Source organism: Actinomadura livida, from assembly GCF_014648675.1.
Taxonomy (GTDB): domain Bacteria; phylum Actinomycetota; class Actinomycetes; order Streptosporangiales; family Streptosporangiaceae; genus Spirillospora; species Spirillospora livida.
In genome coordinates, this window is record NZ_BMRO01000011.1 from 194,528 (window position 1) to 250,082 (window position 55,555).

Below are 55,555 nucleotides of genomic sequence, written 5' to 3' on the forward strand. Positions count from 1 at the left end.
GGGTGGAGGTGACCATCTGGCTCGACTCCGGGAAGGCGAAGAAGGCCGCCGCCGCGTACGCCCTGGCCTCCGTCGACGTCACCTTCACCGCCGGGGAGCGCGAGAACGTGCTGACCGTGCCGGTCTCCGCGCTGGTCGCGCTCAGCGAGGGCGGCTTCGGTGTAGAGGTCGTCAAGGGCTCCACCTCGTCCTATGTCCCGGTGGAGGCCGGCCTGTTCGCGGACGGGAAGGTCGAGGTCTCCGGCCCGGGGATCGCGGCGGGCACGGTCGTGGGGGTGCCGAAATGATCGAGCTGCGGGACGTGACCAAGCGCTACCCCGGCGGCGTCCGCGCCCTGGACGGCGTGTCGCTGCGCGTCGCCGCCGGGGAGCTGGTCGCGATCGCCGGGCCGTCCGGCTCGGGGAAGTCGACGATGCTGCACGTCCTCGGCACGCTCGACCGGCCCACCTCGGGCGGCGTCCGCATCGCCGGGCACGACGTGGGACGGCTGCCGGACGCGAAGCTGTCGGCGCTCCGGGCGGCCGCGATCGGCTTCGTCTTCCAGCACTTCCACCTTGCGGCGGGCACCCGGGCGATCGACAACGTCGCGGACGGCCTGCTGTACACCGGGCTCCGCGCGGCGGTGCGGCGCCGGCGGGCGGCGGCGGCGCTGGAGCGCGTCGGCCTCGGCCACCGGCTGGACCATGAGCCGCACGAGCTGTCCGGCGGCGAGCGGCAGCGCGTCGCGATCGCGCGGGCGGTGGCGGGCGAGCCCGCGCTTCTCCTCGCCGACGAGCCGACCGGCGCGCTCGACTCGGCGTCGGGAGGCGGGGTGATGGCGCTCCTCCGCGAGCTGCACGCCGCCGGGACCACGGTCGTGATCATCACGCACGACCGGGAGATCGCCGCGGGCCTGCCCCGCCGGGTCCGGATGCGCGACGGCCGCATCGTCGGCGACTCGGCGGCCGCCGCGCTCGCGGAGGCGGGCCGATGACCGCCCCCGTGTTGCGGCCCGCGCTCCGGCCCGCGCGGATGTGGCCGGGAGACGTGCTCCGGGTGGGCGCGGTGGGCCTGCGCACCCGCCCGATGCGGGCGTTCCTGTCGGCGCTCGGCATCGCGATCGGGATCGCGGCGATGGTCGCGGTCGTCGGCGTGTCGTCGTCCTCCCGCGCCGACCTCGACCGGACGCTCGCCGCGCTCGGCACGAACCTCCTGACGGTCTCGCCCGGCAGCACGCTGACCGGGGAGAAGGCGCAGCTGCCGCTCGAATCGGAGGCGATGGTGGCGCGGATCGCGCCGGTCCGGGAGGTGTCGGCGATCGGCCTGCTGGACGAGGCGAAGGTCTACCGGACGGACCGCGTGCCGGAGACCGAGACGAAGGGCATCGCCGCCTACGCGGCGCGCACCGACCTCCGGGCCGCCACGGGGGCCGAGCTCGCGGGCGGCGCCTGGCTGAACCCCGCGACGGGCGCGTACCCGGCGGTCGTGCTCGGCGCGACCGCCGCGGAGCGGCTCGGGATCGGCCGTCCGGACCCGGACGTGCAGATCCTCGTCGGGGGCCGCAGGTTCACCGTCATCGGCATCCTGGCCCCGGCGCCGCTGGCCCCCGAGCTGGACACGGCCGCGCTGGTCGGCTGGCCCGCGGCCGAGTCCGCGCTGGGCTTCGACGGGCACCCGACGACGATCTACACCCGCTCGCGGGAGGCGAGCGTCGAGGACGTCCGGGACGTGCTGGGCCCGACCGCGAACCCGCAGGCGCCGAACGAGGTGGACGTGTCGCGCCCGTCGGACGCGCTGGCCGCCAAGCAGGCCGCGGGCGAGGCGTTCACCGGGCTGCTGCTCGGCCTCGGCGCGGTCGCGCTGCTCGTCGGCGGCGTCGGGGTGGCCAACACGATGGTCATCTCGGTCCTGGAGCGCCGCTCGGAGATCGGCCTGCGCCGTTCCCTGGGCGCGACCCGCGGCCAGATCCGCACGCAGTTCCTCGCCGAGTCGCTGCTGCTGTCGGCGCTGGGCGGCGCGGCCGGCGCGCTCACCGGCGTGCTCATCACCGCCGCGTACGCCCTCTGCCAGGGCTGGCCGTCGGTCGTCCCGGCGTGGGCGGTGGCGGGCGGCGTCGCGGCCACCCTGGTCATCGGCGCGGTCGCCGGGCTGTACCCGGCAGTGCGGGCGTCCCGCCTCAGCCCGACCGAGGCGCTCGCCGCCGCCTGATCCCGGTGCCGGCGCATGACGGCCCCGGAACCGGTGAGGTTCCGGGGCATGGACGAAGGGGAACCGGAAGACCCCGTCACGCTCGTGCTCACGTGGGACGTCAGGCCCGGCCGGGAACGCGACTTCGAGGAGCGCGCGGAGCGGCTGCACCGCGCCGCGGTCCGGTTCCCCGGGCACCTGGGCGCGGTGTGGCTGCGCGCCGAGGGGGCGCGGAACCGGTACTACACCGTCGTCAACTTCGCCGGCCAGGAGCGGCTCGACCGGTGGCTGGAGTCCGCCGAGCGCGCGGAGACGATCGACCGCATCCGCGAGGTCGCCGACGAGCACCGGCAGGACACCACCGGGATGGAGACGTGGTTCAGCCTGCCCGGGGAGTCGGTTCCGGCGCCGTCGAAGCTCAAGATGATCGCCGTGACGTTCTGCGCGGTGTATCCGCTCAGCCTCCTGCTGAACACGTTCGTCACCCCGCTGACGAGGTCGTGGCCGCCGCCGCTGCAGGCGCTGACGTTCCCGCTCCTGGTGATCCCGCTGCTCACCGTGTTCGTCATGCCGGCGCTGAGCAGGCTGCTGAGGCGCTGGCTGTACCCGTCCGGGCGGACCCACCGGCCCGCGCGGCCGGGCCGGTGACGTCCGCCCCGGCGGTCAGGCGAGCAGGCGGTCAGGCGAGCAGTTCGCGGAGTTCCGTGACGGCCTCGCGGAGGCGGTCGGCGAACACGTGCATCGCGTCCGCCACCGCCTGCGGCGTGCTGAGGTAGACGTTGAACCGGTCCGGGAGCAGCACGTAGGCGACGCCGATGCACTGCTCGCTGGTCGACCCGAAGCCGAAGTACCGGATGTTGACCGACGGCGCCGAACTGGTGCTCAGGTAGTCGTCCCGCATCGTCAGCCAGCCCGGCGACTCGAACAGGCCGAGCGGCTCGGTGACGCCGAGCTCCTTGCCGCGCCGCCGCTGGATCATCTGCAGCTCCCAGAGGTGCTGCTCGGGGGCCTGGCCGCTCTGGCACTCCTTGGCGCGCCGGACGTGGGCCTCGGCGGCGGCGCGGAACGCGTCCCGGCGGGCCTCGGCGCCGGCGTCCGGGTCCTCCATCAGGTCCACGAACCGCAGGACCTCCGGGGTGACGACGCGCATCGCCTCGGTGCGCCCGTGCCGGTACTGGCGGGTCGCGATCGACTCGTAGGTGGCGCCGGTGATCCCCTTCGCCCGCCGGTGCGCGAGCTGGTAGGCCATCTGCACGAACGCGTCCGGCGACATCTTCAGCGGCTTGATGTGGGCGGAGCCGAAGTCCTCGAACGACACCGTGGCGGTGGCGGTCGCCGCGCCGTAGGCGGCGAAGGCCGCCGCGGCGTCCTCGATGTCGTCCCGCAGGGCGTCGTCGAGGACGAACTCGATCGGCTCGATGACCGGGAGCCCCTGCGACACGGCGCCCGAGCGGCGGGAGACCAGTTCGGGCGGCGCGTCCAGCAGCGCGTCCACGAAGGCGAGGATCGTCGTGCCGTCCAGCTCGCAGTGCTCGACGTTGATGCCCGCGGTGCCGTCGCCGAAGACGACGAACGACACGGCCTTGTCGAACCAGCGGTTGCCGCTGTCGCCGTGGAGCAGGTGGTCGCAGGCGTCGAGGGTGTTCTTGGGGACGAAGTTCTCCAGGCAGACGCAGAACAGCGCCGCCTCCACCTCGTCGATCGCCTCGGCGTTGCGGGGGTCGAGCGCGATCAGGGCGCGGCGCCTCTCGGCCCACTCGGCGCGGGCCATGGTGGTGAGGTGCCCGGCGGACGGCTCCGGCGCCGCCTCCGCCTTCATGATCGTCTGGAGGCCGGCCGTCAGCTCGTCCAGCGTGTGCGGGCGGCCGTCCGGGCCGAGGACGTCCATCCGGATCATGTTGCCGCGGAAGAACACCACGATGTGGCGGGCCCGCGACGGCCCCGGCCACTCCGCGGTGTAGGGGGCGCGGACGGTGTCCTGCCCGGCGCCGGGGATGCGGGTCGTGGAGAACAGGTACTTGTGCTGCTCCATCGTCAGCGGGCGTCCGCGCTGCACGGCCGGCGGGACCTCCTCGGCGTCCAGCCGCAGCTTGTAGTCGAGGGCGCCGGCGATGAGCCCGGCGGCGCGCTCGGCCTGCCCGTCGGCCGACTCCTTGAACAGGAAGAAGAAGTTGGCGTTCAGGGCGATGCGGTCCCGCCGGCCGAGGTAGCGGTACGGCCAGAAGGTGTCGAGCCAGCTGTGCACGCCCTCCGCCGCGTCGTAGCGTTCGAGCGCCGCGTGCAGCGCGCGGCCGGGGCCGCCCGGGCGGGCGAACTCCGCCAGCGCGGACTCGGTCCGCGCCCGCTCCTCCGCGGTCAGCAGCGGCCCGCACCACTCCATGAACTTCGCGCACGTCGCGTCGAGCGTCGGCAGCGGCACCCGCGGCAGGTGCTCCTCGTTGCCGAAGGTGCGGGTCGAGATCTCTTCGCTGGCGTTCACTTCGATCCTCGTGTTGTCAGTGCTCAGGTGCACGGCTTGGAGATGTAGAGGCGCGCGTAGAACCAGCCGGTGGTCTCCAGCCCGGCCGGGTCGACGCCGGCCGCCGCGAGGCGGTCCAGGACGAGCGACCGCTCCTGCGGTGTCGCGAAGCGCCGCTGCCGGAACAGCCCGTCGTGCCGGACGGTCTCGTACCCGGCGGCGGCGAGGGTGTCGGCGATCGGGTCGAACGGGAACATCCGCAGCACGAAATGCGCCATCCACGGCCGGCGGCCGTCCTGCGCCTCGACGATGCGGGAAATGGTGCGCTCGGTGACGTATCCGAGGCAGCCGGTGGAAATGACCAGGTCGGTCCCCGCGAGTTGCGCGCGCTGCTCGTCGGTCGGGTCGCCGTTCTCCAGATCGGCGTGGACGGCGCCGTCCAGGAATCCGGCCTCCAGCGCGTAGGAAAGGGCCTCTTCCGAGGCGTCGAGGCCGAGGAAGCGCAGGTCGTTCGCGGTTTCATGGGAACGGGTCAGCTCCCGGTCGCGGGCCAGCAGCGTCGCGCGGGTGCGCCGGCGGGCGTCGCGGCCGCCGTAGCGATCGTACAGCTCGCCCATGGTGGCGCCGTATTTCACCAGCGCCGCGTTGATGCCGTAGGAGCAGCCGATGTCCAGAACGGTCGGGCGCGGCACCCCGAGCGCCTGCCGGTATTCCGCGATGAACCGGCGGAAATGCGGTTTCGCCAGTTCCGGGATGTTGTAGTCGAGTTCGCGCAGCGTGCCGAAATAGGCGCGCGGGTCGGGCGAGGTGTAGATGTGGTCGAGCGAGATCTTTCCGGTCGTGTCAACGCGCACGCGGTCTCCTAATCCAGCAGCCGGTCCACCCGGACGGCGCGCCCCTCCGCCGCCAGATGTGCGGGCAGGACGCGGCCGAAGAGCTGCTTCGTGCGCGCGACGCTGCCGATGACCCCCGGACGCTCGCTGTAGGCGAGGATCGCCGTGTGCCGAGCGGTGTTGCCGCCGACGGTGCTCACCCTGTGCAGCGAGTACCGTCCCTTGAAAAGCTGCAGGTCGCCGGGGCGCAGTGCCAGCCGGCGGATGAGATCGCCGCCGTCCCCGGTGAGCACCCTGCGCACGTCGCCGAAGTTCTCCGCCTCCGCCGACCTGATGTTCGGGCAGTACTCGAAGACGCCGCCCTCCTCCGATTCCCGGGTGAGCAGGCTGACCGTGAACTCGTTGGTGTCGAAATGCCAGGGATGCTCCATCCCGGGCTTGACGACGTTGAGGCAGAGCGCCGACAGCGGGTCGGCGAGCTCGTGCACCCGCGGCAGCCCGAAGCAGGCCGCGACGAAGCGCTGGAACAGTTCGCTGGAATAGAGCCGGTGGACGATGAAGTCCGCGGGGATGTGGTCGCGGGCGACGAACGCGTTGCCCCGCTCGATCGTGATGCGCCCCGGGTGGTCTTCCGGCAATGGGGTGCCGATGTCGATGTTGTAGGCGTTCACCGTTTCGACGTCGTAATGGGCGCGCGGCGCGATCGTCGCGCATTCCGCGCTCAGCGCGTCCTGCAGTGCGGGCCGGATGAAGTCGGGAAGCACGCAGCATCCCGATTCGGCCAGCGCCTCCCGGGTCCGGGAAACCGCGGCGTCCCATCCGGGGCCGCCGGGATCGGTCAGCGGATAGCGGCCGGTGTCGACGACCTCCGCGAAATCCTCCGCCGCACCCATGAAGATCCTTCCGCCTCGGCCGACCCCAGATGGGTTTAGCACAGTCCTTCGGGCCATTCACGGCCCCTCCTTTCCGGGGTGGTTGTCAGAAACCGATAGGCCGGGCCCGTGACCTGTGACTTCGAACGGTCCCGGACGCGCGCGCCCGCCGCCGGAGGTGTGGTCCATCTCACCCGGCCCTCCGGCGGCCCCGCCAAGGGGGTGGCGCCGGGGGCGCGTTTCCGCGAACCTTTCGGCGCGCGGGAGCGTCACCGACCGGTGAGGTTCGATCATGAGCAGCGCGTGTGCAGACCCACGGGGGTGGCCGGGATGGAATGGCGGCTGGCGGAGTTCACCGAGGACCGCGAGCTGGGCCGCGGTGCGCAGGGGCGGGTCGTCCTCGCCCGGCACACCGCGTCCGGCGCACCGGTCGCGATCAAGTACCTAGGGCGGGCGGACGCCGCGGCCGTCGCCGGGTTGCGGGCCGAGGCGCAGATGCTCGGCCGGCTGACCAGCCCGTACGTGGCGCGCCTGTTCCGGTTCGTGGAGAGCGAGCACGGCGCGGCGATCGTGATGGAGGCGGTCAACGGGGCGTCGCTCAAGGAGGTGCTGCGCGAGCACGGGTCGCTGGCGCCGGAGGCGGCGCTGCTCGTGCTGAAGGGGTCGCTGCTCGGGCTCGCCGCCGCGCACGCCGTCGGGGTCGTCCACCGCGACTACAAGCCGGCGAACGTCGTCGTGCGGCCCGACGGGCTGAGCAAGCTCGTCGACTTCGGCGTCGCCGTCCTGGCCGGGCAGGGCTCGGCCGCCGGGACGCCGCTCTACATGGCGCCCGAGCAGTGGCGCGGCGAGGCCGCCACGCCCGCCACCGACGTGTACGCCGCGACGTGCGTGTTCGTCGAGTGCGTGACCGGGCGCCGCCCGTTCCCCGCGGCGGACCGGGCCGCGCTGATGAACGGGCACCTCACCGCGCCCGTCGACGTGGCCGGCGTGCCCGAGCCGCTGCGCCCGCTCGTCCAGCGCGGGATGGCGAAGGACCCGGGGGAGCGGCCCCCGGGCGCGGCGGAGTTCGTCACGTGGCTGGAGTCCGCCGCGGCCGCCGCGTACGGGAGCGACTGGGAGCGCCGCGGCGTCCGCGCGCTGGCCGCCGCCGCGGTCGCGCTGGCTGCGCTGTTCCCGCTCGGCGCGCTCGCGGTCGCCCCCGCCGGGGCCGGTGCCGCAGGGGCGGCCGGCGCGTCCACCGCCGGCGCGGCGGGCGCGGCCGGGACGGGCGGCGGGGCCTCCGCCGGCACCGTGGGGGCGTCGGTGAGCAAGGGATTCCTCGCCACGGCGGCCGGGAAGGGGACGATGGCGGTCGCCGGCACCGCCGTGGTCGCCGCGACGGCGGGCGGCGCGATCTACGCGGTGCAGGACGACGCCGAGCCCCCGCCCGCCCCGGTCGTGACGCTGGCCGCGGACAGCCGGACGCTCACCGGCGGCCCGGTGCCGATCGAGATTCAGAACGCGCGGTACGCCAGGGTCACCGGCTTGGGCGACCCGGCCCTGGAGCGGCGGATCAACGCCGAGCTGCGCGGCCCGCTGGACCGGCTCATCGAGATCGCGCGGCGGGGCGTCCGCCAGGCGCCCTGCCCCGCGGGCAGGCCCATGGAGATCGGCACCGAGACGACGCTCGGGGTGCGCGGTCCGCGGCTGGTGTCCGTCCGGTACTTCCAGCTCTCCGACTGGTGCGGGCAGGCGGACGGGTCGCCCGGCGGCGAGGTCGTCACCGTCGACCTGCGCACCGGACGCAGGCTCACCGCGGCCGACGTGTTCCGTCCCGGCGCGCTGACGGCCGCGGGCGTGCGCCGGCTCCAGTCGAGCGTCGAGCAGCGGGCGCCGACCGAGCCCCGGTGGGAGGACTGCAGCCCCGACGGGCGGTTCGAGGTCGCCGACTTCTTCCCCAGGAAGGCGCCCACCGTGCCTGGCAGGGACACCGACCCGCCCTTCCTCAACGCGTTCTTCACCCCGGGCGAGTTCCGGATCGCCCATCTGTCGGGCGGAAGCGACGGCTGCGCGAACCTCAGCTTCGGCGCGTCGTACGCGAGCGTCCGCGACCTGCTGAAACCCGAGATCGCCGCGGCGCTGCCCGGCGGCCCGTCCCCCGCCCGGAGCTGATCCGCACCGGGTCCCCGGCTTTGCGATCCCTCGACGCTCAGCCGCGCGCTCCCGGGTAGGGGACGGGCGTGCAGACGTTCCTGCCGTACGCGGACTTCGCCGCCACCGCCCGCGCCCTCGACCGGCGCCGGCTCGGCAAGCAGCGGGTCGAGGCGATCCAGGTGCTGCGCGCCGTGACCGTGCCCGATTACGGCTGGCGGCACCACCCGGCGGCGCTGATGTGGACGGGGTACGAGGAGGCCCTCGTCCGCTACGGCCTGGAGGTCTGCGGCCACTGGTGCGAGCTCGGCCACGGCGACACGTGCGCGGCGACGCTGCGCGCCGACCTCGAAGGGGCGACGGGCGTGCGGCGGCCGCGGAACCAGGAGGAGCTCGCCGGCGCCGGGGAGCTGCCGCCCTGGCTGGGCGACGCCGAGTTCCACCTGAGCCACCGGTCGGCCCTCGTCCGCAAGGACCCCGAGTTCTACGGCGCCCTCTTCCCCGGCACGCCGGACGACCTGCCCTACGTGTGGCCCGGCTCGGACCGCGGGCCACATGGGAGACGTCCAACCGGGTAACGGAAGGGCGGAACGGTGCCGAGCGAACGGACGGTGCCGAACGAACGGACGGCCTAGGACGGCGAACCGATGCTGAGAGAGCTCGTGGCGGCCAGCCACCTGATGTCCATGGAGCAACTGCCGGGCGCCGTCGCCCGGCACGCCGCCGACTCCGGCCTGCACGACGTGCTGATCTACGCCTCGGACGTGCAGCAGACGGTCCTGCGGCTGCTCACCGGACGCGGGCACGACGCGGGGCAGGACCCCGGCGACGAGACTCCCGAGTACAAGGTCGAGGGCACGCTCCCCGGCCGGGCGTTCCGGACCATGCGGCCGGTGAAGGGCCAGGTGTCCGACGACGGGCGCTGCCAGTGGTGGATGCCGATCCTCGACGGGGCCGAGCGGATCGGGGTCCTCCGCGTCACCGTCGGCCGGGACGACGAGCAGGCCCTGGACGACGCCGAGTACCTGGCCGGCCTCGTGGCCCTGCTGGTCGTCAGCAAGGGCCCCTACAGCGACTCCTATTCCCGGCTGATACGGACCCGGCCGATGACCGTGTCGGCGGAGATCCAGTGGCGGCTGCTGCCGCCGATGACGTTCGCCAACGACCAGGTGGTGATCGGCGCGGCCCTGGAGCCCGCCTACCAGCTGGGCGGTGACACGTTCGACTACGCGCTGGCGGGCGAGACCGTCCACCTCGGCGTCTTCGACGCCATGGGCCACGACACCACCGCGGGCCTGACGTCCGCTCTCGCGATCGCTGCGTGGCGCAGCAGCAGGCTGCGGGGCGCCGGGATCCTGGAGACGGGCCAGGCGATCGAGGAGGAACTCGTCCGGCACGACGGCTCCGGGCGTTTCGTGACGGCCGTGCTGGCGGAGCTCGACCTCCGGTCGGGCGCCCTGTCGTGGGCCTCGTACGGGCATCCCGAGCCGGCCGTCATCCGCGGCGGGCGGTGGGTGACCACCCTGGACTGCCGGCCCGGGGCCCCGCTCGGCACCGACCTCGGCGTCGTCCCGAAGCTGTGCACCGAGCAGCTCCAGCCGGGCGACCGGGTCCTGTTCTACACCGACGGGATCGTGGAGGCCCGCGACCCGCAGAAACGGGAGTTCGGCCTCCACCGCTTCGTCGACTTCATCATCCGCCACGAGCAGGACGGGATGCCCGTCCCCGAGACGCTGCGGCGGCTCATCCACAGCATCCTCGACCACCACGCCGGTCACCTGGACGACGACGCCACCGTCCTGCTGGTCGAGTGGAACGGTCCGCTGGGCACCGGCGAGGACGCAATGGACGCGTTGCGCCAAACCTGAACCCCACCCGATTCGTTGACTTGCGGCGTGTTGTTGTTATGCAACGCTCCATAACAACAACACGCCGCAAGTCAACGGGGTGGGGGGAGGCCGAGGGACTGCAGGAGCATCGGGTACGCCTTGTGCAGCTCGCGCTCCCAGTACGGCCAGTCGTGCTGGCCGTCGTAGAAGCGGGTGGTGACGGGGATGCCCCGGTCGCGCAGCCGTCCGGTGAACGAGCGGGCGTGGTCGCGGGTCGCGGCCTCGACCGGGTCGGTGAGCGGGAGCCCGCCGAGCGGCCCGGCCTTGCCGTTGCCGCTGGCCACCCACAGCCGGACGCCGCGCAGCCGCTCGGCGAGGTCGGCGGGGTTGTGCGCGCGCCAGATCGCGGCCTGGTCGTCGGGGTGCCCCCACACGCGGCGCCAGTCGGTGCCGGGGCACGCGAGCGCCGGACCCCAGCCGGTCGAGTTCTTCCCCGGCTCGTGGCCGAGGAGCGTGTCGAGGTATCCGCTGAACGCGGCGGCGGCCTCGAACATGCCGGGGAAGCGCGCCGCGTAGAGCATCGCGCCGAGACCGCCCATGGAATTCCCGGCGATCACGCGCCGTTGCCCGGCGTTGTAGTCGCGTTCGAGAATGCGGCGGAGTTCGGTCATGTGGAACGTCTCCCATTGGGGCGTTCCGCCTTCTCCGTAGTTCCACCAGTCGGAGTAGTTGCCGCAGCGCCCGCCGTTCGGCATGACGACGATGACGCCCGTGCGGGCGGTCAGTTCGGCGACGTCGGTATCGCGCGTCCAGGCCGTGTAGCCGTCGACTCCGCCGTGCAAGAGCCAGAGGGTGGGCCAGGTCCGGTCGGTGTCCTTCGTCCATCCCGGCGGGAGGAGGAGCCGGACCTTCTCGATGCGGCCCATGGCGGGGGATTCGATGGTCAGGTCCACGGTGCGGGACGCGACGGACGTCTCGGCGACGACCTCGGGTCCGGTGCCGGCCAGGGCGGTGGAACGATCCACGGTCGGGGCGGGGACGAGCAGGGCGAGCAGGGCGAGGGCCGCCGCGCATGCGGCGGCGGCGACGCGGTGAAGCAATGCGAGGCCTTTCGAGAAAGGCCGGACAGGGTACGCCGGCCTTCGAAAAGGGGGGGGTGCCGTCGTGCGGCTGATGTGCGGACGCGGAATCGCCCTCGATTCCGGTCGCCTTCGGGCGGGGATGTGCCCGGTGATGATCGTGCTCGGCAGGTTACGGGACGGGTCGTGCTCACTACTTACTCGGAGTAGGTTCCCGTTGTCCGTGCTTTCGAAGCTTCTTCTATAAAGCGTATAAAATGCATTACCGGCCGTTGGAAAACGGTGCGCCGGGCGCCCGCGAGGGGCGCCCGGCGCACGTCGGAACCCGGGGGTGGGAACTCAGGAGTCCGCCACCGGCTCGGAGACCGGGCCGTTGACGTACCGGACGGCCTGCCGCACCAGCCAGCGGGCCGCCATGTAGAGGATGAGCAGCACGCCCAGCAGCGGCAGGATGAGCAGGATGATCTGCAGGCCGGAGGTGACCAGCACGAGCGGGCTCGCCCCGTTCGACGCCGCCGTGGCCAGGCCGCGGATCATCATCCAGTCCTTGGCGACCAGGTTCGGGATCTGCGTCGTGATGAGGCCGAGCTGGAACACCAGCAGCGGCACCACCGTCAGCACCCAGACCGTGACGAAGATCTGCGGCCAGCGCTTGAGCTCCTGGAGCTTCGGGTCGGCCGGGCGGCGCAGCAGCTTGCGGCGCAGGATCGGCCCGATGTACTTGAACAGGTCGGGGATGCCGATCAGGTCCGACATGATGTAGTAGCCGTCGAACCGGAGCGTCGGCAGCAGCTGCTGGATCATCTCGAAGTTGACGAACAGCACGGCGACGAGCAGCGGCTCGAACCCCGTCCACAGGTACAGCCCCGCGAGCCCGAGGACGAAGATGCCGTTGAAGTACACCCCGGCGAGGTCGGCGCGCAGCCGCCCGGCGCGGCCGAGCCGGTACGACTCGGTGATGTCGGTGTAGAACGCGGGCCACACGAGGTAGATCCCGCAGCCCATGACCCCGGGGCGGACGCCGCCGTACCGGCAGGCGGCGGCGTGCCCGAACTCGTGGAAGACGCACGACAGCACCCCCAGCCCCATGATCATCAGGATGCTCACCGGGACGAGCAGGGTCTGCTGGAACGCCTCCGCGATCGACCGGCTGGTGAGCAGCCAGACCTCGCACCCGATGACGGCGGCGACCGTGACCGCGACGATCACCGGCCGGAACAGCCAGCTGAACAGCCCGGCGATGAACCAGGTGACCCGCTCCGGGCACACCGCGACCTTGAACTTCAGGCCGAGAAATGGATTCGCCTTGACCAGGGGCGGCGACGTGCCGTCGGTGTAGCCGGTGACGCCGAGCGGCGCGAGCTTGCGGTCGACGAGGTAGACGACCTGCTCGGCGGTCAGCCGGGCGCCCGCCTCCTCGCTGACCGTGGCGGCGACCGTTTCGAGCGCCGCGGGGACGTCCCGCGTCTCGGCCAGGTCGCGGTGGTCGTGCAGCGCCTTGGCGACGAGGAACAGCAGCGGCGGCAGCCTGACGAGCTGCCGGTTGGGGAGGCACACGAGCTGGGGCGGCTCCCGGTAGCCGGAGTTCTTGAACTCGCCGACGAGTTCCGCGCCCTCGGCGAGGGCCGGGAAGGCGAGGGACTTCGGAACGCCGGCCTCGTCGACGGCCTGGTCGGCGGGGGTGCTCATGAGTCGTGGTGGACGGAGACGGGAATGCAGCTCAGCGTCGTCTCTTCCGGCTGGGCCAGCAGACCCGTGCCGAGGAGGCCGGACGTTCCCGCCGAGTGCCAGTACTGGCAGGCGTACACCGCGTCGGTGCCGCCGCCGCCTCCGCCGCCGGCGGACGACAGCACTAGCCGTCCGGGAAGGACCTCGCCCGACAGCCGGTCGAGGTCCGCGTAGCTGAGCTTGTGAGGGGTCGTCTGGCTCATGGGTTCGCCTTCAGATCGTCCGGAAAGAGGGGGAAGGGCTGGCGGGAGAACACCAGCCCTTCCGTGCGGGCGCGAGCCCGCGGTACTGCTCTTCGGTCAGCCGTCAGCTGCCCGCGGCCACCGTGCTGCCGGCGCAGGCCATCGACGAGCTGTTGGTCGCCGGGTTGACGATGCCCAGCAGGCCGTGGTTGACGGCCGTCACGGCCTGGCAGTTCGGCGCGACGATGGCGCCGCCGCCGTTGCCGCCACCGGCGAGAAGGGTGGACAGAACGGCGCGCTCCGGCAGGACCTCGCCGGTCAGCATCTCGAGCTCGGTGTAGGTGTACGACTTCATGTCATTCCTCTTCTTGGTCGTGCCCGGATCTCACGGTGGATACCGGATGTCCCTTTTCCCGCCTCCGGTCAGAAGCAGGTAGCTCTACGTATAGCAGACCTCACCTGGAGTAGCCAAGCATGGGCCTGCCAGCGGTTTCACCGTGTCCCCCGGAGGGGACGCGCGGCGCGCTCGGCCGCCGCCGACCACGACTTCCCGCGGGAGAGGAGGAAGGGCTGGCGGGAGAACACCAGCCCTTCCGTTGCGGGCGCGAGCCCGCGGTACCGACTCCTCGGTCAGCCGCCCGCGACCACGGTGCTGCCGGCGCAGGCGATCGACGAGCTGTTGGTCGCCGGGTTCACGATGCCCAGGAGGCCGTGGTTGACGGCCGTCACGGCCTGGCAGTTCGGGACGACGATGGCGCCGCCGCCACCGCCGTGGCCGCCGCCGGCGAGCAGGGTGGACAGAACGGCGCGCTCCGGCAGGACCTCGCCGGTCAGCGTCTCGAGCTCGGTGTAGGTGTAGGACTTCATGTGGTTCCTTTTCTTCCTTGTCACGCCCGGATCTCAAGGTGGATACCGGATGTCCCTTTCCCGCCTCCGGACAGAGGCGGGTAGCTCTACGTATAGCAGACCTCACTGGGAGTAGCCAAGATCCCCTTGTCCAGCGGTTTTGTCGCTTACGGGAGGCTCGCGGGACGCCCGCGGGAGGGGGCGTCAGCGCCTCGATGCGCTGCGGGACGGGGCTTGCGGCACCGCGACGGTTCAGCGCGCGGGGGCGGGTATGCGGGCCTGCATGGAATTCGGATACACACTGCTCTGCGAGCAGACACCGCCCAAGCAGCTCGTGGCCGACGTGGTGGAGGCGGAGGAGGCGGGCTTCGACTACTCGGCCGTCTCCGACCACTACTTCCCGTGGCTGGAGGACCAGGGCCACTCCGCCTACGCCTGGTCGGTGCTGGGCGCGCTGGCCCAGGCCACCCACCGCATCCCCCTGATGACGCAGGTGACGGCCCCGATCATGCGCTACCACCCGGCCGTGGTGGCGCAGAAGGCCGCCACGATGGGCGTCCTGTCGGACGGGCGGTTCACGCTGGGGCTCGGCGCCGGCGAGAACCTCAACGAGCACGTCGTCGGCCGCGGCTGGCCGTCGGTGGACGTCCGGCACGAGATGTTCGCGGAGGCCGTCGAGATCATCCGGGCGCTGTTCGGCGGAGACTACGTCAACTACCGGGGCCGGCACTTCACCGTCGACTCCGCGAAGCTGTACGACCTGCCGGACCGGCCCGTCCCGATCGGGATCGCCGGCTTCGGCCCGCGCGCCGGGCGGCTGGCCGCGGAGCACGGCGACCTGCTCATCTCCGACCAGCCCGTCAAGGAGACCGTGGACCTGTTCCACGCGGAGGGCGGCGCGGGCAAGCCCGTCTACGGGCAGCTCCCCGTCTCCTACGGGACCGACCTCGACGAGTGCAGGGAGCGCGCGCACCGGATCTGGAGGTTCTCGGCTCCGGGGTGGAAGGTGATGGCCGAGCTTCCGGGCCCGGTGAACTTCGAGGCCGCGGTGCGGACCGTCCGTCCCGAGGACGTCGCCGAGTCCGTCCCGTGCGGCGACAACGTGGACGACTACGTCGAGGCCGTCCGGAAGTTCGCGGACGCGGGGTTCACCCACCTGGCGATCTGCCAGTCGGGGGCCGAGCACCAGAAGGACTTCCGCACGTGGGCGGAGGCCGATCTCCTCCCGGCCCTCCGCGAACGTTTCGGCTGATCAAAGTTCGCGTCCGTGTTCCGGACGCCGGGTGACGCCCGCGCCCGCGACGTCATCCGCGCGGTAAAGGTCTGCCGATCTTTGTCCCGGCCGGGCTCAGGCCGTCGCGGGCTGCGGGCCGTGGCGGGTCCAGAGCACCGTGGCCAGGAGTTCGTCCAGTTCCTCCGGGTCGCCGGGGATCAGGTCCGGCGCTTGGAGGAGGGCCGCGAGGCGGCGGACGTCCGGGTCGTCGGCGTGCGCCTGCAGCCATTCCGGTCCCGCGCAGTCGCCGACGGCCGCCACCAGGTCGCGGAGCGACGCCGGGGCGGCCACGTCGCCGGCGGCGTGGACACCGGCCAGGACGTGCAGGACGGCCGCCGCCCTTTCGCGTGTCTCGGCGTTGCGGGTGCGGGTGTGGACGTAGTCCGCGGCTGTGCGCGTCTTGCGCAGGATGAGCGTGGGGGCCGTCATCGCGGGGTCACCTCCCGGGAGCTCGGCTGAACGTTGCGCTTGCTCTGCCCGTCCCACGTTACCGGCCGGTCAGGCCCGGTCCCCGGGGCCGGAGCCCAGGGCGTCCAGGCGGCGGGTGAGCTCGTCGCGCTCCCGGGTCACCTTGGCGAGGTCGTGCTGGAGCTCGATGATGCGGCGGATCGCCGGCAGCGTCATGCCCTCGTCCATCATGGTCACGACCTGCTGGATGCGGCCGATCTCGTGCCGGCTGTAGCGGCGCTGGCCCCCGGCCGACCGGCGCGGCGAGACGACCTGGTGCTGGTCGATGCGGCGCAGGAACGCCTGCTGCACGTCGAGCATGTCGGCGACCTGCCCCACGGTGAACAGGGCCGCGTGCTCGTCGTCCATGGGCAGCTTCACGCGCACTCCTTCTTCTGCCTCCGCCGGACGGGACCGCGGCCCCGCCCCGGTGATGCCCGGGACCGGGCCGCGGTGATCCGCCGCCGGATGCTCCGGTCAGCTCTTGAGCGCCTTGCGGCCGCGGCCGGTCTGGATGGCGACCTTGCGGGGCTTGGCCTTCTCCAGCACCGGGATGCGGATCGCGAGGACGCCGTTGTCGTAGGCGGCCTCGATGGCGTCGGCGTCCAGGTGCTCGGGGAGGTGGACCCTGCGGGTGAAGGAGCCCATCAGCCGCTCGCGGACGAACGGCCGCTCCTGCTCGCCGATCTCCTCGTCGCGGCGCGCGCTCACGGTCAGGATGTCGCGGTCGACGGTGACGTCGATGGAGTCGGGGTCGATCCCGGGCAGGTCGAACCGCAGGACGACGTCGTCGGCGCGCCGGATGCCGTCCATCGGCATGCCCGCGCCGTGCCCGTTGGCGGTCGCCTGGCGGAACACCCGGTCGACCTGGCGCTCGAACTCCTGCACGAACGGGTCGATCGACGTCAGCAGCATGATGCCTCACCTCCGAAGATGTCCCGGGCCGCGGGACGGCCCGGGGGCCTGATCGCCACAGAAGAGAACTTGCAACTTGGACTGTAGGTTACCTCTAGTCGGCTGTCAAGCATCTGTACGGATGCACTTGACACGCTTCTGTCTATGTGGGTATAGGAAAGGTGTATCGGTCGATGACCTGGTGAACGCGCGGAGGGTTCCAGGGGAGTGATCGAGTTGCAGCGCCTCGTGCCGCGGCGGGTGGACCGCGAGTTCGCAGAGCTGATCTGCGCCGACGGCCGGTGGCTGAGGGAGGAGTTCGACGCCCTGGTCGCGGCGTCCTTCGGCGGACCGCCCGTCCGGCTCGGGCCGCCCGCACCTCCCTGGACACCGCCCACCGGGCGACCGTGGCGATATATCCCGTTCTCGTGCCCGCCGGCGCGTGTCGCGCGGCGCGCGGGCCGGCCCGTCGGGAGCGGTCTCCCGATGCGGCGGCAGCGCGCACCTCCGCGAGGCGGCCTGGTGCGCGTACGTCATGAGGAAGGACGACCGGAAGGAGGGCTATCGCAGCACGGAGCCGTCAGCTGAAGTCTCGCTCTTTCGCATCTGCCGGACCGGCGGGCGGCGACCGCCCGCCGGTCCTCTCATGTCCGCGGCGTCATGATCCGGGACGTCAGGCGGCGCAGTACTGGGCCTGCTTGCCGATCGCCCGGTAGGGGCAGTCGGCGTAGTCGGTCAGCCGCAGCAGGGCCTCGCGACTCCGCTGGACCTCCCGGTCGATCGCGGACGGCGGCGGGTAGAAGCTGCCTCCGCCCAGCTCGAACGTGTACGAGAAGATGCGGTACTGGCCCCACGTCCAGTCGATGGTCGTGCCGTCGGTGATGTACAGGTCGCTGGACTGCTCCGGGGTGAACCCGTTCGTCGAGGCCAGCTCACGGCCGATCGTGCGGTGGGCCAGCTCGTCGTCGGCGGTCATCGTCCCGGGGACGGTGTTGTTGTAGGTGTAGCCGAACGGCCACAGCACCAGCTCGGCCTCGGAGTGGACGTCCAGGAACATCTTGATCTGCTGCCGGCCGCCCACGACCCGGCTCCGCACGAAGTCGGCGATCACCTTGGTCTCGGGGGCCGACTCCGCGCGGGTGCCGCGGTAGGTCTGGCTGGAGCCGCTGCCGGACGAGCCGCCGCAGCACCCCCACCGGTAGGCGAAGTTGCGGTTGAGGTCCGTGCCCGTCGACGTCGAGTTGGGCTGGCGGTTCTTGCGCCACATCCGGCCGGCGGAGGTGTCGCTGGTCATGTCGTAGACCTGGCCGTCCGGGTTCACCATGGGCATGATGTAGATCTCGCGCCCGTTCACCAGGTTCCTGATGCGGCTGTTGCCCGCGTACCCGCTGGTGAGCTGCCCGATGTAGTCGAGCGCCTGCTCGGCGGTGAGCCGCTCGCGCGCGTGGATGTTGGCGATGATGAGCACCTCGGGCTCGTTCTCGTCCACCGCCACGTTGTCGCTGATCTTCACGCCGACGATGTCGCGCCCCTGGTACGACCTGCCCGCGACGAACTGCCGCGCGATCTGCGGGTACGCGGCGACGACGGAGTCGACGTTCTGCCGCATCTCGGCGTACGTGTGGTACGACGTCGCGGCCTTGGTCTCGACCGGGGCCGGGGCCGCCGAGGGCGCGGACCGCACCGAGTAGCCGAGTCTCCGGATCGCCCGCACCTCCGCCGGGATGGCGGTGACCGAGAGCTCGCCCGTCCGGACGTCGTCGATCGCCGCCCCGGTCCGCGCCACCTCGGTGCGCTGCTGGGCGGTGCCGGGACCGGTCACCACGTACTGCGCGGCGGCGTCCGGGGCCGGGGCGGCCGCGGCCGCGGGGGCGAAGGCCAGGACGAGGGCGAGCGCCGACGGGATCGTGAGGAGGGAGCACAGTTTCCGTGCACTGTTCATCGGATACCTGCATTCGTGCTGCGCGCCCGGCGATCGCCTTGCGGGATGCCTGAAGGAAGCGCACGGGCGCTGGGGGTGCCGTCACCATGAACGGGAACGGAACGCTTGACAATGGCCGGCCGCCCGCGCGGCCCATCGGCGGAAATCCTCCGCCGGAGGCGTGAAATGCCAGGCCAGGGTTCCCGTGGGGCGGGTCGCGGCGGCTCCGGTTCAGATCAATCGACGCCGATGTGAAATTTCAATGGACCATCGAGATGCGCTGTTCAGGCTGAAACAGGTTCTCATCCGGGACGGTTCCCACCCTGGTGCCGGGGGGTTTCGGACCGGGTCCGCCCGGCGTGCGGAGCGTGACCGTCCCCGCCGGGGCATCGAGCTCGCGAGGTCGATTTATGGACGTCTCGTATCGGCATTTACGGCCGAGTTGTGACCGGAATACCGGATATTTTGTCTGGGTATTGACCAGGCCGTCGCCTTTGCTTACCTTCTTAATAGAACGCGTTCTACTCGTTGGGGCCCGTGTCGATGCGGACACGGCTGCTCCGGCTCCCGTCCTCGAAACATGACGCCCCGCCGTCCATTGGCCACGGGCGCGGTGCCGCATGGGTCGAAGGGCTCCCACCCCGTTCCTTCGGGTGCAGGCGCGACGCCCACCGTTCGAAATGAGGACTACCTTGTCCCGCACCACGAAGAAGCTGGCCGCGATCGCATCGACCACCGCCGCGGCAGCCCTCACCGTCGCCGTCACCGCCACCCCCGCTATGGCGTGGACGGCCGGTAACTTCACCGCCACGCTCAACGGCACGATGGTCATCAACGCCGGCATCCCCGCCGAGTGCACCGGCTCGACGCTGACCGGCACCATCGACGCCAACGGCAACCTCACCATCACCTCGGCCTCGGTCAGCGGCTGCGGTGTCACGGTCACGCCCAACAACCTGCCGTGGTCCGGCAGCCTCAACAACGGAGTCGCGACCCTCAACGGCTTCTCGATGAGCGCCATCGGCTGCACCTACGGCGGCAACCTGTCCGGCAGCTTCAGCGGCACGGACCTCCCGGTCTCCGCCACGTTCGCCAACCAGAAGGTCAACAAGACCAGCGGCTGGCTGTGCCCGGGCTCCGCCACCGTCACCGCGACGTACGACTTCGCCGCGGCCTGACCCCCGGTGACCGGGCGGGCCCGACGTCAGCCCGCCCGGTCTCCGACCCGTGACCCCGGTTCCCACCCCGCCGGGGTCACGGCATCGGCGGACATCGGATGAGCACCCCCGGGCGGGCGATGGCTCATCGAAGTAAATGCCATCCGAGAAGCTGATCAATGGCCGTAAGTACCTGTTCTACACAGGTCGGTGACGGCCGCCTCGTGGCGGAAAGTCCGGGGACGCGGCGACGCGGCGATCCGGGCGCCGTGGCGTTCGGCTTTGCCGGGATCGTGGTGCGCCCCCGTAGGACGCGATGTCTTCTGCCTCGTCCCGGGGCGTGGCGATCTCGGTGCGGCGAGCAGGAAGCCTGTTGCGGTCGTCCAGCACGGGGTGCCGACTGGTCGCACCGCAGCGGCGCTCCTTAACGCGCTCTGCCAGATGCTTCGTCCCGAGGCCGTAGGTGGCGTACGACGACGCCGAGGACGCCGTCTCCAGACACGTAGCCGAAGTAGCGGGAGTCGGTGCTGACCCGGGTGTTGTCGCCGAGGACCAGCATGCGGCCGTCGGGTACGGGGGTGCCGGGGGTGGTCGAGAGCGTGGCGGCCAGGGATGCGGGCACTGGGTCGCCCGGCACGGCCGCCACCCTTTTGATCATCCAGGCGTGGCCGGCTGGGTGCCGGCTCGCGCGTGCGGTGGTGCCGGGCGAAGGGCTGGACTGGAGGTGTCCGGCGCTGCGGGCGACGACGATGTCGCCGGCGCGGACGTGCCGCAGCGTTCTGCGTCGCACCAGGACGCGGTCGCCCCCGTAGAGCGTGGGTTCCATGCTCGGGCCGCTCACGTCGATCACGAGGAGGTGGCGGTGCAGCCAGGCGATGAGCGCGGCGGTCGCGGCGAGCGCGGTCCCGGCGGCGAGGGCAGTTTGGATCACGGCGCGGCCACCTCTTCGGCCGGGGCCGGCTGGTAGCCGGTCGCCTGCAGCGTGAACAGGTGGGCGTACGTGCCGCCGGTCGCCATCAACTCTGCGTGGGTGCCCTGTTCGACGGTCTGTCCGTTGTCGACTACGACCAGCAGGTCGGCGTCGCGGACGGCTGCCAGCCGGTGCGAGATCAGCAGGCTGGTCCCTCCCGCGCGGTGCTCGCGCAGCCGGGTGTGGATCTCGTGCTCGGCCTCGGCGTCCAGGCCGGAACTGGGCTCGTCGAGGATGAGCAGGTCACGCTGGTCGCGCAGGAACGCGCGAGCCAGCGCCATCCGCTGCCACTGGCCCCCGGACAGGGTGACACCGATCTCCGGGTCAGTACCGTCCTGTTCCGTGTCGCCTTCGGCGAAGAACCGTCGCGACAGCAGCGTGTCGTAGCCGCGGGGCAACGCGCTCAGCGCGTCGTGTATCCCGGCTCTGCGTGCGGCGGCCCGCACGCGGTCCAGGCCACGGTTGTGGACGTCGCCGAGCCCGATGTTGTCGGCCGCTGTCAGGTCGTACTCCATGTAGTCCTGGAAAACCACGCCGATCCGCCATCGCAGCTCGGCCGGGTCCATGTCGCGCAGATCCACCCCGTCCCAGAGGATCGCGCCGTGCTCGGGGTCGTAGAACCGGCACAGCAGCTTGACCAGTGTGCTCTTTCCGGCTCCGTTGCGGCCCACCAGGGCCACGGAGTGGCCGTACGGAATGGTGAGGTTCACGTCGCGCAGTGCCCAGGGATGCTCCGGCGAGTAGCGGAACCACACCCCGCGTACCTCGATGCCGCGACGCAGCGGCGCGGCCGCGCGTGGCTGGACGGGTACCGGCAGGTCGGGCTCGCTCGTGGTGATGGTGAGGTAGTGGTCGAAGAGCAGCAGTTGATGGTTGGCCTGCGTCATCTCCCCTACGAGGGCGATCGTGGCGCCTTGGACCCCGGCCACGGATGCGATGAGCAGCGGTATGTCGCCGGCGGTAAGGTTTCCGGCTCGGGCGGAGAACAGCGCCCACATCAGGCTGGCTCCGGCGATGGCGGCGGCTAGTGCTCCCAGGCCGGACTGGATCGCCAGGTCGCGCCGGTCCATCCGGCGCCGTTGCGCGTTGGCGTCGCGCCGCTGCGCGGTCATCAGCTCACGGAAGTGGCGGGCGGTCCCGAACAAGCGCAGTTCCTTGGCGGCCTGCACGCTGCTCAGCAGCCGCTGGAAGAAGATCTCTCGCCGCTCCATCGGGCTGATCCGCCACATCATCGCCGCGCGGAGCCGGGACAGGTACAACTCGGCGGCCAGCGCGGGGACGGCCACGAGCAGCGCCGCCAGCGTCAGCCATCCGCTGATCACCAGCAGCGACCCGAGAAAGCCGACGATGGTGATCGCGGTCCGGCAGACGGCCAGCACGGCGAACACCACCCCGCCGGGCGCGCTGCCGCCGGCCGCCTGTGCCAGCGTCAACCGGTCCAGGAACTCCGGATTCTCGAACCTGGCCAGGCCGGGCAGCCGTTCGGTGGCCGCGAAAAGCCGGTCCTGGGCGGTCAGGCCGACCCGACGCTCGAGCTCTTGCCGAAGGTAGCCGGACAGGTGCGGCAGTACGGCGGCCGCCATCCCGGCGGCCAGGAGGCCGCCGCCCACCCAGGCCAGAACCGACCCGCTGACGGACCGGCCCACTATCGCGTCGAGCGCCAGTTTGGTCAGCAACGCCACCGCGACCGGCACCACCGCCGCCACCAGTTGCAGCGCCCCGTAGCCGAGGATCAGGTACCGGCCGGCGTGCCACGCCAGGGCCAGAGCGTGCCCGATCCTGGTGGCACCGGCCCTGGCCCCGGTGCGGACTCCGCCGAGGGTGTCGCGCATGGCGATGGTCACACCCCGGCGGTGGCGGCCGGTCGTGCCGGCTCCAGACCGGTGCCGACCACGGTTCCGGACTGGTCGAGAACACCGAAGCTGGGAAAGCCGTTCACCTCCAGCGCCGAGCTGATCTCGCCGGTCATCGGCGGTTCGGTGACGACGCGGGCGACCGGCTCCAGCCGTTCGCGGTAGGGGGCCGTGTCGTCCTCGGACTCTCCGACGACGACGGCGATCACCTGGTCGCGTCCGCCGGGGAACGTCGCGGCGGATTCGACGAAAGCGGGCAGCTTCTCCTCGCAGGCGGGGCAGCGCGGCGTGAACACGCCGACCAGGGTTCGGCCGGACAGCCGGCCCCGGGACACCGGCTCGCCCGTGGTGGCCACGGCCTCGAACGGGCCGGCGGTCTCGCCCTCCGCGAGCATCCCGCTGGGCATTGCCCCCGACAGAGTCGAGATCAGCTCGGTGTGGTGGCGGAGCCGCCGGATCACACCGAGGGTGAACACCAGGTCCAGCAGGCAGACCGCGAGAGCGAGAAGGGCCAGCGCGGCAACGATGGGCATCATCGCAGTAATCCTTTCGTGGGACGGTAGTCGTGGGGAGCGACACCGGGCCGGAACAGGTCGGCGAGGTCGTCGGAGGTCACCATGACGGCGGCGGCCACAACGCCGGCGACCATGGCGGCGACCACACCCGCCGGCTCCAGCGGCCCCGCCGCCGCGCCGGCGGCCAGCCCGAGAGCGGCCGAAACGGCCAAGACGACGTTCCGGACCAGGTGCACGCCGCCGACCGGACGCGTCGATGCGCCGAAGCAGTTGCAAGGTGCGCGGTCCCGGCGCCGAAGCGCGGCCATGACGGTCACGGTGAAGGCCAGCGCGAGGAGGCCGGCGAGGACGAAACCCGCCCGCGCCGTCTCGGGGAGCACCAGTAGCACCGGCACCGCCGCCTCGGCGGCGAGCACACCACCGGCCAGCACGCCGGCCGGGACCCGGGAGACCACCCATCCGGGTCCCAGCCGACCGGTGGCCCTCACGAAGCCGGCGAACGCTCCCCGGCCGCGCACCTTGCCCATGACCGAGGCGACGAACACCAATCCGAGCATGCAGCGGCAAGCCAGCACGACGTAACCCATCGAAGATCCTCTCCGCGGCCGGCGAAGCGGCCGAAGCAGGAACTCCACCGCTCGAGACAGCCATTGAGTGACACGGCTTGGGCGACATCACTCGGGGACACGTGCTCGCCAAGCAACGTCAAGGTGCGGCCTGCTCAGACCGGTCTCCGCGCCGTCGATCAGTCCGGTAGACAGGCCGTGGCCTGGCACGGGTTGGCGTAGCAGCATGTTCTGAACGCGTACATGCCGTAGATGCAGCGCCACTCGTCTGTGGTGCGGGTGCAGGCCCCGAGCCACTTGCAGGAGCAGATGGCGGACGCGGTCGCGCGGGGGACCACCAGGCTGAGCAGCCGGTCGCCGAGCTTTTCGATCTTTGTGATCATTGCTTTTCGTGCCTCCCTCGGGTCTACCTCTTTGGATCGACCACCCCGATTAAGACCCAGGGCGCTTTCAGGTCCGCTTCAGTGCTGCTTCACCGCAGGTCACCGACCCTCGGGCTCGGCGTCCGCGCCGAGGCGGCAGGGCGGATGCGTTCTCACGCGGCTAGACCGGGTAGCTGGAGTGCGTGGTAGGTCCAGCCCATCTGCGGTGGATGGCGATGGCCACGATGCGCAGGGCGGCCATGACGCCGGGGGCCGCGGACGTGCGGGGCCGTGGCGGCCACCTGCCGCTGGTCCAGGACGATGGCGTCGTGGGTGACGGCGGCGACCCGGCGTGGTCGGCTTGCGGTCGCGGGCAGCGAGGGGGCGCAGGGTCCGGGTGGACACGGGCGAGGGGAGGGGCTTCGGACGCGACGGAACGAGCCCTTGGCCCGGTCGGGCCAAGGCGGGGGAGGGCCTGGCACTACCGGGCCGGCGGCCCCGCAGAGGCTACGTGGGCGAGCGATCAGCCGATGATATTGGAATTGTCGGCGTTCGCGGAGAGAGTCCAGTTGCCGTTCTCGTACACGGTGAACTTGACCGTGCCGTCCACTCCGCGGCTGGCGTCCGATCCGGTGAATTGCAGACCCAGTTCCCCGGACGGTCCGGTTATCGGGAATGCGCGGCGCCATTCGCGCAACCATTCCTTCTGCCTTCGGTAACCGGGTATGCGGCGCGGGAGAGAAAGTAACCGTGCCCTGGTGCGCAGGTCAAGAGGCAATCCGAACGGCCTCATCTCGGCTGGCAAGACGGCGATACGAAAAGGGAGATACTGCGGAGTTTTCGCGGCCTTCATCGGTGCCGGAGCCTGTTATCCGGGTCGGTGGACGGTGCTGGCCGCGCATGGCAAGACCTCAACGCGACGAGCCCCCGGCCGCATCTGGCCGAGGGCTCGTGAAGTCGAGCGGGGGGCGGGAGGTCAGGTGAGGTCGTGCTCGCTGCTCTTGACCGAACGGGCGAACGCCGCCCAGGCCGAGGCACTGAAGGTCAACTTCGGCCCGTCCGGATCCTTGGAGTCCCGAACGCCGACCATGGGGGAGAGGCCCGCCACCTCGACGCACTCGCCACCCTCGTGACCGCTGTACCTGCTCTTGCGCCAGAGACCTGCTACCTCGACACAGTTGCCGCCGCTGTGGCCGCTGTGGCTACTTTTGCGCCAGTGGACGCTGGGCATGCCCTTCATAGGCTCTCCATTACCGTTCTAATCATGGCCCGTGACTCCTCGATGGGGAGCGCGTGTCCGCGGAGTAGATCCCAGCGTACGACCTTGTCTCGCACACGGACAGGTTTCTCGATCAAGAGCCCTTCGCCCGCAGACTCGGTATAGGCCAGGTTCAGGCCGTCGTCGAAGCCCAGGATCGTGAATTCACCTTCAAGTCCTGCGTGGTACCCCGAACTGTATGGGATGACCTGAAGCATCGTGTTAACTCGCTCTGAGGCGGCGAGAAGGAAATCAAGTTGCTCTCGCATGATCTCCGGGCCTCCTATCGATCGGCGCAGCACGGCCTCATCCAGGACCATCCAGATGTGCGGAGCATTGTCGCGAGTGAGGATCGACTGCCGTTCCATACGCTTCGCCGCCAACTCCGACGCGTTGGTCCCGTCGGTAGTGGTGAGAATCGAGCGTGTGTAGTCCTCGGTCTGGAATAGGCCGTTGACTAGTAGGGCGCAGTATATTCGGTAGGTCGTGGCTTTTCTCTCGTACTCCAGATACTCCGGAAAGCCGGATGGGAGCACCAACTCGACCTCGATCTCCTTGGCGAGCTTCCAGAGGCGGTAGTACATACCTCCGGTTTTGAAGTAGGTGTCGAGGTCGTGTGCGCTCTGCTCAGAGATTTTGCGGCCGCTCTCCATGGTGCTGATCCACTGGGGCGTACAGCCGAGCGCGTCCGCCAGTTCCTTTCCCGTGATCTTGGCCTCGTCCCGCATGCGGCGGAGTTCCGTGCCGAAGAAGATGCGTGCTCGATTTTCAGCCATTTGGAGCCTCCGGGGGGTTAACCAGCGAGGGGCCGGTTGAGTTGATCTTGGCTCAGATTGACCGGTGGTATGGAAAGGTCACTGGCGCACTTTAACCCGGACCATGAGTCTGTTCGCAAGCTTTTCGGCGCAACGACAGACAACGAGGTCCCCAAGATGCCTAAGAGGTCGGTATCAAATAATTATGGGAAGACAGGGCAATTGCCCCTCATGTCCGATTGGGAAGGTGAGCGATCGGACGGCGGTTTCCGTGCGCAGCGGGTCTCCGGCCTGAGCGAATACCAGGTGCTCAACGGCTGCCTGGGCGAGGTGCGGGCGCAGGACGAGGGCGAACTGTGGCTGCTCTGCGATGCGCAGACCCGGTTGTCCGAGCGGATCGCCCTGGCCGAGTCCACGCGGAGGCGGCCGTGAGCATTCCCGAGCACGAGTCCCCGGCCGTCGAGTCGTACGTGCGGCTCAAAGCGCTGGAAATACACCTGAGGGCGCACGGCTTCACGACGCACCATGTGGCCGGAGGGCTGGTCGTCCGTAACACGACGTCCACCGCACGGACGTGCTGCGGGGCCCAAGGAGTCGCGGGCGACACCGTCACCTGCCGGCCGCACGAAGAGGACGGGAACCGCTACTGGTTCTTCACTTCCTGGCAGCAGCCGATCGCCGAATCCGAGCGCATCACCGACGCTCTGGTGATGATCAAGGGATACCTGGGAGCCCCCGCTTGAACGCCCTCACCTACCGGGCATGGCGGCCCAGCGCGTCGGCCTATCTCGCCGAACTGAGGCGCGAGTTCCCGGCGTTCGGCATCATCGCCGATCCGGACCGCCCCATCTGGATGGCGGTCCGGGGCGATGACGTCTTCATAAGGGCGACGGACGGCTACGTCCTCCGTCAGCGCCTCCTGGAGATATCGGATCAATGAGCCCGGATCTGGCGGTACTCCGTCTCCGCGCGTTCTTCTCTAGGATCGCGGTGTGCGCCAGATGCCGTCGGCCGATATGGTCAGTTTGATTTCATTCCTCGCCGTTTTGCTGATCTTTTTCAGCATTGATGTGCGTTCGAGGAATGCAGTGGGCTCGAAGCCGTGGCATGCGCACCTTTTCGAATGGTCGTCCCGGATCGGCGGCATCGCCACGGCTCTGGCTCTGGCCCTGGGGTGGACGGACCTGTTCTTCCCGGACGAGAGCAGCCCGATCCATGTGGCGCTCGTGGCCGTCCCCGGGTCTGTGGGGGTGGTGTGCGCCATCGTGCTGGGCGTGGAAATGCTCTGGCAGCGATCGGAGTCGCCCTAGCCGAGAAGATAACAGCGGGTTACTGATCGATTGCGGTGCGGGGTTGGTGGGGAAGGGTCCTTCGCGCTGGTGGTCTGCGACGCGGAGGCGATGCAATCGATGAGTGAGACCTCGACACTGCCCACGACCGTGGTCCGGCCCGGTGACAAGCGCTATCCGGCGCTGAGCCGGGGGTTCAACCAGCGGTGGATCGCCGAGCCGGAGTACGTGCGGCTGGTGCGGACGCCCGGGGAGGTGCGGGCGGCGCTGGAGGAGGCGGTGAACGAGGCCCCGGCGGACCCGGAGCGGACGCGGATCACGGCGAGGGCCGGCGGCCACTGCTACGAGGACTTCGTCTGCGGCAAGGACGTGCGGGTGATCCTGGACGTCAGCCCCATGTACGGAGTTTCGTACGACGGCGACATGCAGGCGTACTGCGTCGGGGCGGGGGCGACGAACTGGCACGTCTACAGCCACCTGTATCCGCTCAGCGGGAAGACGCTGCCCGGTGGCTCCTGCTACTCGGTGGGGCTCGGCGGGCACATCCCGGCGGGCGGGTTCGGGCTGCTGTCCCGGCAGCACGGGCTCACCGTCGATTACCTCTACGCGGTCGAGGTGGCGGTGGTCAGGGCCGACAAGACGGTCAAGCTCGTGGTGGCCAGGCGGGACGACAAGGACGAGCGCCTACGGGACTTGCTGTGGGCGCACGCCGGGGGAGGGGGCGGGAACTTCGGTGTCGTCACGAGGTTCTGGTTCCGGGGGCTGCCCGAACCGCCGAAACAGGTCCTGCTGACCGCCCTCGCCTGGGACTGGGAGGACTTCACCAAGGACGAGTTCACCGCGCTCGTGACCGCGTACGGCGAGTACTTCCGCGACCATCAGGACGCGTCCACGGCGCCAGGCAAGCTGTTCGCTCTCCTCAAGCTCAACCATGTCAGCAACGGCCAGATCGGGCTGCTGGCGCAGGTCGACGTGGACGACTCCGACGGGCCGCAGGCGATGACCGACTTCATCGAGGCGGTGGACGGCCGGATCGGCCCGGCGGCGACGAAGATGCGGTCGGTGATGGGCGAGCATTTCGTCCACATGGACATTCCCAGGGTGATGCCGTGGCTTACGGCCACCCAGGCGCTGAACGCGAGCGGGGAGAACCGCTGCGGGAAGTACAAGTCCGCCTACCTCAGGAAGCCGTTCACCGGGCAGCAGATCGACGCGATGTGGGCCTACCTCGGCAATGAGGAGTACACCGACTACGTGAACAAGCAGGCGCTCATCCAGGTCGACTCCTATGGCGGCGCGGTCAACCGCCCTCTGCACGACACGGCGGTGCGGCAGCGCGACTCCATCCTGAAGCTCCAGTACCAGGTCTACTGGACGAGGCACGATCCTCAGGAGGACGCCCACCTCGCGTGGATCCGCGACACCTACAAGGCGACGTTCGCCGGGACGGGCGGCGTCCCCGTCGCCGGCGGTGATGTCACGGACGGTTGTTACATCGGGTATCCGGACACCGACCTGGACGACGAGCGCTGGAACGGCTCGGACCAGTCGTCGGAGACGCTCTACTACAAGGACGCCTACGCGAAACTGCAGGAGATCAAGCGGTACTGGGACCCGCTGAACGTATTCCGGCACACGCAGTCGATCCGTCCATGACGCCCTGTGTGACGGGGGACACGTGACGTGGCGTGACGGTTCATCTCGCCTTTATTGCATTCGATGACCAATACTTGCGGGTGTGACGAAGGGGACAGTAGTTTCGTCGGGCGTGTGGATTGGAGCATCGGGCCGCTGCGGCCCGGGCCGGCTGGGGAGTCCATGAAGAAGCGTACCGACAGGAAGATCGCCATCGCGGGCACCGCGGCGGCGGCCGTGCTGCTGCCCGCCGTCATGGTGGGCCTCGCGCAGGCCGGCGTGGGCGTCCCGAAGAAGCTGTCGGACGCCGTCGGCGACTCCGAACCGGTGCCCTCGTTCGGCCCCGCGGCGCAGCCGTCGGCGCCGGGCACCGCCCCGCAGCCGACGAAGTCGGCCAAGCCGGTGAAGCTGCCCGACGTCCCGACGGGCACCAACCCGTTCCGCACGGGCGGCGGCGCCCCCGCGCCCAACGACCCCGACACCAACGCGGGCAGGCGCGGCCAGAAGCCGAAGCTGCCCGCGGGCATCGGGTCCGGCAAGTACGCCAAGGCGCCCAACGGCGCCACCATCACCGGCGTCAAGAAGATCAACTCGCGGATCTTCGACGTCGAGATCGCGTCCCCCGCGCTCGGCGCGAAGGTGAAGACGCGCGTGATGGTCCCCAAGGGGTGGAGCGCGAAGTCCACCAAGACGTGGCCGACCGTGTACGCGTTCCACGGCGGCAACAACAACTACACGTCCTGGACCAAGGACTCCGACATCGAGCAGACCATCGGCCCGTACAACGCGATGGTCGTCATGCCCGAGGGCGGCTGGAACGGCTCCTACGCCAACTGGCACAACGGCGGCAGGGGCGGCATCCCCGAGTGGGAGAACTTCCACATGCGCGAGGTCATCCCGCTGATGGAGCGCAACTTCCGCGCCGGGGCGACCCGCGCCGCGATCGGCCTGTCGTCCGGCGGGCAGGGCGCCATGATCTACGCCGAGCGGCACCGCGGGACGTTCAAGTACGCCGCGTCCTACAGCGGCGCCCTCAACATCAGCGCGCCCGGCATGCCGGCCATCCTCACGGCCATGAACCGCGAGTCGGGCACCTCGATCTGGGGCGACCCGATCACCGCGCGAAGCAACTGGCGCGAGCACGACGCGACCGTGAACGTCGCCAAGCTCAAGGGCATCGGCGTGTACGTCTCGTCCGGCAACGGCGAGCCGGGCCCGTACGACAACCCGGAAACGCCGCCGCACCACGCGGGGCGGATCGGCGAGCAGCTGTCCGGCGTGATGGCGCAGAACTTCGTCGCCGCCGCCAAGCAGGCGGGCGTCCCCGTCACCGCGAACCTGTACGGGCCGGGCATGCACAACTGGAAGTACTGGAAGCGCGAGCTGAAGCGCAGCTGGCCCGCCATCGCGGCCGCCATCGGGGCGCGCAAGTCCTGACCGTGCTCTTGACCCCGCCGATTCACGTGTCCTGCGTCACGCCCGGCCCGCGAGATCGCCGAATCGCGCGCGGCGCACCGCCGTCCCTGTGACGATGGAGGGCATGACAGGAAGTGATGGTGCGGCTCTCGCCGGTGACCTCCCCCCATCCCTGTCGGCCGCGGCGCGCCCGCCCCGGTTCGGCGACGAACTGGCACGGCGGACCCGCCCCGTCGTCCTCTGGTACGGCTCGACGTACGGGGTGCTGGAACGGGTCCCCGGCGGCTGGATGATGTCGGGGATGGAGCGGATGTCCCCGCAGGACGCCCGCGACTCCCTCGCCTGGTGGTTCCGGAACATGGCGCGGTTCCACGCCACCGGCGCGGACCGCACGGCCTACCACGACGGGGCCGCGCTCCTCGAACACGGGCACCTCGACGAGGTGACCGTGGCCGGGCGGGTGTTCCGCGTCGTCCGCGCCGACAGGTTCTGCCGGTTCGGCCTGGACGGCCCCGAGCCGCCGCGCCCCACCGACCCCGACGACCTCCCCGAGCCCCGCACGCGCCGCGACCCCGCCCGGTTCGACCACGGCCTGCTGCCGCCCGCGCGGCCGATGACCGGCGCGGAACTGCTCGGCGAGCACGTCCCCGCCGGGCCGGGCGTCCCGGCGGAGGTCACCCGCGACGCCCGCCGCGCGCTCGCCACCCACCCCGGCGTCGTCCCCCTCGCCACGAGGTTCGCCGCCGCCGAGCGGGAGAACGGGACGTGGCCGCCGCACGGCCCGTTCCTGCACAGCCCCGCCCGCGTCCGCGACCACCTCGCCGCGTACTTCGACACGCTCGTGCCGAAGATGCTGCGGCCCTCCCCGGCCGTCCTCGCCGAGTACCGCGCCGCCGCCGCCCTGCTCCGGGACGGGACGCGCCGCGCCGAGGTCACCGTCCTCGGCCGGTTCTTCCGCGTCGTCCGCGTCGAGTACATCGTCCGGTCCGGGCCGGACGGCCCCGAGACCCCGCGGCCGTCGGACCGCGATCCCGAGGATTACCGCACCGGGTCCGGGGAGTTCCGCATCACGGGCCGCGCCGACGACGACCAGTGACGGGCCGGCGATGAAGGGGTTCGCGCGGCGGGAGTTCCAGCTCGTGCTGCTCCGCCGGATGGCCGACTACCAGCCCGGCCTCGTCGAGGACGCGGTGCGCGGGCTGGGCGCGTCCCGGACCGAGATGCGCGAGGCCAACGCCCGCTGGCAGCGCATCCTGCGGTCCCGGACGTTCCCGCGCGGCCTGCGCCGCTACGAGGCCGTCCTCGGCCCGGCGGCCGTCCGGGAACTGCGGATCGGCGACGTCTCCTGCGACGTCGCCCGCTGGCCGCCGCTCACCCTGTGGCCCGGCCTGGCGTTCGAGATCGTGCTCGCGCCGGACGGGTCGGTCGTGCGGGAATGGCTCGTCCGCGACGACGGCGTCCCCGTACCGCGCATGGAGACCGTCGACGACCTCGTCCCCTGGTCGTGCGTGGTCGGCGACGTCAGCGAGCGCTTCGAGGCGGTCACCCACCAGGACGGCGACGCCCCCAGCCGCTGGCACGCGACGCTGACCACCCCGGACGGCACCTACGTGGCCCATTTCGTATGGGGCCTTTTGCAGGTCGTGGCCGCCATCTGAAACATTGAAATCGGCTTGGCGGTTTCGGACACCGGATATTGCGCACGCCTCCCTAGCGTGAATGGCATGCGAGCTGCGACAGGCGTGCCATGCCTCAAGTGACCGGACACGCCGCCGGCCATCCGTCGTGGGTGGAGCTGGCCAGCCCGGACCTCGAGGCGTCCAAGCACTTCTACTGCGAAGTGTTCGGCTGGTACGCCTACACGCTGACCGTCGGCAGCGTCGGGGAGTACGAGATGTTCACCCTGGGCGACATCCAGGGTCCGGCCATCGGTGGAATGTTCGAACTCGCTGACGACTCGTTGCACTCCTCCTGGACGATCTACTTCCACACCGACGACCTGGACGCATCGCTCGACCTCGTCCGCGCCGCCGGCGGCCAGGTGCTCGTCGAGCCCGTGGACATCGCCGATCTCGGCCGGATGGCCCAGTGCTCCGACTCGCAGGGCGCCGACTTCGCCTTCTGGTTCCCCTACAACCTCAAGAGCGCCGAGGCCATCGACGAACCGTCCACGATGTGCTGGGTGGAGCTGTCGACCCCCGACATCCACGAGGCCCGCCGCTTCTACGGGCGGGTGTTCGGCTGGAAGCCCGTGGACCGCTCCTACGAAGCGCTGACCTACACCGAATGGAAGCTCGGCACCTGGTCCGTGGCGGGCATGGTCTCCCTGGCCGAGCGGTGGGCACCCGACACCCCGCCCCACTGGACGCCCTACATCTGGGTCTCCGACTGCGACGCCGTCGCCGCGCGGGCCGCGGAACTCGGCGCGCAGGTGCACGTCCCCCCGACCGACATCGGGCCCGGCCGCCTCTCCATCCTCACCGACCCCGCAGGCGCCCGAATAGCCGTAATAACCCCAAAGGACTCCGACCTAAGAGCCCTGAAAACGCTGCCCTGACCCCCCGGTGCGCCGGGCGCCCTCGGGCCAGATGACGTGCACGGCGACGCCCCGCCGGCGCGCGTACTCGACGACCTCGGCGGTACCGCCGCCTCCCCTGGCGGGGGCGCCGTCCCAGACGGCGATGAGACGGTCGACCCGGTCGAGCATCGTCAGCCCCGCGTCCCGGTAAGGCCCCGGGCCGGGCAGAACGTGCGGCAGTGCCCGGATCCGTGACGCACGCGCCTTCAACTCCTCGAAGCCCCGGCGCGCCCGCCCACCCAGCGCCGCGGCGTAGCCGGTGGCGGGGATGACGACCTCCAGGCGCCCGCCCAGATGCAGGACGGCCCGTGCGAAGATCTGGTCGGCTCCGGCGGCCAGGCATGACACGCCCACGATGTCCCGTGTGCTCTGCGCCCGGAGCTCCGTGCGGATCGCCTCGTCCACCATGACGGTGGTCGGCTCGTCGAGATCCCGGTGCCCGGTGATGGCGATCCGCATGGGCCTCCTCCCTGTGCTGCGGCCGTTCGTTGCTCGGTGGGTCAATGGTCCCCCGCCGATTCCGGTTCATACGTGGGAGGCCCACCAGAGGGTGTGCTCCCGGGAGATGGCCTCCTCGACCTCGTCGACGAAGTGCGCCCACTCCGAATCCGTGGCCGGCCACTCCAGCCGCGAGGCGATCTCGGCGAGTTCCTGCGCCGCGATGCCGTACGCGGTGGCGAGCTGCTGATGCTGGCGCGTCTGCACCCAGGCGAGCCCGCCGGCCGCGACGGCGGCCACGATGCCCGGCAGATCGAGGCCGAGCATCCCCACCGCGTTGAGGACGGCCGCGACCAGGCCCGCGGCCTCCAGCGCGGCGAGGAAGATCGACCAGCGTGCGACGCTGCGCCCGTGCTCCGCCGAGCGGTGGGCGTACCAGCGGTACTGGTCCTCGATCCGGCCGGCCCGGTAGGCGCGCCTGCGCCCGTCGAGGTCCCGGGCGCGCAACTCCCGCATCTCGTCGGTGACCTGGAGCCCGCCGCCGTCGCCGTCGATGACGAGCGCGCCCAGGTTGCCGCGGATCACCGAGAAGCGGTGCAGCAGCAGCGACTCGGCCGCGCGGTCGTCCACATCGTCCACCCCGAAGGGCTGGCCGCCCACCGCGAACCGCCACGCCAGGGTCTTGGCGGACTCCGCGGCCGCCCGCGACTCGTACCACTGCCGGTCGGGACGTTCCGTCAGCAGGTACACCTCGATGACCAGGCCGACGCCGAGCCCCGCGGCCGCGAGCAGCGCCGCCGCGTCGACCCTGCTCACCTCGAAGGTGAGCGTCCCCATCACGGCGGCGGTGAGCAGCGCGATGAGCCGCAGCCCGGTCGCGACGAGCAGCCGGTGCTGCCCGGTCACGGCACTGGTGTCCGCTGCCCGGAAAAGTGCTGGATAGTGCGATTCGGCGAGTGCCTCCACACTTTGAGTGGAATGTCAGCTCTTGTCCACGTCAAGGTTGTGTGGATAAGTCCACAGTCCCGAGTTGTCCGACTTCGGCCACGGGATCGACGAAACCCTGACCAGGGAGTCCGCATCGAAACGGGCACGAGTGGCGGTGGACCGGAACGCTCACGCGATAACGGTCGTGCCAAAAAGAAGACAGGCGAATGTGGAATGTGCCACCCTGCCGGACATGGAGCTTTGTGGTCCGCACAAAAGTTCGATGGTGCAGGACCCAAGGGCCGTCAAAGCGCCAGTCTGCACGATATTGATGCGCACGGACGGGCATACTGTCGCCACGCACTGTCACCCTGCCGGATGGATAATCATGATTGCTCTTGTTGAAGAAGCGGGCGCAGCGGAACGCACGGACCTGCGGGACCTGTCTCCGGAGGAGCTGGTGCTGAGGCCCGAGGCGAGCGGTATCGTGGCACGGCTCACCAGGACGGACGAAGTCGACGGGGATGGCTCCGAGGCCGTCCGCGTCGCGGCGTTCAACTCTTTCATCTGAAATCACATTACGCCGCCATGCCCCCGTCAACACCGTTCCGGCAATTCGTGCTCAAGGTGCACAGCAGGTGTGATCTCGCATGTGACCATTGCTACGTATTCGAGCACGCCGACCAGAGTTGGCGGGGGCGTCCGGCCGCCATGGCCGTGCGCACGATGGAGCGCACGGCCGAGCGCGTCGCCGAGCATGTGCGGGCCCACGATCTCACGGAGGTCTGCCTGGTCCTGCACGGCGGCGAACCCCTGCTGGCCGGAGCAGGCCATCTGCGCGACCTCATCATCGCCTTGCGGACGCCGCTCAGCGGTTCATGCGAGATAGACCTGCGGATGCACACCAACGGCGTCCTGCTCGACCGGCGGTTCTGCGAACTGTTCCGCGAGCAGGACGTCAAGGTCGGCATCTCGCTCGACGGCGACCGGACGGCCAACGACCGGCACCGGCGCTACCGGGACGGGCGCAGCAGTTACGACAAGGTCGTCCGCGCCATCGAGCTGCTCCGCCGCGAGTATCCCGACCGCTACTCCGGGCTGCTGTGCACCGTCGACGTCGCGAACGACCCGATCGCGGTCTACGAGGCGCTCATCGCGCACGAACCGCCCGCGATCGACTTCCTCTGGCCGCACCACACCTGGGACCGCCCGCCGCCCGCCGGGCACGGCGACTGGCTGAAAGCGGTCGCGGACCGGTGGCTCGACGACGGCCGGCCGGTCCCGGTGCGCGTCTTCGACTCGATCATCAGCACCGCACGGGGCGGCCCCGCCCTCACCGAGTCGCTCGGGCTGGAGGCCAGCGACCTGCTGGTCGTGGAGACCGACGGCGCCTACGAACAGGCCGATTCCTTGAAAACGGCCTTCGACGGCGCCCCGGACACCGGGATGGACGTCTTCCGGCATTCGATCGACGATGCCGGGCGGCACGCGGGCATCGGGGCACGTCAGGGCGGGCTCGCCGCCCTGTGCGAGACGTGCCGGGCATGCCCGGTCGTGGCCACCTGCGGCGGCGGGCTGTTCGCCCACCGCTACCGCGGTGACGGCACCGGCTTCGCGAATCCCAGCGTCTTCTGCGGTGATCTGCTCGCGCTGATCGGCCATGTCCAGGAGCGGACCACGCGCGCGCCGCACGTGCTGCCGCCCGCCGTCGTGCGGTCGGTGGCGACGGGGCACGGCGACCGGGCGGCGATCGCCCGGCTCGGGACCGCGCAGGCGATCGGCCGCCGGTCACTGCTCGCGGCCGTCGGCGCCACCACCGCCCCGTCGGACGCATGGGAGGCGATCAAGCGGATCGGCGCCGCGAACCCCGACGCCTACGACTGGGCGCTATCGCATCCCTACGTGCGGGCCTGGGCCGTCGAACGGCTTCGCGCCCTGAACCGGCCGGCCGGCCCGGCATCCGCCGCACAGCGGGACGACGGGCTGCTGGCCACCGTCGCATGCCTGGCCGCAGCCAGAGCGTCCGAGAACGTCACCCTGCCCGTCCCGGTGCGCCACGGCGCGGTCTACTTCCCGGGACTCGGACGTCACGAAGTGCCGGGGCGCGGTATGACCAGGGTTCGCGTGGACGCCGGAAGCCTGGACGTGGAAGGCGCCACACGGTTCGACGCGGTGCGCCATCTGACGGCCGGCACGTTCACCGTGGCGCTGGACGACCTCGACCCGTTCCGCGACTGCCACGACCACCCCGCCGCCGGGCGCGTGCCCGCCGCGGAGTTCGCGCGGTGGCAGGCCTTCTTCGAGGAGGCGTGGACGCTGCTGGAGAAGGAGTACGCGGAGTACGCGCCCGCGATCTCCGAAGCGCTGACGACGATCGTCCCGCTCGACCCGCCCGCGTCCGGCGCCAGCGTCAGCTCGGCGGCGCGGGACGCCTACGGGTCGGTCGCGATCGCGCTGCCCGAGAGCCCGGCGATGCTGTGCCTGCTGATCCTGCACGAGTTCCAGCATGTGAAGCTCGGTGCCGTCCTCGACTTCGCCGACCTGTACGACAAGGCCGACGACCGCCTGTACCACGCGCCCTGGCGCGGGGACCCGCGTCCCCTGGAGGGGCTTCTGCAGGGGACGTACGCACACGTCGCCGTAGCCGACTTCTGGTTCCGGCGCACGCGGCATCCGGATCCGGACACCGCCGCCGAGGCCGCCCGCCACTTCGGCGACTGGTATCCGAAGACGCTGGCGGCGACCCGCACGCTCCAGGACTGCGGCGCCCTGACCGGGCTCGGCGAGCAGTTCGTCGCGACGATGCGCCGGACGCTGGAGTGCTGGGACGTTCCAGACCCGCTGCCGGAACGGTAAAACTCCACATTTGACGGGCTGTAATCTTGCCGCTCCTGGCGCTATACATTGATGAAACCTCCGAGGGAGCGGCATGGCGGGACGAAGGCAGGTGGAAGAGGCGCGCCCGCACTTCTTCCTGAGCTATGCCAGGCCGCGCTACCGGCCCGAGGACGGCGACCGCTGGGTGTCGAAGTTCTTCCACGATCTATGCCAGGACATAAGCCAGGCTACGGGCGCGCGTAATCCCGGTTTTATGGACAGGCAGATCGACGTGGGCACCGAGTGGCCGGACCAGCTCGCGGACGCGCTGGCGAACTGCCGCGTCTTTGTCGCGCTCTTCTCACCCGCCTACTTCACCAGCGAGTACTGCGGCAAGGAATGGGCGGCCTTCCTGAAGCGCTACTACGCGCAGACCGCCGGGCTGGACAGCCCGCCGGCGATCATCCCGGCGCTGTGGACGCGAATGGAGATGGCCGAAATCCCCGAACCGCTGCACAGCATGCAGAACATCCCGCCCGAGTTCCCGCCCGCCTACGGCAGCGAGGGCCTCTACGGAATCATGAAGCTGGGCCGGTTTCGCGAGCAGTACAAGGAGACCGTGCTGCGGCTGGCCACCGTCATCAAGGACCGGGCCGCCGAATGCGCCCTCCCTTTCAGCGAGGTCCCGTCGCTGGCGACGGTGCAGAGCCCGTTCGCGGGCGCGGCGCCCGGCTCGCCGCGCCCGGCGATCCGCCTCACCCTGGCCGCGCAGGCGATCGGCCAGCTGCCGTCCGGCCGGGACACCTACTACTACGGCCGGACGGCCCGCGAGTGGACACCGTTCCGCACCGAGAAGCACACGATGCCGATCGGCTACTTCGCCAGGCAGGTGCTCAGCGAACTCGGTCACGACTCCTTCGTCGCGAGCGCGGACGAGCCGCCGCAGGACCCCGGAGGCGCGCCCGGACTGCTCGTCGTCGACCCGTGGGCGGTCAAGGACCGGGTCATCGGCAAACGGCTCCGGCAGATCGACCGGGACCCCGTCCAGGTCCTGGCCCCGTTCAACTACGAGGACCCGCAGACGGCGAAGCGGGTCGAGACACTCCGCGCGGACGTGGCGGAGGTACTGCCCAACGCGGCCGCGCTGAACGGCTCGGCCCCCCACCTCACCTCCGCCCGCGCGTTCCGCGAAGCGCTGCCCAAGGCCGTCCACGAGGCGCTCATGCGGCACTTGAAGACCACAGACGTGCACCCGCCGCAGGCCCCGCCCTCCACGCCTCGGCGGCGGCTTCAGGAGCCGGAGGCCTAGGCGAGGAGTACACCATGGTGAACAACGGAACCATCGTCACCTTCTATTCGTACAAGGGCGGCACCGGGCGTACGAGCGCGCTCGCCAACGTCGCCTGGATCATGGCCGCCGCCGGGCAGAAGGTCCTGGTCATCGACTGGGACTTGGAATCCCCAGGGCTGCACAAGTACTACCATCCATTCCTCGACCAAGACATCCTGACCTCGACGCCCGGGGTCATCGACATGCTCGACGAGTACTCCTGGGCCACGACGACCAAGCACGACGACGACCGGCGGGAATGGCACCGCGAGTACGCGCGGGTGTTACGGCACGCGGTGACCCTGGACTGGGAGTTCCCCGGGGAGGGGACGCTCGACTTCATCTCCGCCGGACGCCAGAACAGGAACTACTCCTCGCTCACCCGCACCCTCGACTGGGACAACTTCTACGGGCGGCTCGGCGGCGGGCAGTTCTTCGACGCGCTGCGCGAGGACATGCGGCGGCACTACGACTACGTCCTGATCGACAGCCGCACCGGGTACAGCGACATCGCCGACATCTGCACGCTCCATTTCCCGGACATCCTGGTCGACTGCTTCACGCTCAGCTACCAGAGCATCGACGGCGCCGCCGACATCGCCATGAACATCGACAATCGCGACCACGTGCGGCCGATCCGCATCCTGCCGGTGCCCATGCGCATCGACTTCGGCGAGAACGCGAAGGTGGAGGCGGGCCGCGCGTACGCTCGCGCGCGTTTCGACCGCTTTCCGCGCGGCATGTCCCGGCAGGACGCGAACGGCTACTGGCTCTCCATCGAGATCCCGTACCGGCCCTACTACGCCTTCGAGGAGACCCTCGCCACGTTCGGCGACGCGCCGGGATCGCCCAACTCGATGCTCGCGGCCTTCGAGCGGCTCACCAAGGTGATCACCGATGGGCGGGTGAGCGAGTACGCGCCCATCGACGAGGAACTGCGGCTCACCACCCTCGAACGGTTCACCCGGCGCGGCCCGGCGGAGATCTCCGACGTCCTCATCAGCTACGCCTCCGCGGACCGGCCGTGGGTCGACTGGATGGCGCTGGTGCTCGGCCGCGCGGGCTTCCGCGTCACCGCCCGCAGCGTCGACGCGGGTGCGCACGACATGCCGGACGACGACCCGGCGCCCCCCGGTGAGCACACGATCGTGCTCGTCTCCCCGGACTCTGTGCATTCCCCCCAGGCGCAGCGGGTGTGGGACGCGCTCGGCAGCCGCACGGCGGCCCCGCACCGGCGGCTGACGGTCGTCAGGGTCCAGGGCGCCGCGCTCGACACGGCGTTCGGCGACCGCGTCCCGCTCGACCTCACCGGGCGGGGGGAGCGCGGCGGCGCCGAGGACCTCGTGCGGGCGCTCGGCCGGCCGGGCTACACCTTCGACCACCCGGCGGAGCACTCCCGGGTCGGGCCGCGCTTCCCCGGCGCCGCCCGTACCGCGCCGAAATACTGGAACGCCGACCGGCGCAACGCCGTGTTCACCGGCCGGGGCCGGCTCCTGGAGGCGATCCGGGACGAACTGCTCGGCACGACCCGTCGCATCGTCACGCCGTTGGCGCTGCACGGCCTCGGCGGCGTCGGCAAGACCCAGGTCGCCCTTGAGTACGCCCACCGGTTCAAGGCCGACTACGAACTCGTGTGGTGGATCAGCGCGCAGTCGCCCGACTCGATCCGGGTCGGCCTCGCCAACCTCGCCGAGCAGATGGACCTGCGGGTCGGCGACAGCCTGGCCGACGCCGCCGCGGCGGCGCTGGAGGCGCTGCGCCGCGGCGAGCCGACCACCCGCTGGCTGCTCATCTTCGACAACGCCGACGACCCGGAGGAACTGGCGTCCTACCTGCCCGGCGGCGACGGGCACGTCCTGATCACCTCCCGCGACCCGGCCTGGACCCAGCTCGCCACGCCGCTGGAGGTGGACGTGTTCACCGAGAGCGAGGCCGCCGAGCACCTGATGCGCCGCGTCCAGGAGATCTCCGAGGAGAACGCGCGCAAGATCGGCAAGGCGCTCGGGCACCTGCCGCTGGCGATCGAGCAGGCCGCGGCCTGGCTCGCCTCGACGTTCATGCCGGCGAGCGAGTACCTCGACGAGCTGGAGCACGAGACCGCCTCCACGCTGGAGCGCAGCGGGGAGAGCTTCCCGCAGTCGGTGGCGATGACCTGGAGCGTCACGTTCCGGCAGCTGCGCGAGGCGTCCCCGGCGGCGGCCCGGCTGCTGGAGCTGCTGGCCTTCTTCTCCTCCGAGCCGATCGCGCTCGACCTGGTCTACAGCAAGGAGGCGGCCCGCATCCTCGCCCGCCACGACGAGACGCTCCGCGACAAGCTCGTCATCGGCAAGCACGTCCGGGAGATCAGCCGGTTCGCGCTCGCCAAGGTCGACCAGGGCAACAAGTCCATCCAGGTGCACCCGCTCGTCCAGGCCGTCATCCGGCACGGGCTGGCCCCGGACGTGGCCGAGGCGACCCGCCACGACGTGCACAGGATCCTGCTGGGTGCCCGGCCGCAGCACGGCGACACCGACGATCCGGCCAACTGGCCGAACCTGGAGGAGATCCTGCCGCACGTGAAGCCCTCGGCCGCGGCGCAGTGCGACGACGAGGACGTCCGGCAGATGCTCACCGACCTCGTCCGGTACCAGTGGAAGCGGGGCGTGTTCGACAGTGCGATGGCCGCCGGGCGGGAACTGGCCGCGGAGTGGAGCGGCAAGCTCGGCCGCGACCACTGGCAGTGGCTGTTCCTCCAGTCGCAGATCGCCAACGTGCTGCGCTCGCAGGGGCGACTCGACGAGGCGTACGAGCTCGACAGCGACGTGCTGCGGCGGCAGCAGCAATCGACGGCGCTCGGCCCGACGCACCCCCATACGCTCATCACGGCGAGCAACCTGGCCGCCGACCTGCGGGCGAAGGGCAGGTTCCAGGAGGCGCTAGCCCTGGACAAGCGCACGTACGAGCAGGCCGCCGAACCCTGGGGCGACGAGCATCCGCGCACGCTGATGGTCGCGCACAACCTGGCACTCGACTACCGCCTCACCGGTGATTGGCAAAGCGCCTACCGTTACGACAAGCACGCCCTGGAGCAGCGTCGCGTCCTCCTCGGCGAGAACCACCCCTACACGCTGTACTCCGAGTCGAACCTGGCGCGGGACCTGCGGGAGTCCGGGCACTTCGACGAGGCCGTCGACATCCTCCGGGACGTGTACCGCAGGTACCGGGACGTCATCGGCGACCAGATCCTCGACACGCTCCGCACCGGCAAGCACCTCGCGCGGTCGCTGCGCAGGGCGGGGCTCCGGGAGGAGGCGCTGGTGCTGGCGGAGGAGATCTACGCCCGCTACCAGCGGTACTTCCCGGAGTCGCCGGAAACGATGCCCGCCGACCTGGAGGTCGCGGCCTGCATGTCCGACACCGGTGACCTGGTCGGGGGCCGGGACCGCACCCGCGCCGCGCTCGCCAGGTACCGGGGCGTGATGGGCGACGACCACCCCTACACCGCGATGATCGAGAACAACCTCGGCTACCACCTGCGCCGCACCGGCGACCTGGACGAGGCCTGCGACCGCACGGAGCGGGCGTGGTCCGAGCTCACCCGGATGCTCGGCCCCGAGCATCCGTTCGTCCCGCTCGCCGCGGACAACGTCACGAACTGCCTGGGCGACGCGGGGCGCTTCGCGGAGGCCGAGACGCGGGAGCGGGACGCGATGATCATGCTGTCGCGGCTGCTGGGGGACGACCATCCCGACACCCACACCTGCCGGTCCAACCTGTCGATCACCCTGGAGGGGATGGGCCGGGTCTCGGAGGCGAGAGAGCTGCGCGAGCGGGCGGTCGCCGGGCTGATGGTCCTCGCCGAGAGGCATCCGCACCCGGTCATCGCGGAGGTCCGCGACGGCGTCCGCGTGGACCGGGACCTCGAGCTACAGCCGCTCTGAGCGGTGGCCGCCCGGGCGGCTGAGCCAGGTCAGCACGTCCGGAAGGACGTTGAACGCCCCGAAATGGGCTGAACCGGACTGGACGACGACGGTCGAGGTCGGGATCCGGTCGGCCATCCAGCGGGAGTGCCCGGCGGGGGAGAAGGTGTCGTTCGCCCCGTGCCACAGCATCGTCGGGACGACGATGTCGCCGAGTTCGAACCCCCAGGGCGCGCAGAAGGCGAGCAGGTCGTCGATCCAGCCGTCCGCGGACGTGCGGAACGCCTCCGCGAACGTCTCCAGCAGCATCCTGCGCATGCCCGCCTCGAGGACCACGCGGCGGTCCGACTGGGTGAGCCCGGCGTAGAGGTCCGCGACGTGCTGCGCCGGGTCGGCCCGGATCCGCTCGGCGATCGAACGAAGTCTCGCGGAGACGAGCCGTCCCTGGCCGCGGACGGCCATGTACTCCCTGGTGTTGGACGGTGCCATGCCCTCGAACCAGTCCAGGCCCTCCGCCTGCGCCGGCGCGAGCCCGACGAGGGCCGCGGCGCGGGTCGCCCGGCCGGGGAGGAGCGCCGCGCACGCGAGGGCGTGCGGGGCTCCGCCGGAGCGGCCGAGGACGGCGAACTCCTCCAGGTCCAGGACGTCGGCGAGCAGCCGCACGTCGGCGGCGACGTCGGCGACGACGCGGCCGGTCATCCGGTCCGACCGGCCGTAGCCGGGCCGGTCGAAGCTGATGAGCCGGATCCCGAGCTGGTACAGGGTCATGGGCCGTGGGACGGGGCCGAGCCTGCTGCCGGGCGTGCCGTGCAGCAGGAAGACCGGGAAACCGGTCGGGACCCCCCATTCCTCCACGGCGAGTTCTCGTCCGTCCGCCGCGTAAACGACCCTCGTCAAGATCGTCCTCCGTCCCCCGGAAATCACCGTGGCAGGTCCCGTCCCGCTTCTAACCGAACTTCTCCACACGCGTCAACGGGATTAAGGGTGCGGTGACGATGGGTCTATTGCGTACTTCCGTCGGCGGCGTGGAGGCGGGCCAGGAGGAGGAGGGTGAGTTCTTCGATGAGGTCGTCGAGGGTGGCGTCGACCCAGCCGGCGTCCCAGTCGTGGAGGAGGCCGGTGATGCTGCCGGTGAAGGCGGCGGCGGCGATGCGGTAGTCGCGGTCGGCGATCTCGCCGCGGCGGGCGGCGGCGGCCGCCTCGGCGCAGATGAAGTCGATCCAGCGGGCGCGGCGGGCGAGGCGCTGGCGCTCGATGCGGGGGCCGGCGCCGACGACCTCGACGAAGGCGATGCGGATGCGGGCGCGGTCGGCGGTGATGCTCGCGGCGTAGGCGCGGAAGAGGTGGGCGGTGCGCTCGGCGAGGGGGAGGCCCTCGGCCTCCCGCAGGGTGGTCGCGACGGCCTGCTCGGCGATGTCGTTGACCTCCAGGTGGAGTTCGGCGAGGAGGTCCTCCAGGCCGGCGAACTCCTCGTAGAACTGGCGGGTGGACAGCCCGGCGGCCTCGCTGAGGGCCGCGACGGTGGTGCCGCGGTAGCCGGGGCCGCGGCCGAACAGCTCCAGGCCGGCGTCGAGGAATCTGCGGCGGCGCTCGGCGCGCCGCTCGGCGGCCGATCTGCCCGCGTACCTGCCGGTGGGCGTTGCGCGCCTGCCTGCCACGGTCGCTCCCTCCGCGTCCTCGACGGCATTTTCCCGCGCATGGGCCTTGTGTCGAGCGGCCTGTTGTCTTACCGTCCAGTAACCAAGTCAGAATACGGCCGTTTTCAGACTGGAGACCACCCCCCACACAGGAGGTACTGATGCCCTCCCTCAGTCTCCGGAGACCCGCCGCACTCGTGTGCGCCCTGCTCATGGCGGTGACGGCGCTGGCCGCCGCCGGCCACCGGGCCGAGGCGGTGCAGCTGCGTGACGTGATGGCCGTGGGCAACGGCCAGGGCGGCACGGTCAGCTTCATCGACACCGCCACGTACGAGAACCTCGGCTCCCTCAATCTCGTCCCGGACCTGCAGGAACGCCTGAACGCGATGAACCCGGTCGAGCGCATCGGGTACGAGGTCGTCAACAACATCCAGGGCTACCGCAAGCTCGTCGACGACATCGCGGTCTCCCCGGACGGCACGACCATCTACGTCTCGCGGGGCGTGCTGTCGGACGCCGTCGCGTTCGACATCGCGAGCAAGCGGATGCTGTGGCGGCGCAAGACCGAGGGCTTCAAGGCCGACCACGCCGCGCTCTCCCCGGACGGGACGAGGTTCGTCGTCAGCGCCACCACGGCGAGCAAGGCCGAGGTCATCGACACCGCGACCGGGCGGCTGGTGACCACGTTCGCCACCGGCAGCTACCCGCACGCCAACGACTACTCGCCCGACGGGACGATCCTCTACAACTCCAGCATCGGCATCACCTCGCTGCCGAAGCTCCTCAACGGGCTGAAGGGGGCGAGGTCGGTCACCGCGGTGGACGCGAACACGTACCGGCACCTGCGCACCTACCAGTTCGAGTACGGGATCCGCCCCGCCGTCTTCACCCGCGACAACAAGACCATGTACGCCCAGCTGTCGTACCTGAACGGGTTCGTCGAGTACGACCTCGCGGCCGGGAAGATCACGCGGACCGTGGAGATGCCGTTCAGTGAGCGGGGCGCCGCGATGAAGCCCGACGACTACCCGCAGAACTCCGCCCACCACGGCATGGCCATGAACGCGGACGAGAGCAAGCTGTGCATGGCGGGGACGATCGACGACTACGTCTCCATCGTGTCGCGGCCGGGCCTGACCACGGACGGGACCGTCCACTACGAGCCCGGTGCGCTCCCGTACTGGACGCAGACCTCCCCCAACGGGCGTGACTGCTACGTCTCGCTCTCCGAGAAGAACCAGATCTCGGTGATCGACTACCGGACGGCCCGCGAGGTCGCCCGCATCGACGTCGGCCGCTACCCGCAGCGGGAGCGGGGCGCCAAGCTCACCCCCGAGGCGATCAGCTCGCTGGACCCGTCCAACGGCTGACCCTCCCGGATTCGCGATCCGGCCCTCGCGTATCCGGCCCGTGCAGATCCGGCCACCGCGGGCCCGCCGGCCTCTCATCCCACCGGCGGGCCCGCGGTGGCTTCCGCGTTCCGGGGGGTTCGGCGCCCGGCGCGCGGGAAGCGTCCCTTGATGCGATTCGGGGGGTTCCGCGGCCATCTGATGCCCTTCGCCGGATGGCGGTACTGGGAAGAGCGCGCCAAGCTGACCGTGAAGGCCGTGGTGGCGGCCACGGTGGCCTGGTTGGTCGCCCGGCACCTGGTCGGCCACCCGGACCCGTACTTCGCCCCGCTGGCCGCGCTGCTCGGGGTGTACCCGACGGTCGTCCGGTCGGTCCAGGAGAGCCTGAAGTACGGGGCCGGGTTCGTGATCGGGGCCGCCCTCGCGATACCGGTCGGGCGGCTGCTCGGCCCGACGACGATCGGAATCGCCGTCGTGCTGCTCGTCGCGATGATGGTCGCGGGCTGGCGCAGGCTCGGCGACCAGTCGCCCCAGGTCGCGTTCACCGCGCTGTTCGCCCTGCTGTTCGGCGGGCACCAGGCCGCCGCCTACGTCATGCCCCGCATCGCCGACGTGGCGGTCGGCCTGACGGTCGGGCTGGCCGTCAACGCGCTGGTCTTCCCCCCGCTGCACCTGCGGCGGGGCGAGGACGCCGTCCGGGAGATGCGCGGCGCGCTGGCCGACGCCATGGGGGCGCTCGCCGAGAACGTCGTGGATCCCGTCGAGTGGGACTCCCTCTGGGGTGAGCGCGAGTCGCGGCTGGTGGGCGTCCAGCGGCAGGCGCGGTACGCGGTGGAGCAGGCCGAGTCCAGCCTGCGCGCGAACCCGCGGGCGCGGTGGTGGGGGTATCCGGTGCGCTGGCGCGAGACGCCCGGGAGGTGGGCGGCGCCCGGCCGGCTGAACACGCTGGAGAACGCGATGTCGTACACGCGCTCGATCGGCGCGACCCTGCGCCTGGCGATGGGCGGGGACGAGGACGACCTGCCCGCCGACACCGCGTTCCGGCACGGCTACTCGGCCCTCCTCCACAAGCTCGCCGACCTCATGCGGCACCTGCCGGAGGCCCCGGACGAGGAGGCTTTCGCCGAGGCCGAGCGGATGCAGGAGGAACTGGAGAGGCCCCATCTCGCGCCGGGGACGGACGTCGCGGGCCTCTGGGACCCGGTGAAGGAGATGCTGCGGCTCAGCCGCCTGCTGCTCGACCAGATCGGCGGCCTCCGGCGGGGCTAGTGTTCGCAGAATTGTTGACAATTTGGGCTACAAGCGCGCAGAGTGTGGTGCCATGAGCGATACCGCCCCGTCCAGCCCTCTGCTCGTGATCAGTGCGCACGCCGGCGACTTCGTGTGGCGCGCCGCGGGCGCGATCGCCCTGGCCGCCGAGCGCGGCGACCGCGCGAAGGTGGTGTGCCTGAGCTACGGCGAGCGCGGCGAGTCCGCGAAGGCGTGGCGCGCGGGCAGGGGACTGGCGGAGATCAAGGAGATCCGCCGGGGCGAGGCGGAGGCCGCGGCGGCCGAACTCGGCGCGGAGATCGAGTTCCTGGACGCCGGGGACTACCCCCTGGCCGAGTCGCCGGAGCTGGTGGACCGGCTCGTCCGCGTGTACCGGGACTTCGATCCGGCGGTGGTGCTCACGCACCCCCTCGCCGACCCCTACAACGGCGACCACCCGGCGGCGGCGCGGATGGCGCTCCAGGCGCGTGTGCTGGCGCAGGCCATCGGGTACGACGCGCCCGGCGAGCCGCTCGGCGCGCCCCCGGTGTTCTTCTTCGAGCCGCACCAGCCGGAGCAGTGCGACTTCAAGCCGAACGTGCTGCTCGACATCACCCCGGTGTTCGAGCGCAAGCGCAGGGCCATGGAGTGCCTGCCCGCGCAGCAGCACATGTGGGACTACTACACCGACCTGGCCCGGCGCCGGGGCGTGCAGCTCAAGCGCAACGCGGGCCCGAACCTGGGGCTGCCGCACGACACGATGGCCGAGGCGTACGTCCGGCTGTACCCGCAGACGACGGGGGTCCTGGCGTGAGGACGGTCGTCGTCACGAACCCGCCGCGCGCCGACGCCGAGGCGGTGGACGCGCTGGCCGGGTTCGGCGTCGCGACCGTCCACGAGGCCATGGGGCGGACGGGCTACCTCGGGCCGTCGATCCGCCCCGTGCACCTCGGGTCCCGGATCGCCGGGACGGCGGTGACCGTGCTGTCGTGGCCGGGCGACAACCTGATGATCCATGTCGCGGTCGAGCAGTGCCGGCCCGGCGACGTGCTGGTCGTGACGACCACGTCGCCGTCCACCGACGGGATGTTCGGCGAACTGTTCGCGACCGCGCTCATGCACAGGGGCGTGCGCGGTCTCGTCATCAACGCGGGCGTCCGGGACGTGGCGGAGCTGCACGCGATGGGCTTCCCGGTGTGGTCGGCGGCGGTGAGCGCGCAGGGGACGGTGAAGGCGACGCCCGGTTCGGTGAACGTGCCGGTGACGATCGGCGGGCAGACCATCCGGCCCGGCGACGCGGTCCTCGCCGACGACGACGGCGTGGTGTGCGTCCCGCGCGGCGAGGTCGCGGACGCGGTCGCCGCCGCGGAGGCGCGGGAGGAGAAGGAGGCCGCGACGCGCGAGGCGTTCCGGCGCGGCGAGCTGGGCCTCGACCGGTACGGGCTGCGCGACCGGCTGCCGGGGATGGGCGTCGAGTACGTCGAGTACGCCGACTACGCGGGGTCGGAAGAGCCGTGAGCACCGGTGTGCGCTGCATGCTGATGCGGGGCGGCACGTCCAAGGGCGCCTACTTCCTGGCCGGGGACCTGCCGTCCGACCCGGGCGAGCGGGACGGCCTGCTGCTGCGCGCCATGGGCAGCCCCGACCCCCGGCAGATCGACGGGATCGGCGGCGCCCACCCGCTCACCAGCAAGGTCGCGGTGGTGTCCCGCTCGGCCGGCCCGGACGCCGACGTCGACTACCTCTTCCTCCAGCTCGGCGTGGCGGAGCCGACGGTGTCCGACCGGCAGAACTGCGGGAACCTGCTCGCCGGGGTCGGGCCGTTCGCCGTCGAGCGGGGGCTGGTCGAGGCGGGCGGCGAGCGGACGAGCGTCCGCATCCGGATGGTCAACTCCGGCGGCGTCGCGACCGCGACGTTCCCGACGCCCGGCGGCGCCGTCGCCTACGACGGGGACACCGCGATCTCCGGCGTGCCGGGGACCGCCGCCCCGGTCTTCCTGGACTTCGCGGAGACGGAAGGGTCGGCCTGCGGGGCGCTGCTTCCCACCGGCCGTCTCCGCGATCTGATCGACGGCGTCGAGGTGACCTGCGTCGACAACGGGATGCCGGTGGTGGTCGCCGCCGCGGCCGACCTCGGCGTCACCGGCTACGAGAGCCCGGAGGAACTGGGCGCGCTGTCCGGGCTGGGCGAGCGCGTCCAGGAGCTGCGGCTCCGGGCCGGCGAGCTGATGGGGCTCGGGGACGTCACCGCGGCCTCGGTGCCGAAGACCACCCTCGTCGCGCCGCCGCGCGACGGCGGGACGATCTGCACCCGCACGTTCATCCCGGTGCGGGTGCACACCTCGATCGGGGTGCTCGGCGCCGTCAGCGTCGGCACCGCCCTGCTGCTCGACGGCGCGGTCGGCCACGACATCGCCGAACTCCCGCCGCCCGGCGCGCCGCTGAGCATCGAGCACCCGGCCGGGCGCCTGGACGTGGCGGTCGAGCTGGACGGCACGGCCGTCCGGCGCGCCGGCGTCGTCCGGACGGCCCGCAAGCTTTTCGACGGAACCGTCTTCCCCCGGAGCAGCCCATGACCCTCAAGCACGAGATCGCGCACGTCGGCCACGTCGAGCTGCTGACGCCCGAGCCGGAGAAGAGCCTGTGGTTCTTCACCCGCGTCATGGGCCTCACCGAGAACGGCGCCGAGGGCGACTCGGTGTACCTGCGGACGTGGGACGACTACGAGCACCACACGCTCAAGCTGACCGCGCACACCACGTCCGGCATCCGGCGGACCGGGCTGCGCGCGTCGTCGCAGGAGGCGCTCGACCGCCGCGTCCGCGCGATCGAGGACGCGGGCCTCGGCATCGGCTGGCGCGACGGCGACCCGGGCATCGGCCCGACCTACGTGTTCCGCGATCCGGACGGCCACGAGCTGGAGATCTACTGGGAGTCGGAGTGGTACGAGGCGCCGCCGGAATTGGCGCCGTCGCTGAAGAACCAGGCGCAGGCGTACCCCGCGATGGGCGTGTGCGTCCGCCGCCTCGACCACGTCAACTTCCTGGCCGCCGAGGTCGAGCCGAGCACCGATTTCCTGCGGGACGTGCTGGGCGGCCACCCCACCGAGCAGATCCGGCTGGACGACGGCACGATCGCCGGGCGCTGGGTCACGTTCACCAACAAGTCGTACGACCTCGTCTACACGCGCGACCGGACGGGCGGCAACGGCCGCCTGCACCACATCGCGTTCGCGACCGACACCCGCGAGGACATCCTCCGCGCCGCCGACATCTTCCTCGACAACGGCGTCTTCATCGAGACGGGACCGCACAAGCACGCCATCCAGCAGACGTTCTTCCTCTACGTCTACGAGCCGGGCGGCAACCGCGTCGAGCTGTGCAATCCGGGCGCCCGCCTGGTGCTGGCCCCGGACTGGAAGACGATCACCTGGACGGAGGCGGAGCGCGCGAAGGGCCAGGCGTGGGGCCTGCAGACCATCGAGTCCTTCCACACCCACGGCACGCCCCCCGTCCCCTGACCGTTGACTTGCGGCGTGTTGTTGTTATGGAGCGCTTCATAACAACAACACGCCGCAAGTCAACGGGAGAGGCGGGTCAGGAGGTCGCGGCTGGCGGCGGACATCGTGGGCTCGACGTCCAGCTCCTCCAGCATTTTCGCTGCGGCCTCCATTTCTGCGGCTCGGCGTTCGGCGTGTTTGTAGGTGCCCCCTACCAAACGGGTCACTGTGGCGTCCCCGGCCGCCGTCAGCTCGTCGACGATGTTCTGCCGGAGCCAGTCCTCGCAGCCCGCCGCACGCGCCGCCTCCAGCGCCTCGACCACCGACGCGGCGAGGCCCTTGAAGAAGACGCTGCGGAGCAGCTTGCGGGCCGCCGCCGTCCCGGCCTCGGCGTCCATCACCTCGACGGACGCGCCGAGCGGCCCGAGCAGGCGCCGGACGTCCCCGGCGCCGTTCCCGCAGGCCAGCATCGGGGTGCGCAGCCCGCGTCCCGGCACCGGCGCCATGATCGCGACGTCCGCGAACCTGACCCCGGCCGCCGCGGCGAGCGCGGCGAGCTCCCGCTTCAGGCCCGGCGACCCGGTGTTCAGATCGGCCCACACGGCACCGTCGCGGACCCCGCCCAGGCCCGCCTTGAGCGCGGCCACGGCATCGTGCGCGCTGTTGACGCTGAGGATCAGCTCGGCCCCCGCGGCGGCCTCCGCCTCGCCCCCGGCCCGGAGCATGCCGTCCGGCGCCGGGACGGCCGGGTCGTACCCGCGCACCACCGCCCCCGCCGCGACGAGGTCGCGCCCGATCGCGCCGCCCGCCTCTCCGAGCCCCAGGACCGCGATGGCCGGCATACCGTTCCTCCTCGGCGACGAGCACCCGTGGGCTACCTTAGATCAGCGACAAAATTGGCGACAATCGTGGGGCGACCGTGAGCGACGTGGTGGCGGGGATCCGGGACGCGATCCTCCGCGGCGAGTTCGTCGCGAACCAGCGGCTGATCGAGGCGGACCTGTCCGAGCGGTTCGCGGCCAGCCGCGCGGCCGTCCGCGCGGCGCTGCTCGAACTGGCGAACGAGGGGCTGATCGAGCGCGTCCAGAACCGCGGCGCCCGCGTCCGCGCGGTCTCCCTCGACGAGGCCGTGGAGATCACCGAGGTCCGGATGGTGATCGAGGGCCTGTGCGCCGCCAAGGCCGCCGCGCGGGTAACCGAGCGGGAGGCCGCCGACCTGCGGGCGATCGGCGCGGAGATGGGCGAGGCCGTCTCGTCCGGCGACGTGCTCGGCTACTCCCGGCTGAACGAGCGGCTGCACCGCCGCATCCGCGAGATCAGCGGCCAGCGGACGGCCGCGGAGGTCCTGGAGCGGCTGCGCGCCCAGAACGTCCGGCACCAGTTCCGGCTCGCCATGCACCCGGGCCGCCCGCAGGTCTCCCTCCCGCAGCACCTGGAGATCATCGAGGCGATCTGCGCCCGTGATCCGGCGGCGGCCGAACGCGCCGCCCGCACCCATCTGCGCAGCGTCATCGAGACCCTCGCCCAGATCGACCAGAGCCGCACTCCCTGAGGCCGGCCGGCCCCCGCCGCACCACCGAAAACCCTTCGCTCTCGCGCGTCCTCCGCCGTACCGTCATGCATGCCGTAAAGGGACGATCTTGTCCGGCGGCGGTCGTCATCGAGAGAAACGGAGGATCCCGATGACAGCCACAACCCTTGCACTCGCCAAGGTTCGCAACATCGGGATCATGGCGCACATCGACGCCGGCAAGACGACGACCGCCGAGCGCATCCTGTTCTTCACCGGTGTCTCGCACCGGATCCGCGAGGTCGACGCCGGCAACACCGCGATGGACTACATGAAACAGGAACGCGACCGCGGCATCACGATCACTTCGGCGGCCACGACCTGCGCGTGGACGGTCGACGATGTCGAGCACACCATCAACCTCATCGACACGCCGGGGCACGTCGACTTCACCATCGAGGTCGAGCGCTGCCTGCGGGTGCTCGACGGGGCCGTGGCGGTGTTCGACGGCGTCGCGGGCGTCGAGCCGCAGTCGGAGACGGTGTGGCGGCAGGCCGACCGGTACGGCGTGCCGCGCGTCTGCTTCGTCAACAAGCTCGACCGGGCCGGGGCCGACTTCCACCGGTGCGTCGAGATGGTCCGTTCGCGGCTCGGGGCCGTCCCGCTGGTCATGCAGCTTCCGATCGGGTCGGGCGCCGGGTTCGAAGGCGTCGTGGACCTGGTCTCCGGGCGGGCGCACGTCTGGTCGGACGACGGGTACGCGGTCGTCGACGTCCCGGCGGGCATGGCGGAGGACGCGCGCCGGTGGCGCGGCACGCTCATCGAGACGGTCGCCGCCCACGACGAGGAGGTCATGGGCCTGTACCTCGACGGTGCCGAGCCGTCGCGGGAGCAGTTGCACGCGGCCGTCCGGCGGCTCACGATCGCCTCCGCGGTCACGCCGGTGCTGTGCGGCAGCGCGTTCCGGAACAAGGGCGTCCAGCCCCTCCTGGACGCGGTCGTGCGGTACCTGCCGTCGCCGCCGGACGTCCAGCCGGCCACCGGCGACGAACCGCTGTCCGCGCTCGCGTTCAAGATCATGAACGACCGGCACCTGCGCCGGCTCACCTTCGTCCGGATCTACTCGGGACGGCTGGTGTCCAGGACGTCGGTGCTGAACAGCGTCAAGTCCCGGAAGGAGCGCATCGGCAGGATCTACCGCATGCACGCCGACCGCCCGGAGGAGATCGAGTCGGCGGGCGCGGGCGACATCGTCGCGGTCATGGGCCTGAAGCAGACCACGACCGGCGAGACGCTGTGCGACGAGGACCACCCGGTCGTCCTGGAGTCCATGGACTTCCCGGACCCGGTGATCGAGGTCGCGATCGAGCCGAAGTCCAAGGGCGACAGGGCGAAGCTCGGCGCCGCCATCCAGCGGCTCTCCGAGGAGGACCCGTCGTTCAAGGTCCACGACGAGGACGGGCAGACCGTCATCGGCGGCATGGGCGAACTCCACCTGGAGATCCTCATCGACCGCATGAAGGAGGAGTTCGGCGTCGGCGCCAACGTCGGCCGGCCCCGCGTCGCCTACCGCGAGACCGTCCGGCGCCGGGTGGACAGGGCCGACCACACGCACCGCAAGCAGACGGGAGGCAAGGGCCAGTACGCGAAGGTGCAGATCTCCCTCGAACCCATCGAGGACGGGTACGAGTTCGTCAACCGGGTCACCGGCGGGCGGATCCCGAAGGAGTTCATCCCGTCCGTGGACGCCGGCTGCCAGGAGGCGATGCGGGCGGGCGTCCTGGCCGGGTGCGAGATGACGGGCGTGCGGGTCACCCTGCTCGACGGTGACTTCCACACCGAGGACTCGTCGGAGCTCGCCTTCAGGGTCGCCGGCTCGATGGCGTTCAAGGAGGCCGTCCGGCGCGCGTCCCCGGTGCTGCTCGAACCGGTGATGGCCGTCGAGGCCACCACGCCGGAGGAGTACCTGGGCGCGGTGATCGGCGACCTCAACGCCCGCCGCGGCCGGGTCGAGGGGACGGGCGAGCGGGCCGGCGCCCGGATCGTCCGCGCCCTGGTGCCGCTGTCGGAGATGTTCGGCTACGTCGGGCAACTGCGCGGGATGACCTCGGGCCGGGGCGTCTACACGATGCAGTTCGACTCGTACGCCGAGGTCCCGAAGGCGGTCGCCGAGAAGATCGTCTCGGCGGGCTGAGCCGGCCGGGCCGGGGCCGCACCACCGGGTGCGGCCCCGGTCAGCTCCAGATGGTCACGTAGACCGGGGGGCGGAAGCGGGACGGCGGGACGCCCGAGCCGGGGGAGCGCATGATGTGCAGCGCGTCGGCGGTGGCGAGGAAGCGGCGGAACGCGCCCGCCAGGGGCGGCCGTCGGTCCGGCGCCAGCGTCGTGGCGTGCCAGCGGACCTCCACGGGCGTGGCGGGGGTCGCGATGACCCGCAGCTCGCCGCGCTGCACGCGCGGCGCGACCAGGTGCGCGAGCGCGACCGCCAGCCCGTCGCCGTCGGCGGCGGCCGCCCACGCGGCCGTCTGGTTCGGGTAGACGCGGATCCGGTCCTCGGGCACCTTCAGGCGGCGCAGCAGCAGGGACGTCTCGCTGCACGGGTCGGTGCCGGACGGGTCCACCAGCCAGTGCGGGCGCGGCGCGGCGCGGGTGCCGACGGCGACGAGGCTCGCCCGGAACACCGGCTCGCTGACCAGCCCGGGGTCGTCGGCGAGGCGCGGGCCGAGCGCCACGTCCGCGAGGCGGTTGTGCAGCAGGACGGGCATCTCCCTCCCGGCGACGACCCCCGCGGTGCCCTCGACATCGCGGCTGGAGCGGGCGGCGAACGCGTCCAGCAGCGGCGTCGCGACGAACTCCGCGAGCGCGGGAACGGCGACGACGCGCAGCGCCTCCGGGGCGCCGCGGGCGGCGCGCACCGCGCCCTCGGCCTCCGCGCCGAGCACCACCATCTGCGACGCGATCGGCAGCAGGCGGGCGCCGCCCTCGGTCAGCGTCATGCCGTCGCGGCCGCGGACGAGGAGCGGGTCGTCGAGGTGCTGCCGCAGCGCGGCGAGGGCCTGCGACACCGCGGGCTCGCTCACGTTCAGCGCCCGGGCCGCCTCCTTCACCGAGCCGAGCCGGGCGACGAGGACGAAGGCGCCGAGCTGTGTCAGGGTCATGGGCCGGTCCAGCCTCCCGGGGCCACCCGTTAACCCTTCGCTTATTCGGGTGTTGTCCCAGCGTACGGGCAGAGTGAGAATCCGGTCACATCCCACTTCGAGGGGGCGTCGTGCAGGTACCGGCGAATTTCGAGTACGAGAAGGCGACGACCGTCGAGGAGACCCTCGCGCTGCTCGCCCGGCACGGGGACGAGGCGCGGGTGGTGGCGGGCGGCCACAGCCTGCTGCCCATGATGAAGCTGCGGCTGGCGCAGCCCGAGGCGCTCATCGACATCAACGACGTGGCGGAGCTGGCCCGCATCCGGATCGAGGGCGGCATGCTGTGCGTGGGCGCGCTCGTCCGGCACGCCGAACTGCTCGACTCGCCGGTCGCGGGCGAGCACTTCCCGATCCTGCACGACGCGGAGCGGGTGATCGCCGACCCGGTGGTCCGCAACCGCGGCACGGTCGGCGGCTCGCTGTGCCAGGCCGACCCGTCGGAGGACCTGTCGGCCGCGTTCGGCGCGCTGAAGGCGTCGGCGGTGATCCGCGGGCCGGACGGCGAGCGGACCGTCTCCCTCCGCGAGTTCCACACCGGCCCCTACGAGACGGTCGTGGAGCCGGGCGAGCTGCTCATCGAGCTGCGCATACCGATCAGGCCGGGCGTTGGTGGGGGCGGGCCCCCGTCAGGGGGTCGGTATCAGCACGGCAGCGCCTACGAGAAGGTCGAGCGGCGGGTGGGGGACTGGCCG

The 55,555-nt window shown here is 71.2% G+C and carries 57 protein-coding genes (2 of these 57 cut by a window edge); 31 read left to right on the plus strand and 26 right to left on the minus strand.

The window, feature by feature from the left end; translation table 11 throughout:
- The 4 genes in view from IEZ03_RS25770 to IEZ03_RS25785 are tightly spaced (at most 48 nt apart) and all read left to right on the plus strand, a layout consistent with a single transcriptional unit that may run on beyond the window.
- Window positions 1-287 carry the final stretch of a peptidoglycan-binding protein gene (locus IEZ03_RS25770; RefSeq protein ID WP_184887518.1) on the plus strand. The gene continues 844 nt to the left of window position 1, outside the view, so 287 of the gene's 1,131 nt are visible here — the last part of the coding sequence; its start codon lies off the left edge, out of view; it ends in the stop codon at window positions 285-287.
- Window positions 284-973, plus strand: coding sequence for an ABC transporter ATP-binding protein (locus IEZ03_RS25775; protein WP_184887516.1), 690 nt, complete (start codon window positions 284-286; stop codon window positions 971-973). The genes IEZ03_RS25770 and IEZ03_RS25775 overlap by 4 nt, the downstream gene beginning before the upstream one ends.
- Window positions 970-2,187, plus strand: coding sequence for an ABC transporter permease (locus tag IEZ03_RS25780; RefSeq protein ID WP_184887514.1), 1,218 nt, complete (start codon window positions 970-972; stop codon window positions 2,185-2,187). The genes IEZ03_RS25775 and IEZ03_RS25780 overlap by 4 nt, the downstream gene beginning before the upstream one ends.
- 48 nt (window positions 2,188-2,235) lie before the next feature.
- Window positions 2,236-2,814 (plus strand): antibiotic biosynthesis monooxygenase, encoded by a 579-nt coding sequence (locus IEZ03_RS25785; RefSeq protein WP_184887513.1) that lies wholly within the window; start codon window positions 2,236-2,238, stop codon window positions 2,812-2,814.
- A 31-nt stretch (window positions 2,815-2,845) separates the two neighbouring features.
- Here the strand turns inward: IEZ03_RS25785 and IEZ03_RS25790 are convergent, their stop codons facing one another.
- From IEZ03_RS25790 to IEZ03_RS25800, 3 genes are read right to left on the minus strand one after another with little or no spacing between them, the layout of a single operon-like run.
- Window positions 2,846-4,645 (minus strand): choline/carnitine O-acyltransferase, encoded by a 1,800-nt coding sequence (locus IEZ03_RS25790; RefSeq protein ID WP_184887511.1) that lies wholly within the window; start codon window positions 4,643-4,645, stop codon window positions 2,846-2,848.
- Between the two features lie 23 nt (window positions 4,646-4,668).
- Window positions 4,669-5,478 (minus strand): class I SAM-dependent methyltransferase, encoded by an 810-nt coding sequence (locus IEZ03_RS25795; protein ID WP_184887509.1) that lies wholly within the window; start codon window positions 5,476-5,478, stop codon window positions 4,669-4,671.
- Window positions 5,479-5,486: 8 nt separating this feature from the next.
- Entirely contained in the window at window positions 5,487-6,350 is an 864-nt protein-coding gene (locus IEZ03_RS25800; RefSeq protein WP_184887508.1) for a HalD/BesD family halogenase, read from the minus strand.
- A 309-nt stretch (window positions 6,351-6,659) separates the two neighbouring features.
- Between IEZ03_RS25800 and IEZ03_RS25805 the strand changes: the two genes are divergently transcribed.
- The 3 genes from IEZ03_RS25805 (at window position 6,660) to IEZ03_RS25815 (ending at window position 10,327) form a co-directional block, all read left to right on the plus strand.
- A complete protein-coding gene (locus IEZ03_RS25805) occupies window positions 6,660-8,480 on the plus strand; it encodes a serine/threonine-protein kinase (protein ID WP_184887506.1) in 1,821 nt (606 codons plus the stop codon).
- Between the two features lie 68 nt (window positions 8,481-8,548).
- Window positions 8,549-9,037, plus strand: a complete 489-nt coding sequence (locus IEZ03_RS25810; RefSeq protein ID WP_132045819.1) for an MSMEG_6728 family protein — start codon at window positions 8,549-8,551, stop codon at window positions 9,035-9,037.
- Window positions 9,038-9,106: 69 nt separating this feature from the next.
- On the plus strand, window positions 9,107-10,327 hold the full coding sequence (locus IEZ03_RS25815) for a PP2C family protein-serine/threonine phosphatase (protein WP_132045821.1): 1,221 nt from the start codon (window positions 9,107-9,109) through the stop codon (window positions 10,325-10,327).
- A 71-nt stretch (window positions 10,328-10,398) separates the two neighbouring features.
- On the opposite strand, the gene IEZ03_RS25820 is transcribed toward IEZ03_RS25815, so the two are convergent.
- The 5 genes from IEZ03_RS25820 to IEZ03_RS25840 form a co-directional block, all read right to left on the minus strand.
- The gene (locus IEZ03_RS25820; protein ID WP_184887504.1) at window positions 10,399-11,388 is read right to left on the minus strand and encodes an alpha/beta hydrolase; all 990 of its coding nucleotides are present in this window, start codon (window positions 11,386-11,388) and stop codon (window positions 10,399-10,401) included.
- 318 nt (window positions 11,389-11,706) lie between these two features.
- A complete protein-coding gene (locus IEZ03_RS25825) occupies window positions 11,707-13,056 on the minus strand; it encodes a zinc metalloprotease (RefSeq protein ID WP_132045825.1) in 1,350 nt (449 codons plus the stop codon).
- Window positions 13,053-13,298 carry a hypothetical protein gene (locus IEZ03_RS25830; RefSeq protein ID WP_132045827.1) on the minus strand — a complete coding sequence of 82 codons (246 nt, stop codon included), beginning with the start codon at window positions 13,296-13,298 and terminating at the stop codon, window positions 13,053-13,055. Before IEZ03_RS25830 ends, IEZ03_RS25825 begins: the two co-directional genes overlap by 4 nt.
- 103 nt (window positions 13,299-13,401) lie before the next feature.
- Window positions 13,402-13,632, minus strand: coding sequence for a hypothetical protein (locus tag IEZ03_RS25835; protein WP_132045829.1), 231 nt, complete (start codon window positions 13,630-13,632; stop codon window positions 13,402-13,404).
- 275 nt (window positions 13,633-13,907) lie between these two features.
- Window positions 13,908-14,144 (minus strand): hypothetical protein, encoded by a 237-nt coding sequence (locus IEZ03_RS25840; protein WP_132045830.1) that lies wholly within the window; start codon window positions 14,142-14,144, stop codon window positions 13,908-13,910.
- 262 nt (window positions 14,145-14,406) lie between these two features.
- On the opposite strand from IEZ03_RS25840, the gene IEZ03_RS25845 reads away from it, so the two are divergent.
- Window positions 14,407-15,375 carry a TIGR03557 family F420-dependent LLM class oxidoreductase gene (locus IEZ03_RS25845; protein WP_184887503.1) on the plus strand — a complete coding sequence of 323 codons (969 nt, stop codon included), beginning with the start codon at window positions 14,407-14,409 and terminating at the stop codon, window positions 15,373-15,375.
- A gap of 96 nt (window positions 15,376-15,471) precedes the next feature.
- Here IEZ03_RS25845 and IEZ03_RS25850 read toward each other — a convergent pair whose 3' ends face one another.
- The 4 genes from IEZ03_RS25850 to IEZ03_RS25865 form a co-directional block, all read right to left on the minus strand.
- Window positions 15,472-15,825, minus strand: coding sequence for a hypothetical protein (locus tag IEZ03_RS25850; RefSeq protein WP_184887501.1), 354 nt, complete (start codon window positions 15,823-15,825; stop codon window positions 15,472-15,474).
- Window positions 15,826-15,894: 69 nt separating this feature from the next.
- Window positions 15,895-16,224 (minus strand): MerR family transcriptional regulator, encoded by a 330-nt coding sequence (locus IEZ03_RS25855; protein WP_229808580.1) that lies wholly within the window; start codon window positions 16,222-16,224, stop codon window positions 15,895-15,897.
- A 96-nt stretch (window positions 16,225-16,320) separates the two neighbouring features.
- Window positions 16,321-16,758, minus strand: a complete 438-nt coding sequence (locus IEZ03_RS25860; protein ID WP_184887499.1) for an Hsp20/alpha crystallin family protein — start codon at window positions 16,756-16,758, stop codon at window positions 16,321-16,323.
- A gap of 652 nt (window positions 16,759-17,410) precedes the next feature.
- On the minus strand, window positions 17,411-18,679 hold the full coding sequence (locus tag IEZ03_RS25865) for a M14 family metallopeptidase (protein WP_184887497.1): 1,269 nt from the start codon (window positions 18,677-18,679) through the stop codon (window positions 17,411-17,413).
- A 671-nt stretch (window positions 18,680-19,350) separates the two neighbouring features.
- On the opposite strand from IEZ03_RS25865, the gene IEZ03_RS25870 reads away from it, so the two are divergent.
- Window positions 19,351-19,836: a PraA/PraB family alkane oxidation protein activator gene (locus IEZ03_RS25870; protein WP_184887495.1), complete on the plus strand. Its 486-nt coding sequence runs from the start codon at window positions 19,351-19,353 to the stop codon at window positions 19,834-19,836.
- A 403-nt stretch (window positions 19,837-20,239) separates the two neighbouring features.
- On the opposite strand, the gene IEZ03_RS25875 is transcribed toward IEZ03_RS25870, so the two are convergent.
- From IEZ03_RS25875 to IEZ03_RS25910, 8 genes are all read right to left on the minus strand, one after another.
- On the minus strand, window positions 20,240-20,746 hold the full coding sequence (locus IEZ03_RS25875; protein WP_268248558.1) for a S26 family signal peptidase: 507 nt from the start codon (window positions 20,744-20,746) through the stop codon (window positions 20,240-20,242).
- Entirely contained in the window at window positions 20,743-22,629 is a 1,887-nt protein-coding gene (locus IEZ03_RS25880) for an ABC transporter ATP-binding protein (RefSeq protein ID WP_229808581.1), read from the minus strand. Before IEZ03_RS25880 ends, IEZ03_RS25875 begins: the two co-directional genes overlap by 4 nt.
- Window positions 22,626-23,174, minus strand: a complete 549-nt coding sequence (locus IEZ03_RS25885) for a TlpA family protein disulfide reductase (protein WP_184887493.1) — start codon at window positions 23,172-23,174, stop codon at window positions 22,626-22,628. Before IEZ03_RS25885 ends, IEZ03_RS25880 begins: the two co-directional genes overlap by 4 nt.
- The gene (locus IEZ03_RS25890) at window positions 23,171-23,740 is read right to left on the minus strand and encodes a MauE/DoxX family redox-associated membrane protein (RefSeq protein ID WP_184887491.1); all 570 of its coding nucleotides are present in this window, start codon (window positions 23,738-23,740) and stop codon (window positions 23,171-23,173) included. The genes IEZ03_RS25885 and IEZ03_RS25890 overlap by 4 nt, the downstream gene beginning before the upstream one ends.
- 158 nt (window positions 23,741-23,898) lie before the next feature.
- Window positions 23,899-24,102 (minus strand): hypothetical protein, encoded by a 204-nt coding sequence (locus tag IEZ03_RS25895; protein WP_184887489.1) that lies wholly within the window; start codon window positions 24,100-24,102, stop codon window positions 23,899-23,901.
- Between the two features lie 502 nt (window positions 24,103-24,604).
- Window positions 24,605-24,934 (minus strand): hypothetical protein, encoded by a 330-nt coding sequence (locus tag IEZ03_RS25900; protein WP_184887487.1) that lies wholly within the window; start codon window positions 24,932-24,934, stop codon window positions 24,605-24,607.
- 123 nt (window positions 24,935-25,057) lie between these two features.
- Window positions 25,058-25,321, minus strand: coding sequence for a DUF397 domain-containing protein (locus IEZ03_RS25905; RefSeq protein ID WP_308427995.1), 264 nt, complete (start codon window positions 25,319-25,321; stop codon window positions 25,058-25,060).
- Window positions 25,318-26,115, minus strand: a complete 798-nt coding sequence (locus tag IEZ03_RS25910; RefSeq protein ID WP_184887484.1) for a helix-turn-helix domain-containing protein — start codon at window positions 26,113-26,115, stop codon at window positions 25,318-25,320. The genes IEZ03_RS25905 and IEZ03_RS25910 overlap by 4 nt, the downstream gene beginning before the upstream one ends.
- Window positions 26,116-26,325: 210 nt before the next feature.
- Here IEZ03_RS25910 and IEZ03_RS25915 point away from each other — a divergent pair, with 210 nt between their 5' ends.
- From IEZ03_RS25915 to IEZ03_RS25955, 9 genes are all read left to right on the plus strand, one after another.
- Window positions 26,326-26,526 carry a hypothetical protein gene (locus IEZ03_RS25915; protein ID WP_184887483.1) on the plus strand — a complete coding sequence of 67 codons (201 nt, stop codon included), beginning with the start codon at window positions 26,326-26,328 and terminating at the stop codon, window positions 26,524-26,526.
- A complete protein-coding gene (locus IEZ03_RS25920; RefSeq protein ID WP_184887481.1) occupies window positions 26,523-26,837 on the plus strand; it encodes a hypothetical protein in 315 nt (104 codons plus the stop codon). Before IEZ03_RS25915 ends, IEZ03_RS25920 begins: the two co-directional genes overlap by 4 nt.
- A complete protein-coding gene (locus IEZ03_RS25925; protein ID WP_184887479.1) occupies window positions 26,834-27,034 on the plus strand; it encodes a hypothetical protein in 201 nt (66 codons plus the stop codon). Before IEZ03_RS25920 ends, IEZ03_RS25925 begins: the two co-directional genes overlap by 4 nt.
- 52 nt (window positions 27,035-27,086) lie before the next feature.
- Window positions 27,087-27,404, plus strand: a complete 318-nt coding sequence (locus IEZ03_RS25930; RefSeq protein WP_221480856.1) for a hypothetical protein — start codon at window positions 27,087-27,089, stop codon at window positions 27,402-27,404.
- A 99-nt stretch (window positions 27,405-27,503) separates the two neighbouring features.
- Window positions 27,504-29,039 (plus strand): FAD-binding oxidoreductase, encoded by a 1,536-nt coding sequence (locus IEZ03_RS25935; protein ID WP_184887477.1) that lies wholly within the window; start codon window positions 27,504-27,506, stop codon window positions 29,037-29,039.
- A 162-nt stretch (window positions 29,040-29,201) separates the two neighbouring features.
- A complete protein-coding gene (locus IEZ03_RS25940; RefSeq protein ID WP_184887475.1) occupies window positions 29,202-30,455 on the plus strand; it encodes an alpha/beta hydrolase in 1,254 nt (417 codons plus the stop codon).
- Window positions 30,456-30,558: 103 nt separating this feature from the next.
- Window positions 30,559-31,530 (plus strand): DUF5954 family protein, encoded by a 972-nt coding sequence (locus tag IEZ03_RS25945; protein WP_184887473.1) that lies wholly within the window; start codon window positions 30,559-30,561, stop codon window positions 31,528-31,530.
- Window positions 31,531-31,540: 10 nt separating this feature from the next.
- On the plus strand, window positions 31,541-32,092 hold the full coding sequence (locus IEZ03_RS25950) for a hypothetical protein (RefSeq protein ID WP_184887471.1): 552 nt from the start codon (window positions 31,541-31,543) through the stop codon (window positions 32,090-32,092).
- A gap of 98 nt (window positions 32,093-32,190) precedes the next feature.
- Entirely contained in the window at window positions 32,191-32,991 is an 801-nt protein-coding gene (locus tag IEZ03_RS25955; RefSeq protein WP_184887469.1) for a VOC family protein, read from the plus strand.
- Here the strand turns inward: IEZ03_RS25955 and IEZ03_RS25960 are convergent.
- Both IEZ03_RS25960 and IEZ03_RS25965 read right to left on the minus strand, forming a co-directional pair.
- Window positions 32,965-33,471 (minus strand): hypothetical protein, encoded by a 507-nt coding sequence (locus tag IEZ03_RS25960; protein ID WP_184887467.1) that lies wholly within the window; start codon window positions 33,469-33,471, stop codon window positions 32,965-32,967. The genes IEZ03_RS25955 and IEZ03_RS25960 overlap by 27 nt on opposite strands.
- Window positions 33,472-33,537: 66 nt before the next feature.
- Complete coding sequence (locus IEZ03_RS25965; RefSeq protein ID WP_221480855.1) at window positions 33,538-34,416, minus strand: DUF4231 domain-containing protein; 879 nt, start codon at window positions 34,414-34,416, stop codon at window positions 33,538-33,540.
- 64 nt (window positions 34,417-34,480) lie between these two features.
- Between IEZ03_RS25965 and IEZ03_RS25970 the strand changes: the two genes are divergently transcribed.
- The 4 genes from IEZ03_RS25970 to fxsT all read left to right on the plus strand — a co-directional run bounded on the left by IEZ03_RS25970 (window position 34,481) and on the right by fxsT (window position 42,444).
- Window positions 34,481-34,948: a hypothetical protein gene (locus IEZ03_RS25970; RefSeq protein ID WP_184887463.1), complete on the plus strand. Its 468-nt coding sequence runs from the start codon at window positions 34,481-34,483 to the stop codon at window positions 34,946-34,948.
- Window positions 34,949-34,965: 17 nt separating this feature from the next.
- Window positions 34,966-37,233 carry an FxsB family cyclophane-forming radical SAM/SPASM peptide maturase gene (locus IEZ03_RS25975; protein ID WP_184887461.1) on the plus strand — a complete coding sequence of 756 codons (2,268 nt, stop codon included), beginning with the start codon at window positions 34,966-34,968 and terminating at the stop codon, window positions 37,231-37,233.
- Between the two features lie 73 nt (window positions 37,234-37,306).
- Window positions 37,307-38,503 (plus strand): TIR-like protein FxsC, encoded by a 1,197-nt coding sequence (locus IEZ03_RS25980; RefSeq protein ID WP_184887459.1) that lies wholly within the window; start codon window positions 37,307-37,309, stop codon window positions 38,501-38,503.
- A 14-nt stretch (window positions 38,504-38,517) separates the two neighbouring features.
- Complete coding sequence (fxsT, locus tag IEZ03_RS25985; RefSeq protein WP_184887457.1) at window positions 38,518-42,444, plus strand: FxSxx-COOH system tetratricopeptide repeat protein; 3,927 nt, start codon at window positions 38,518-38,520, stop codon at window positions 42,442-42,444.
- Here the strand turns inward: fxsT and IEZ03_RS25990 are convergent.
- Window positions 42,430-43,320, minus strand: a complete 891-nt coding sequence (locus tag IEZ03_RS25990) for an alpha/beta fold hydrolase (protein ID WP_184887455.1) — start codon at window positions 43,318-43,320, stop codon at window positions 42,430-42,432. The two genes, fxsT and IEZ03_RS25990, sit on opposite strands and share 15 nt — an antisense overlap.
- A gap of 104 nt (window positions 43,321-43,424) precedes the next feature.
- The gene (locus IEZ03_RS25995; protein ID WP_184887453.1) at window positions 43,425-44,081 is read right to left on the minus strand and encodes a TetR/AcrR family transcriptional regulator; all 657 of its coding nucleotides are present in this window, start codon (window positions 44,079-44,081) and stop codon (window positions 43,425-43,427) included.
- Between the two features lie 140 nt (window positions 44,082-44,221).
- Here IEZ03_RS25995 and IEZ03_RS26000 point away from each other — a divergent pair, with 140 nt between their 5' ends.
- From IEZ03_RS26000 to IEZ03_RS26025, 6 genes are all read left to right on the plus strand, one after another.
- On the plus strand, window positions 44,222-45,430 hold the full coding sequence (locus tag IEZ03_RS26000) for a YncE family protein (RefSeq protein ID WP_184887451.1): 1,209 nt from the start codon (window positions 44,222-44,224) through the stop codon (window positions 45,428-45,430).
- A 150-nt stretch (window positions 45,431-45,580) separates the two neighbouring features.
- Window positions 45,581-46,678, plus strand: coding sequence for an FUSC family protein (locus IEZ03_RS26005; RefSeq protein ID WP_184887449.1), 1,098 nt, complete (start codon window positions 45,581-45,583; stop codon window positions 46,676-46,678).
- 52 nt (window positions 46,679-46,730) lie between these two features.
- Window positions 46,731-47,471: a PIG-L deacetylase family protein gene (locus IEZ03_RS26010; protein WP_184887447.1), complete on the plus strand. Its 741-nt coding sequence runs from the start codon at window positions 46,731-46,733 to the stop codon at window positions 47,469-47,471.
- On the plus strand, window positions 47,468-48,175 hold the full coding sequence (locus IEZ03_RS26015) for a 4-carboxy-4-hydroxy-2-oxoadipate aldolase/oxaloacetate decarboxylase (protein WP_184887445.1): 708 nt from the start codon (window positions 47,468-47,470) through the stop codon (window positions 48,173-48,175). The genes IEZ03_RS26010 and IEZ03_RS26015 overlap by 4 nt, the downstream gene beginning before the upstream one ends.
- Window positions 48,172-49,233, plus strand: coding sequence for a 4-oxalomesaconate tautomerase (locus tag IEZ03_RS26020; RefSeq protein WP_229808582.1), 1,062 nt, complete (start codon window positions 48,172-48,174; stop codon window positions 49,231-49,233). The genes IEZ03_RS26015 and IEZ03_RS26020 overlap by 4 nt, the downstream gene beginning before the upstream one ends.
- A complete protein-coding gene (locus tag IEZ03_RS26025; protein ID WP_184887443.1) occupies window positions 49,230-50,177 on the plus strand; it encodes a catechol 2,3-dioxygenase in 948 nt (315 codons plus the stop codon). Before IEZ03_RS26020 ends, IEZ03_RS26025 begins: the two co-directional genes overlap by 4 nt.
- Before the next feature lie 59 nt (window positions 50,178-50,236).
- Here IEZ03_RS26025 and IEZ03_RS26030 read toward each other — a convergent pair whose 3' ends face one another.
- Window positions 50,237-50,998 (minus strand): DUF1932 domain-containing protein, encoded by a 762-nt coding sequence (locus tag IEZ03_RS26030; protein ID WP_184887441.1) that lies wholly within the window; start codon window positions 50,996-50,998, stop codon window positions 50,237-50,239.
- 77 nt (window positions 50,999-51,075) lie between these two features.
- Between IEZ03_RS26030 and IEZ03_RS26035 the strand changes: the two genes are divergently transcribed.
- Together IEZ03_RS26035 and fusA are read left to right on the plus strand one after the other, a co-directional pair.
- Complete coding sequence (locus IEZ03_RS26035) at window positions 51,076-51,708, plus strand: GntR family transcriptional regulator (protein WP_229808583.1); 633 nt, start codon at window positions 51,076-51,078, stop codon at window positions 51,706-51,708.
- A gap of 130 nt (window positions 51,709-51,838) precedes the next feature.
- The gene (fusA, locus tag IEZ03_RS26040; protein ID WP_184887439.1) at window positions 51,839-53,860 is read left to right on the plus strand and encodes an elongation factor G; all 2,022 of its coding nucleotides are present in this window, start codon (window positions 51,839-51,841) and stop codon (window positions 53,858-53,860) included.
- Window positions 53,861-53,900: 40 nt separating this feature from the next.
- Here the strand turns inward: fusA and IEZ03_RS26045 are convergent, their stop codons facing one another.
- Window positions 53,901-54,824: a LysR family transcriptional regulator gene (locus tag IEZ03_RS26045; RefSeq protein WP_184887437.1), complete on the minus strand. Its 924-nt coding sequence runs from the start codon at window positions 54,822-54,824 to the stop codon at window positions 53,901-53,903.
- 110 nt (window positions 54,825-54,934) lie between these two features.
- Here IEZ03_RS26045 and IEZ03_RS26050 point away from each other — a divergent pair, with 110 nt between their 5' ends.
- Window positions 54,935-55,555, plus strand: partial view of an FAD binding domain-containing protein gene (locus IEZ03_RS26050; protein WP_184887435.1) — the 5' portion only. Its footprint extends 285 nt past the window's final position; the window shows 621 of its 906 coding nt (coding positions 1-621); its start codon is at window positions 54,935-54,937; its stop codon lies beyond the right edge, outside the window.

Excerpts from the sequence above, each read along its gene's own strand:
- IEZ03_RS25840 (WP_132045830.1), bottom strand. The coding sequence starts at position 14,144 with ATGAAGTCCTACACCTACACCGAGCTCGAGACGCTGACCGGCGAGGTC.
- IEZ03_RS25950 (WP_184887471.1), top strand. The coding sequence starts at position 31,541 with ATGAAGGGGTTCGCGCGGCGGGAGTTCCAGCTCGTGCTGCTCCGCCGG.
- IEZ03_RS25890 (WP_184887491.1), bottom strand. The coding sequence starts at position 23,740 with ATGGGTTACGTCGTGCTGGCTTGCCGCTGCATGCTCGGATTGGTGTTC.
- IEZ03_RS25830 (WP_132045827.1), bottom strand. The coding sequence starts at position 13,298 with ATGAGCCAGACGACCCCTCACAAGCTCAGCTACGCGGACCTCGACCGG.
- IEZ03_RS26025 (WP_184887443.1), top strand. The coding sequence starts at position 49,230 with ATGACCCTCAAGCACGAGATCGCGCACGTCGGCCACGTCGAGCTGCTG.
- IEZ03_RS25800 (WP_184887508.1), bottom strand. The coding sequence starts at position 6,350 with ATGGGTGCGGCGGAGGATTTCGCGGAGGTCGTCGACACCGGCCGCTAT.
- IEZ03_RS26030 (WP_184887441.1), bottom strand. The coding sequence starts at position 50,998 with ATGCCGGCCATCGCGGTCCTGGGGCTCGGAGAGGCGGGCGGCGCGATC.
- IEZ03_RS25910 (WP_184887484.1), bottom strand. The coding sequence starts at position 26,115 with ATGGCTGAAAATCGAGCACGCATCTTCTTCGGCACGGAACTCCGCCGC.
- IEZ03_RS25775 (WP_184887516.1), top strand. The coding sequence starts at position 284 with ATGATCGAGCTGCGGGACGTGACCAAGCGCTACCCCGGCGGCGTCCGC.
- IEZ03_RS25860 (WP_184887499.1), bottom strand. The coding sequence starts at position 16,758 with ATGCTGCTGACGTCGATCGACCCGTTCGTGCAGGAGTTCGAGCGCCAG.
- IEZ03_RS25940 (WP_184887475.1), top strand. The coding sequence starts at position 29,202 with ATGAAGAAGCGTACCGACAGGAAGATCGCCATCGCGGGCACCGCGGCG.
- IEZ03_RS25980 (WP_184887459.1), top strand. The coding sequence starts at position 37,307 with ATGGCGGGACGAAGGCAGGTGGAAGAGGCGCGCCCGCACTTCTTCCTG.
- IEZ03_RS25835 (WP_132045829.1), bottom strand. The coding sequence starts at position 13,632 with ATGAAGTCGTACACCTACACCGAGCTCGAGATGCTGACCGGCGAGGTC.
- IEZ03_RS25865 (WP_184887497.1), bottom strand. The coding sequence starts at position 18,679 with ATGAACAGTGCACGGAAACTGTGCTCCCTCCTCACGATCCCGTCGGCG.
- IEZ03_RS25975 (WP_184887461.1), top strand. The coding sequence starts at position 34,966 with ATGCCCCCGTCAACACCGTTCCGGCAATTCGTGCTCAAGGTGCACAGC.
- IEZ03_RS25895 (WP_184887489.1), bottom strand. The coding sequence starts at position 24,102 with ATGATCACAAAGATCGAAAAGCTCGGCGACCGGCTGCTCAGCCTGGTG.
- IEZ03_RS25785 (WP_184887513.1), top strand. The coding sequence starts at position 2,236 with ATGGACGAAGGGGAACCGGAAGACCCCGTCACGCTCGTGCTCACGTGG.
- IEZ03_RS25850 (WP_184887501.1), bottom strand. The coding sequence starts at position 15,825 with ATGACGGCCCCCACGCTCATCCTGCGCAAGACGCGCACAGCCGCGGAC.
- IEZ03_RS25780 (WP_184887514.1), top strand. The coding sequence starts at position 970 with ATGACCGCCCCCGTGTTGCGGCCCGCGCTCCGGCCCGCGCGGATGTGG.
- IEZ03_RS25915 (WP_184887483.1), top strand. The coding sequence starts at position 26,326 with ATGTCCGATTGGGAAGGTGAGCGATCGGACGGCGGTTTCCGTGCGCAG.
- IEZ03_RS26045 (WP_184887437.1), bottom strand. The coding sequence starts at position 54,824 with ATGACCCTGACACAGCTCGGCGCCTTCGTCCTCGTCGCCCGGCTCGGC.
- IEZ03_RS26000 (WP_184887451.1), top strand. The coding sequence starts at position 44,222 with ATGCCCTCCCTCAGTCTCCGGAGACCCGCCGCACTCGTGTGCGCCCTG.
- IEZ03_RS25825 (WP_132045825.1), bottom strand. The coding sequence starts at position 13,056 with ATGAGCACCCCCGCCGACCAGGCCGTCGACGAGGCCGGCGTTCCGAAG.
- IEZ03_RS25815 (WP_132045821.1), top strand. The coding sequence starts at position 9,107 with ATGCTGAGAGAGCTCGTGGCGGCCAGCCACCTGATGTCCATGGAGCAA.
- IEZ03_RS25960 (WP_184887467.1), bottom strand. The coding sequence starts at position 33,471 with ATGCGGATCGCCATCACCGGGCACCGGGATCTCGACGAGCCGACCACC.
- IEZ03_RS25885 (WP_184887493.1), bottom strand. The coding sequence starts at position 23,174 with ATGATGCCCATCGTTGCCGCGCTGGCCCTTCTCGCTCTCGCGGTCTGC.
- IEZ03_RS25805 (WP_184887506.1), top strand. The coding sequence starts at position 6,660 with ATGGAATGGCGGCTGGCGGAGTTCACCGAGGACCGCGAGCTGGGCCGC.
- IEZ03_RS26005 (WP_184887449.1), top strand. The coding sequence starts at position 45,581 with ATGCGATTCGGGGGGTTCCGCGGCCATCTGATGCCCTTCGCCGGATGG.
- IEZ03_RS25945 (WP_184887473.1), top strand. The coding sequence starts at position 30,559 with ATGACAGGAAGTGATGGTGCGGCTCTCGCCGGTGACCTCCCCCCATCC.
- IEZ03_RS25935 (WP_184887477.1), top strand. The coding sequence starts at position 27,504 with ATGAGTGAGACCTCGACACTGCCCACGACCGTGGTCCGGCCCGGTGAC.
- fusA (WP_184887439.1), top strand. The coding sequence starts at position 51,839 with ATGACAGCCACAACCCTTGCACTCGCCAAGGTTCGCAACATCGGGATC.
- fxsT (WP_184887457.1), top strand. The coding sequence starts at position 38,518 with ATGGTGAACAACGGAACCATCGTCACCTTCTATTCGTACAAGGGCGGC.
- IEZ03_RS25905 (WP_308427995.1), bottom strand. The coding sequence starts at position 25,321 with ATGAAGGGCATGCCCAGCGTCCACTGGCGCAAAAGTAGCCACAGCGGC.
- IEZ03_RS25900 (WP_184887487.1), bottom strand. The coding sequence starts at position 24,934 with ATGAAGGCCGCGAAAACTCCGCAGTATCTCCCTTTTCGTATCGCCGTC.
- IEZ03_RS25845 (WP_184887503.1), top strand. The coding sequence starts at position 14,407 with ATGGAATTCGGATACACACTGCTCTGCGAGCAGACACCGCCCAAGCAG.
- IEZ03_RS26010 (WP_184887447.1), top strand. The coding sequence starts at position 46,731 with ATGAGCGATACCGCCCCGTCCAGCCCTCTGCTCGTGATCAGTGCGCAC.